This is a genomic window from Actinomadura verrucosospora, assembly GCF_039540335.1.
Lineage (GTDB): Bacteria > Actinomycetota > Actinomycetes > Streptosporangiales > Streptosporangiaceae > Spirillospora > Spirillospora verrucosospora.
Genome location: NZ_BAABEV010000041.1, coordinates 1 through 56,919 on the forward strand (window position 1 = coordinate 1; position 56,919 = coordinate 56,919).

The window sequence follows — 56,919 nt, forward strand, 5'->3', positions numbered from 1 at the left end:
CCTTCCATGGGACGCCCCACGGCGCGGCGGGCACGGCGGGCGCCGGGCTCGCGGCGGGCGCCGCGGGGCCGGTGAGCGCGGGCAGCGCGGGGGGCGCCTCCAGGTGGCCGCCGGCGCCCTCCAGGTGCCCTGGAGCGTTCCGCTGCCACGGGTCCCGGCCGTCGGCGGGAAGGGCGGGAAGATCCTGCGGGGCGCCGGGGTCGCGGAGCGGGACGACCCCCTCGGGGACGGGCGCGGCCATGAACATCGGCTCCCCCTCCGGGGGGCGGTCGACGGCGGTCCCGGTCAGGGCGGCGGGCTCGTCCCGCGGCCCGTCCGCGGGCGGCGCCGTCCCGGCGGCCATCTCCTCGGCCGGCACCACCAGCTCGTGCGGGAACAGGACGATCGCGGTGACGCCGCCGTACGGGGACCGGTGCAGCGTCACGGTGATCTCGTGGCGGGCGGCCAGGCGCGCGACGACGAACAGCCCGAGCTGGTCGGTGTCGACCAGGTCGTACTCGGGCGGCTCGGCGAGCCGCCGGTTGGCCTCGGCGAGCTGCTCCGGCCGCACGCCGAGGCCGCGGTCCTCGACCTCCACCGCGAACCCGGTGCCGACCCGCTCGGCCATCACCCGCACCTCGGTGTTGGGCGGGGAGAACGCCGCCGCGTTCTCGATCAGCTCGGCCAGCAGGTGCACGACGTCGGTGACGGCCGCGCCGACCAGGCCGTCCTCGGAGTCGGTCAGCACCGTCGCGCGGGTGTAGTCCTCGATCTCCGAGACGGCGGCGCGCAGCACGTCGGCGAAGCGCACCGGCCGCCGCCACCCGCGGCCCGGCGTCGCGCCGGACAGGATGATCAGGCTTTCGGCGTGCCGCCGCATGCGGGTGGTGAGGTGGTCGATGCGGAACAGGTCCTCGAGGTCGTCGGCCTCGGCGCGGCTCTCCAGGCCGTCCAGCAGCGTCAGCTGGCGGTGCAGGAGCGACTGGTTGCGGCGGGCGATGTTGAGGAAGATGCGGCTGACGCCCGCGCGCAGCTCGGCCTGGCCGACGGCGGCGTCGACTGCGGTCCGCTGCACCTTGGCGAACGCCTCGGCGAGCCGGGCGACCTCGGCGGTCCGGCCGGCGTCCAGGGGCGGGGCCTCCGCGGCGACGTCGACGCTCTCGTTGCGGCCGAGCCGCTCGACGATGCCGGGCAGCCGCTGCTCGGCCAGCTCCTCGGCCGACCCGCGCAGCCCGACCAGCTCGCGGACGAACCCGCGCGCGAACCGCAGCGACAGCAGCACCGACAGCAGGATCGACAGCAGCCCGAGGCCGCCGACGGCGGCGAGCCGGAGGTAGGCCTCGCGGCCGAGTTCGTCGGCGTGCTCCCCGGCGCGCCTGGAGTTGCCGAGCACCATCGTGTTGACCGACAGCACGAGCGGCTGCGCCGTCTGCTGCCACTCGGCGGGCTGGACGGGGATCGGCCGGCGCGGGTCGGCGTCGGCGATCCGGTCCTCCATCGCCTTGAACGTCTGGTACTGCGGGGACGCGAAGACCTGCGCGGTGCCGGTCCGGTAGACCAGCGGGTCGAGCAGCGAGCGCTGCTTGGTCCACTGCCAGCGCTGCTCGCCGACCATCTCCACGAACATGCGGTGCTCGGCCGCCGTCATCCGGCCCCTGGTGATGAACGCGCCGGCGACCAGCGCGTTCTCGCGCTGCAGCAGCTCCATGGCGCGGCCGGCGTGCCGGGTGGACTGCGTCCAGTCGTAGAGCGCGGCGTCGTCGATGGCGACGAGGCTGTCGTAGAGCCGGTGCATGTTGTCGACCATCGTGCCGTACCCGTTGACCGCGGCCAACCGGTCGACGGACCGGGCGTCCACCGCGGCGCGCAGCCCGCCGAGCCCGCCGAGCGCCCGCAGGACCGCGGCGACGCGGGACTCCATCTCGGCGTTGGTGGCGCTGAGCGCGGCGGCCGAGGTGGCCTTGCGGCGGAAGTTCTCGACGGCCGCGTCGACGTGCGTGCGCTGCGACACCAGGGCGGCCGGGATGCCGCCCGCGGTCTGGCGCGGGGTGCTGAGGAACACGGCCGAGGCCAGCCGCTCCTTGCCCAGCTCGACCAGGACGCCCTGGCCGCTCGGCGCGAACACGCGGTCGAGGGTGTGGTAGCGGCGCTGCGCCAGCGCGTCGCGGCCGGTGCCGATCGCGGCGTATCCCCAGAGCGCCACGAGCGAGAGCAGCGGCACGAGCAGCAGCGCGGTGACCTTCGAGCGGATCGACCGCCTACGGGGGGATTTCATGTGACCTCGAACGTTCCGGCACGGAGGGCCCCTGGATCATAAAGGCCGCCGGCAACGCTCCCGCAACCCCTTTGACGGCATTCGGCCGTATTGCCGTAATTCCTTGCCACCTGCGGCGATGTGCGGAGGCAAGACGATCTTGTCGAACCCGGCGCAAGTGGATAGCGGCAAATCCGGACAATTTGCTTCATTTCCCCCTGTCGCTCAGCGACAATGCGCCATACTCTGCTTCTTCACCACCGCTCGCGCCGCGACCGGTCCGGGAAGGAGATCAGCGATTCCTACAGGCAACGACGACGGCCGGGCCGGGAGGACGGCTCCCGGGCCGGAGGGCGTTACGATGCCCGCCGTGAGTCCCGAAAGCCAGGCATCCGAGGCATTGCCGTCGCGACGGCGCCGCACACCCCGCGGCGGCCGTCACCGCGGCGACGAATCCTTCCTGCTGCCCCCCGGATCCCCCACGCTCGTCCTCGCCGTCCCCGGACCCGCCCGGCGGGCCGGCACCGACCTCGCCGCCGAGCTCGCCCGTCTCGTCGAGCTGGAGCACACCGGACAGCCCGCCCACGTCGGGCACCTGGAGGGCGACGAGGCGAGCCTGCACGCCGTGCTCGCCTCGATCCGGCAGCAGGGCGACGAGCTCGCGGCCGTGGTGGTGCCGCTGTCCACCGGGCCCGACCCGGCGCTGGACGCCGCCGTGCGCGCCGCCGTCGCGGCCGCGCCCGTGCGCACCGTCGCCGCCGAGCCGCTCGGCCCGCACCCGCTCATCGCCGAGGCGCTGCACGACCGGCTCGCCGACGCGGGGCTCGCCCGCGCCGACCGGATCAGGCTGATGACGATGGTGACGGCCGCGTCCGGCGTGATCGTCGCCACTCCGGGCGACGCGGCCGCCGTCCGGCAGGCCGAGGTCACCGGCGTGCTCCTGGCCTCCCGGCTCGCGGCCCCCGTCTTCACCGCCTCGCTGAACGACGAGGCGTCGGTGAAGGCCGCCTACGAGCAGCTCCGCGCGGCCGGCGCGGCGTCCATCGCCGTCGCCCCGCACCTGATCGGGCCCGAGCCGGAGGCCGCGCTGATCGGGGCGGCCGCCGCCGCCGTGGGCTCCGCCCACTCCGCGCCCCTGGGCGCCCACCCGGCCCTGGCCCGCCTGGCCGCCCTCCGCTACGTCGAGGCGCTCTCCACCGCACTCGCCGACTGACCCGTGTCTTCGAAGTCCCGGCCCACTTCGCTCGCCTGACGGCTCGCTACGTGACCCGGCCTTGGCGAACGCGGCATCGCTTCGCGATCTGCCCGGTATCGCTCGCCTTCGGCGTCGCGACACCGGGCAGATCACGCGTTCGCGCACGTGGCCGGGGCCATTCGAGACCGGCCCTGGCCCAAGGGGGGCTCACCCCCTTGGGCCGGTCACGGCGCCGGCGATCCGCCGGGAAGCGGCTCTTCGCCCCTCCGGCGGTTCCAGGGCTAACGGTTCTTGAACTCCGGACGGCGTTTCTCCAGCGCGGCCGCCATTCCCTCGGCGAGGTCCTCGCTGAAGAAGGCCAGCGTCTGCACGGCCGTCTCCGCCATGAGCTGCCGCCGCAGACCGGGAACGTCCAGGGACGCGTTGAGCAGTTCCTTCGTGCGGCTCAGGCCGTAGGGCGACCTGCCGAGCAGCTCGTCGGCGAGGGCCTGGGCGGCGGCCAGGTCCCCGCCCTCGGGGGCGATCTCGGTGACGAGGCCGAGGGCGTCGGCGCGCGCCGCGTCCAGGCGCTGCGCCCGGTAGCAGACCTCCGCGGCCTTCGCCGGCCCGACCAGGCGCGGCAGCAGCCAGGACAGGCCGCAGTCCCCGGCCGAGAGCCCGAGGTCGACGAACGGCACGACGAAACGGGTCGTCGGGTCGGCGACCCGCAGGTCGCAGGCCAGCGCCCAGGACACGCCCATGCCCGCGACGGGGCCGTGCAGCGCCGCGATCACCGGCTGCGGGATCTCCCGCAGCCGCGCGGTGACCTCGCCGCCCCGGGCGATGCCCCGGTAGAGCCGCTGGACGCGGCCCTCCCCGGACGCGCCGCCCGGGTCGCCGCCCTGCAGGTCCATGCCCGAGCAGAAGCCGCGGCCCGCGCCGGTCAGCACGACCACCCGGGCGGACGGGTCGCGCATCAGCCCGTTGAGGACGTCCAGCATCTCCTCGGTCAGCGCGCCGTCGACCGCGTTCAGGCGCTCCGGACGGGACAGGGTGATCGTGAGCACCCCGTCCCGCCGGTCGAGCTCGATCCCGGCCAACGGCTCAGGACGTGAGCTGCTGGATCAGCGGGCCCATCTGCTCGCCCACGTTGCCGAACACGGTCAGCGGCTCCGCCGCGCCGATGGCCGCCCAGTTGTCCCGGACGTCCTCGACCGACAGCGTCTCCTTCTGCCCGTAGCCGGGGCCCTCCGCCACGAAGATCTTCGCGATCCGGCCGCCGCCGACCGTGTAGACCTGGCCGGAGTCCTCGATGGACTCGTGCACGAGGTAGGCCACGAGCGGGGTGACCTGCTCGACGCCGAGCTTGTCGGCGAAGTCGGCGGGCAGCAGGTCCTCGGTCATCCGGGTCCAGGCGACCGGGGCGATCGCGTTGGCCTTGATGTTGTACTTGGCGCCCTCCTGGGCGAGGGTCTTGGTGAACCCGACCAGCCCCATCTTGGCCGTGGAGTAGTTGGCCTGGCCGAAGTTGCCGAACAGGCCCGCGGGCGAGGAGGTGTTCACGATCCGGCCGTAGCCCTGCTCGCGCAGGTGCGGCCAGGCGGCGCTGGAGACCAGGAACGAGCCGCGCAGGTGGACGGCGATGACCGAGTCGAACTCCTCGACCGACATGTTCTTGAAGGACTTGTCGCGCAGGATGCCCGCGTTGTTGACGACGATGTCGACCTTGCCGAACGCGTCCAGCGCGGTCTTCACGATCGCCTGCGCGCCCTCGGGGGTGGCGACGTTGTCGGGGTTCGCGACGGCCTCGCCGCCGTTCTTCCTGATCTCGTCCACGACCTCCTGGGCGGGGCCGGCGGAGGCGCCGGTACCGGTCCGGTCACCGCCGAGGTCGTTGACGACGACCTTGGCGCCGCGCGCGGCGAGCTCCAGCGCGTGCTGCCGGCCGAGGCCGTGACCAGCCCCGGTCACGACCGCCACGCGGCCGTCGTAGCGCAGTTCCGACATCTCGTGTCTCCTCACATCGCACCGACTACGCCCCCAGGTAATCATCAAGGGGTTACCCAGTGGTACCACTAAACCGAATCCCGCTCGGCCGCGGCCCCCGGGTTCCTTCCCGGCTGGACGCCGGACCAGTCCTGCGTACGATGGGACATGCGAGGAAGTTGCGCCATTTGCCGCAATTCCCTCCGTGCCCACCGCGTAGTCTCCTCCCCCGTCGGCATCACGAGGAGCAACGGAGGTCTCGTGCGATGAGCACCGCCACCGCGTCCGCACCCGGCCGCCGCTACCGGGTGGTGCAGTGGGCGACGGGCGCGCTCGGGCGCAGCGCGATCCGGGGCGTCCTCGACCGCGACGACATGGAGCTCGCCGGCGCGTGGGTGCACACCCCCGCCAAGGTGGGCTCCGACGCCGGGACGCTCGCCGGGCGCGACCCGGTCGGCGTCGCCGCGACCGGCGACCTCGGCGAGATCCTCGGCCTGGACGCCGACTGCGTCCTCTACGCCCCGACTCCCAAGTCCGACCGGTTCGCCGAGCTGGACACGATCTGCGCGCTGCTCGCGTCCGGCAAGAACCTGGTCTCCCTCACCGGGCTGGTCTACCCGCGGGCGCACGGCCCGCTCTTCGTCAACGAGCTGGAGCAGGCCTGCAAGCGGGGCGGAGTGTCGGTGCACGGCAGCGGCGTCAGCCACGGCTTCATGGCCGACGTGATGCCGCTGGTGCTGTCGCGGCTGTCGCGCCGGATCACCCACGTCTACGCCCGCGAGTGCTCCGACTTCGCCCGGCACCCGTCCTGGCGTCTGGTCCACGACCTGCTCGGGTTCGGCAAGGACGAGGAGGAGTACCTCCGCGCGCTGCGCCCCCACCGGGCCGCGATGCGGACGCTGTTCTCCGAGAGCCTGCACCTGGTCGCCGCCGGGCTCGGCGTCGAGCTCGACGAGATCGACGTGGACGTCGACCACCGGCTGGCCGGCGCCGACCTCGCCACCGCCGCCGGTCCGATCCCGCGCGGCACGGTCGCCGCCGACCGCTGGACGTTCAACGGCTTCGCCGCCGGCCGGCCGGTGATCACCGTGGAGATCGTGCACAAGGCCGACGCCGCGCGGATGCCCGACGTGTGGGGGCGGCCCGGGTACTCGCTGCGCGTGGACGGCCGGCCGCCGCTCACGCTGACGGCCGGCGAGGAGTGGGTCCGCGACGCGATCTCCGCCGCGTCCGCGCACGCGCTGAACTCCGTCCCGGCCGTGTGCGGGGCCGACCCCGGCATCCGCACCTACCTGGACCTGCCGATGATCAGCGGGCGGATGCACCTCTGAACGCGCCCGCCCGTCAGGACGGCAGCGTCGGCGCCGACTCCGCCTCCTCGCCGTCCCCGGCGACGTCCTCGGAGGCCTGGGCCTCGGCCTCCTCGCGGGCCTCGCGGCGGTGCCTGCGGACGCTCCACACCACCAGCGCGACGACGGCCGCCGCCGCCAGCCCGATGGCCAGGCCCCGGCCCGCGAGCTTGGCCGCGTGCTCGAACGCCGTGCCCGCGAAGAAGCCGCCGAGCGTGAACGTCACCACCCACGTGACGCCGCCGATGACGTTGAAGAGCAGGAACTTCGGATACGGCAGCCGCGAACTGCCCGCGAGCGCCGGCATGAGCGCCCGCAGCAGCGCCGTGAACCGGCCGATGAACACCGCGAACGCGCCGCGGCGGCGGATCATGTCCTGCGCGGCCGCGACCTTCGACCGGTGTCTTCGCATCATCTTGACGTCCAGCAGCCGCGGCCCGTACTTGCGACCGATCTCGTAGCCGACGGAGTCGCCGGCCACCGCGGCGACCACCGCGACGACCAGCAGCAGCGGCAGCGACAGCACGTGCTGGCTGGCCAGGACGCCGCCGACCACGATCGCTGTCTCGCCGGGGAACACGAAGCCGACGAACAGCGCGGCCTCCGCGAACACCAGCGCCGCGATGATCAGATAGATCATCGCCGGTGGAAGGCCGTCCACCAGGGCGTTGAACTGCTCGAGCATGGACCCCCGCCACCTCGTCGATCCGCCGGTCGGCCGTCGCGGCCGTTTCACACTGGATACCGACGGTTATGGTAGCCGCGAGGTTCCCGTATCCGGATCGCCCTCAGGTGCCGGACCGGGGGCCGTCCTCACCTACTTCGGAGGGAGACGGGCATGAGCGTCCAGGAGGTCGAGGGAGGCCGCTTCGTCCGTCAGGCGAACCGGTTCACCGAGCGGATCACGGCGGACGGGTCGAGCGGACTGCCCGCCGAGCCCGGGCGGTACCGGCTCTTCGTCTCCTACGCGTGCCCGTGGGCGCACCGCACCCTGATCGTGCGGCGGCTCCTCGGCCTGGAGGACGCGATCGGCGTCGGCGTCGTCGACCCCATCCGGGACGAGCGGGGCTGGCGGTTCCCCGACCGCGACCCGGTGACCGGCGCCGTCTTCCTCTCCGAGCTGTACCTGTCCACCGACCCGGCGTTCCAGGGCCGCTACACCGTGCCCTGCGTCTGGGACACCGAGACCGAGCGCCTGGTCACCAACGACTTCCCGAACATCACCACGATGTTCGAGACGGAGTTCACCGCCCACCACCGCCCCGGCGCGCCCGACCTGTACCCCGAGGCGCTGCGCCCCGAGATCGACGAGCTGAACGAGCTCGTCTACCAGACCGTCAACAACGGCGTGTACAAGGCGGGCTTCGCCACCTCGCAGGGCGCCTACGAGGAGGCCTTCGACGCCCTCTTCGACACCCTCGGCCGGCTGGAGGAGCGCCTGTCCACGCGCCGCTACCTGTTCGGCGACGAGATCACCGAGGCCGACGTCCGGCTCTACCCGACGCTCGCCCGCTTCGACGCCGTCTACCACGGCCACTTCAAGTGCAACCTGCGGCGCCTCGCCGACTACGAGAACCTGTGGGGCTACGCCCGCGACCTGTACTCGAACCCCGCGTTCGGCGAGACCACGAATTTCGACCACATCAAGCGGCACTACTACGTGACCCAGCGGAACATCAACCCCTCAGGCGTCGTCGCCAAGGGCCCGCTCGTGGACTGGACCGCCCCGCATGACCGGGGACGTTGACCGCTTCTCCCTGGTTATGCTGGCGCATCTCCAGTAATCCCCCACGAGAGGCACGACCCCACCATGCGCAGCCAGTTCTTCGGCAACCTCGAACAGGGACAGCAGCTCCCCGGCCACTTCGCCCTCCAGAACTCCAAGATGCTCCGGGTCCACCTGAACGGCGACGTCCTCGCCCGGCAGGGCTCCATGGTCGCCTTCCAGGGGCAGATGGAGTTCGACTACGAGGGCGCGGGCGGCATCGGCAAGTTCATGAAGAAGGCCCTGACCGGCGAGGGCGTCCCCCTCATGCGCGTCAAGGGCCAGGGCCTGCTGTTCGTCGCCAACGACGCCGACGACATCCACCTGTTCTACCTGGAGAACGAGGGCATCACCGTCAACGGCAAGAACATCCTCGCCTACGACTCGCACCTCCAGTCCGACATCCAGCGCGTCCAGGGCGCGGGCATCGCCGCGGGCGGCCTGTTCAACACCACCCTCCAGGGCACCGGCTGGGTGGCGCTCACCACGCACGGCACCCCCGTGATGCTCGACTGCGGCCGCGCCCCCACGTTCGCCGACGGCCAGTCCGCCGTCGCGTGGAGCACGAGCCTCCAGGTCGGCGTCAACCGCACCTTCAAGGCCAGCGCCCTCATCGGCCGCGGCAGCGGCGAAGCGATGCAGCTCGCCTACCAGGGCCAGGGCTTCGTCCTCATCCAGGCCTCCGAAGGCCCGACCGTCGCCCCGCATACTCACTAGCATTTTTCTCCTCCTTCGGGCCTGGCGGCCCTCCATCGTCGAAAAACGCGGGCGATCGCTGGCATCGCTCCGGCTCGCCTTGCGGCTCGCTGCGCGATCAGGTTCTCGCTCCGCTCGAACCTGCCTTCGGACGCGATCGCGGGTGTCCGGGTCGTTTGCCGGTTGCCGTGACCGCTGAGGTCGTTGCAGTAGTGGGGCCCAGTCGGCGGGCATCGCTTGCCGTGCGGGCGGTTCTCGCTTCGCTCGAACCTGCCTTCGGACGCGATCGCAACCGTCGAGGTCGGCGCGTGGGCTCAGGAGGGGGAGCGCGTTGGTGATTCTTGCCGAAGGCACGGCCCTGCCTTCGGCCGGTTCAGCCAATGGACGGGGCGGTGTGGGCGGGGTTGCGACGCGCTGGCGTGGTGCGGGGGTAAGTGCGAGTAGCCTTGATGCGTCTCAGAACTTACCTGCGAGCTGCGGAAGAGGGCGATCTCCGCCGTGTCGACAGAGTCGTCGCATACTAGTGCCGACCCGATGCTGACCGATTTCGGCGCCAACGAGTGGCTGGTCGACGAGCTGTACCAGAAGTACCTCGACGACCCCAACTCCGTTGACGAAGCCTGGTGGAACTTCTTCGCGGACTACCAGCCGGGCAGCCGGCCCGTGTCCGCCATCCCCCAGGCCGACGGCGCGGCCCCGAAGGCCGCCAACGGCACGGCGGCCGCTCCGCCGACACCGCAGCCACCGGCCGCGCCGCCGAAGGCTCCGGCCAAGCCGGCCGCCAAGGCCCCGAAGACGGACAAGCCGGCGCCCCCGCCGGTGCCGGCGGGGGCCGAGGAGGTCCGGCTGCGCGGCGTCGCCGCCCGGACGGCCACCAACATGGAGGCCAGCCTCGGCGTGCCGACGGCGACCAGCGTGCGCGCCGTCCCGGCCAAGCTGCTGATCGACAACCGCATCGTCATCAACAACCACCTCAAGCGCGGGCGCGGCGGCAAGGTCTCCTTCACGCACCTGATCGGGTACGCGATCGTCAGGGCCCTGACCGCGATGCCCGAGATGAACGCCGCGTTCACCGAGGTGGACGGCAAGCCGGTGCTGATCAGGCCGGAGCACGTGAACTTCGGGCTGGCCATCGACCTGCAGAAGGACGACGGCTCGCGCCAGCTCGTGGTGCCGAGCATCAAGGCCGCCGAGACGCTGGACTTCCGTCAGTTCTGGGCCGGTTACGAGGAGATCGTCCGCAAGGCCCGCGGCGGCAAGCTCACCCTGGAGGACTTCCAGGGCACCACGATCAGCCTGACCAACCCGGGCACGATCGGCACCGTCCACTCGGTGCCGCGGCTGATGCCCGGCCAGGGCACGATCATCGGCGTCGGCGCCATGGAGTACCCGGCCGAGTTCGCGGGCGCGTCGAGCGACACCCTGTCGCGCATGGGGATCAGCAAGGTGATGACGCTGACCTCCACCTACGACCACCGGATCATCCAGGGCGCGCAGTCCGGCGACTTCCTGCGCCGCATCCACCAGCTGCTGCTCGGCGAGGACGGCTTCTACGACGAGATCTTCGAGGCGCTGCGCATCCCGTACGAGCCGGTGCGCTGGGTCAAGGACATCTCCGCCACCCACGAGGACGACGTCGCCAAGGTCGCCCGCGTCCACGAGCTGATCCACGCCTACCGGGTCCGGGGCCACCTGATGGCCGACACCGACCCGCTGGAGTACAAGCAGCGCCGCCACCCCGACCTCGACATCCTCAAGCACGGCCTCACCCTGTGGGACCTGGAGCGCGAGTTCGCGACCGGCGGGTTCGGCGGCAAGCCGACGATGAAGCTGCGCGACATCCTCGGCGTGCTGCGGATGGCGTACTGCCGCACGGTCGGCATCGAGTACATGCACATCCAGGACCCGGAGGAGCGCGCCTGGATCCAGGAGCGCGTCGAGGTCCCGCACGACAAGCCCTCGCGCGAGGAGCAGCTGCACGTGCTGCGGCGGCTGAACAGCGCCGAGGCCTTCGAGACGTTCCTGCAGACGAAGTTCGTCGGGCAGAAGCGGTTCTCCCTGGAGGGCGGCGAGTCGGTCATCCCGCTGCTCGACTCGGTGATCTCGGCGGCGGCCAAGGCCAGCCTGGACGAGGTCGTCATCGGCATGGCGCACCGCGGCCGGCTGAACGTCCTCGCCAACATCGTCGGCAAGTCCTACGGGCAGATCTTCGGCGAGTTCGAGGGCAACCTCGACCCGCGCAGCGCCCAGGGCTCCGGCGACGTGAAGTACCACCTCGGGGCGTCCGGCGACTTCGTCGCCGGCGACGGCTCCAAGATCCACACCGAGCTGGTCGCGAACCCCTCCCACCTGGAGACGGTCGACCCGGTGCTGGAGGGCGTCGTCCGCGCCAAGCAGGACCTGCTGGACGTCGGCGAGGCCGGCTTCACCGTGCTGCCGATCCTGATCCACGGCGACGCCGCGTTCGCCGGGCAGGGCGTGGTGGCCGAGACGCTGAACCTGTCGCAGCTGCGCGGCTACCGCACCGGCGGCAGCGTGCACGTGATCATCAACAACCAGGTCGGCTTCACCACCGCGCCGGAGTACTCGCGCTCCAGCGTCTACGCCACCGACGTGGCGCGGATGATCCAGGCGCCGATCTTCCACGTGAACGGCGACGACCCCGAGGCGTGCGCGCGGGTGGCGCGGCTGGCGTTCGAGTACCGGCAGACGTTCAAGAAGGACGTCGTCATCGACATGATCTGCTACCGGCGGCGCGGCCACAACGAGGGCGAGAACCCCTCGTTCACGCAGCCGCTGATGTACGACCTGATCGATGCCAAGCGGTCCGTGCGCAAGCTCTACACCGAGGCCCTGATCGGCCGCGGCGACATCACGGTGGAGGAGGCCGAGCAGGCGCTCCGCGACTACCAGGAGCAGCTGGAGCGGGCCTTCACCGAGACCCGCGAGGCCGTGAAGAAGCCCCTCGAACCGGGCTCGGTCGTGAAGCCCGACGTCGAGGAGCGCATCCCGATCGACCACGGCAGCGCCGGCTCGGCGATCCCGCTGGAGACGGTGAAGCGCATCATCGACACCCAGGTCAGCCTGCCGGAGGGCTTCACGCCGCACCCGCGGCTCCAGCCGATCCTGCAGCGCCGCGCCCAGATGATCGAGGACGACGCGATCGACTGGGCGACCGGCGAGCTGCTGGCGATGGGCTCGCTGCTGATCGACGGCCACCCGGTGCGGCTCGTCGGTCAGGACACCCGGCGCGGCACGTTCGGCCAGCGGCACGCGGTGCTCGTCGACCGCAGGACGGGCGAGGAGTACACGCCGCTCAAGCAGTTCGGGCAGGGCGTGTCGAAGTTCTACGTGCACGACTCGCTGCTCAGCGAGTACGCCGCGATGGGCTTCGAGTACGGCTACTCGATGACCCGGCCCGACGCGCTCGTGTGCTGGGAGGCCCAGTTCGGCGACTTCGCCAACGGCGCCCAGTCGATCGTGGACGAGTACATCTCCTCCGGCGAGCAGAAGTGGGGCCAGCACTCGGGCGTCGTGCTGCTGCTGCCGCACGGCTACGAGGGCCAGGGGCCCGACCACTCGTCCGCGCGGATCGAGCGGTACCTGCAGCTGTGCGCGCAGGACAACATGACGGTCGCCTACCCGACCACTTCGGCGAACTACTTCCACCTGCTGCGCTGGCAGGTGCTGTCGAACCGGCACAAGCCGCTGGTCGTGTTCACGCCGAAGGTGCTGCTGCGGCTGAAGGCCGCCGCGTCCCCGGTCGAGGAGATCACCGGTGGCGCCTTCCAGCCGGTGATCCCGGAGAGCGACCCGGCGATCGACCCGGCGGGCGTGCGGCGGGTGCTGCTCACCACCGGCAAGATCTACTACGAGGTGGTGAAGGCCCGGGAGGCGACGGGCGCGAACGACACCGCGGTCGTGCGGGTCGAGCGGCTCTACCCGCCGCCGGTCGACGAGATCAAGGCGGAGCTGGCCAAGTACCCGGCCGACGTCGAGGTCGTCTGGGTGCAGGACGAGCCCGCCAACATGGGCGCCTGGCCGTTCATGGCGCTGAAGCTGCCGCGCCACATCGACGGGCTGAAGATGTCGCGGGTGTCTCGCCCGGCGTCCTCGTCCCCGGCGGTGGGGTCGAACAAGCTGCACCAGGCGGAGCAGGAGGCGCTGCTCGCGCGCCTGTTCGGCGAGCAGAAGTAGAGCGGTACTGATCGATCCGAGGGCTCCGGTGCACCGCGCCGGGGCCCTCGGCGTCCATGGGGAGGGGACGCGATGTACTTCACCGACCGCGGGATCGAGGAGCTGGCGGACCGGCGGGGCGCCGAGGAGGTCAGCCTGGAGTGGCTGGCGGGCCGGCTCCGCGAGTTCGTCGACCTGAACCCCGAGTTCGAGACCCCCGTCGAGCGCCTCGCCACCTGGCTCGCCCGCCTGGACGAGGAAGAGGACTGACCGGCGACCGGAGCGGAGCGCCAGCGGAGCGGAGGGCGCCGGTCAGTCTCTTCGGGGGGTCTGGGGGTCCGCCCCCAGAGGGGGCACCACCGGCGACCGGAGCGGAGCGCCAGCGGAGCGCAGGGCGCCGGTCAGTCACTTCGGGGGGCTGGGGGTCCGCCCCCAGAAGGCGCACCACCGGCGACCGGAGCGTAGCGCCAGCGGAGCGGAGGGCGCCGGTCAGTCACTTCGGGGCCCGGACCCACCTCCGGGGTAACGCGATATGTCTTGACTTCTCAAAGACGCGACATATCGTGTTAACTGACGGCAGGCCTCTCGGACGAAGGGCACATCGTGATGTCGCGCTGGACGATCGACGAACCGACCACCCTCGACTTCGACGGCGTGGTCGCACTGAGGGTCACGCTGATCGCGGGCAGCGTGTCGGTGCTCGCCTCCGACGAGCGCCCCTCCATCATGGTGGGCGGCGTCGAGGGGCCGCCGCTGGTGGTCACGCACGAGGCGGGGATGCTGACCGTCACCCACGAGAAGATCTGGGAGGGCGTGCTCGGCTGGCTGCGCAACCAGCGGGTCCGCGCGGAGGTCACCGTGACCGTCCCGCACGACTGCCCGGTCAGCCTCAACCTGGTGTCGGCCGACGCGGTGGTGACCGGCACGACGGCCCGCACGTCGATCAAGAGCGCCTCGGGCGAGGTGACGCTCGACGGGGTGGCGGGCGCGATCGACGCGAACACGGTCTCGGGCGCGGTCGAGGCGCAGGGCCTGGACGGGACGGTGTCGTTCACCTCCGTCTCCGGTGACCTGACGCTTGCCGGGGCGTCCGTCGAGCGGCTCGCGGCGCGGACGGTCAGCGGCCGCATCGCCGCCGACGTCGACCTGTCCGGCAGCGGCGGCGTCGAGGTGAACACGGTCTCGGGCGAGGTGGCGCTGCGCGTCCCGGCGTCCACGGACGCGCGGGTGACGCTGAACTCGGCGGCGGGGCGGATCGAGACGTCCTTCCCGTTCGACCGCCAGGAACGCGCCGTGTCGCGCTCCGTCAGCGGGAAGATGGGGGACGGCTCGGGGCGGGTCGCGGTCAACACGGTCTCCGGCACGATCGCCCTCCTCGGCCGCGACGACGACGCCCCGGAGATCACCACACCCCGAATGGAGAAGTGACGACGTGAGCCCCGTCTTCGGCCACGGTCGCCTGCGGCTGTACCTGCTCAAGCTGCTGGAGGAGAGCCCACGGCACGGCTACGAGGTGATCCGGCTCCTGCAGGACCGGTTCCTCGGGGTGTACTCGCCCTCCCCCGGCACCATCTACCCGCGGCTGGCCCGGCTGGAGGCCGAGGGCCTGGTCACCCATGAGGTGGTCAAGGGCAAGAAGGTGTACTCGCTGACCGACAAGGGACGCGAGGAGCTGGAGCGCCGGATGGACGAGCTGGCCGAACTGGAGGATGAGATCGCCGCCTCCGCGCAGGAGTTCGCGCGCGGCGTGCAGGAGGACGTCCGCCAGACCGTCCGGACGCTGCGCGAGGAGCTGACGCAGGCCGCCCGGACGATGCGCGACCAGGGCAAGGCCACGTCCAAGGACGCGTGGAAGGAGACCACCGAGCGCCAGAAGGACGAGTGGCGCCGGCAGAAGGAGCACTGGCGGGAGCAGACGCAGGCGTGGAAGGAGGAGTGGCGGCAGAACTGGGACGACGCCTGGAAGACGGCGACCGGGACCCGCGAGGACGTCGCCCGCCTCAAGCTGGAGCGCCTGCTGCGCCGGTTCGTCGAGGACGTCCGCGGGTCCGCGAAGAACGCCCGGCTGGGCGACGACGACCTCGCCGCGGCGCAGGCCGTCCTCGACGAGGCGCGCGAGCGGCTGCGGAACGAGATCTTCGACCGGGAGCCGTGACCGGGAGCCCCGGCCACGGCCTCCCCCACGGCGTCAGGGCGTGAAGACGATCTTTCCGAAGAGGTCGCCCTCCGCCATCGCGGCGAAGCCCTCCTCCGCCCTGCTGAGCGGCAGGACGCGGTCGATCTGCGGCCGCACGCCGGTCTTGACCAGGAACCGCGCGAGCCGCTCCAGCTGGTCGCGGGTCCCCATCGTGGAGCCGACGATCTGGAGCTGGAGGAAGAACACGCGGTTCAGCTCGGCGGGCGGCACCTGGCCGCTGGTCGCGCCCGACACCACGACGCGCCCGCCGGGGCGCAGCGACTTCAGCGAGTGCGACCAGGTCGCCTGGCCGACGGTCTCGATCACGGCGTCGACCCGCTCGGGCAGCCGCGCGCCCGTCTCGAAGGCGGCGTCCGCCCCGATCTCCTCGGCGCGCCTGCGCTTGGCCTCGCTGCGGCTGGTGGCGTAGACGCGGTAGCCGGCGGCGGCCGCCAGCGCGATCGCCGCGGTCGCGACGCCGCCGCCCGCGCCCTGCACCAGCACGGACCCGCCGGGCTGGAGCCCGGCCTTGCCGAACAGCATCCGGTACGCGGTGAGCCAGGCGGTGGGGAGGCAGGCCGCCTCCTCGAACGACAGCTCGGCCGGCTTGGGGACGAGGTTGCGGCGCGGCACCGCCACCTTCTCCGCGAGCGTCCCGGGGTGGACCTCCGACAGCAGCGACCGCCTGGGGTCGAGGGTCTCGTCGCCGCCGCCCCGGTCCGGGTCGCCGATCACCGAGTGGACGATGACCTCGTTGCCGTCCTCGTCCACCCCGGCCGCATCGCCGCCGAGGATCATGGGCAGCCGGTCGGCGGGCAGGCCGACGCCCTTCAGCGACCACAGGTCGTGGTGGTTGAGCGCGGCGGCCTTCACCGTGACGGTCGTCCAGCCGTCCGGTACCTCGGGGTCGGGCCGCTCCCCCAGCGTGAGCCCGTTCAGCGGATGGTCTGCGTCGATCTGTGTGGCCGTGACAGCGAACATGAACGCACACTAACCGCCAGCCGGCGAGCGGAACGGCCCGCCCCCGGCGTGTCGGGGACGGGCCGCGCGCCCGGTGTCACAGCACCTTGGACAGGAAGTCCTGCGTCCGGGGGTGCTTGGGGTTGCCGAGGACCTCCCGCGGGGTGCCCTCCTCGACCACGACGCCGCCGTCCATGAAGACCAGGGAGTCGCCGACCTCGCGGGCGAAGCCCATCTCGTGGGTGACCACGACCATGGTCATGCCGTCGAGGGCGAGCTGCTTCATGACCTCCAGGACCTCGCCGACGAGCTCGGGGTCCAGCGCGGAGGTGGGCTCGTCGAACAGCATCAGCGCGGGCTCCATGGCGAGGGCCCGCGCGATCGCGACCCGTTGCTGCTGCCCGCCGGACAGCTGCGCCGGGTAGCTGCTCACCTTGTCGCCGAGGCCGACCCGGGTGAGCAGGGCGACGGCCCGCTCCCTCGCCTCCCCCTTCGGCTGCCGCTTCACCCGCACCGGCGCCTCCATGACGTTCTCCAGCGCCGTCATGTGCGGGAAGAGGTTGAACCGCTGGAAGACCATGCCGATCTCGCGGCGCTGGGCGGCGACCTCCCGGTCGCGCAGCTCGTAGAGCTTGCCGCCCGACTCCCGGTAGCCGACGAGGTGGCCGTTCACCCACAGCCGCCCGGCGTTGATCTTCTCCAGGTGGTTGATGCAGCGCAGGAACGTCGACTTGCCCGAGCCGGACGGTCCGACGACGCACATCACCTCACCCGGCTTGACCTCCAGGTCGATGCCCTTCAGCACCTCGAGGCGCCCGAACGACTTGTGCACCGCCTCGGACTTGACCATCAGCCCGCCGCTCGCGGGCTCCGGGACGCCGGCCGGGGCGTCGCCCACGATCTCCTCGCCTCCGCTCACTGGCCGCCTCCTCCGCCGCGGAAGCGGAGCCGCTGCCTGGCCTCCGCCCCCTTGCTGGTGCCCCGGCTGTAGTACCGCTCCAGGTAGAACTGCCCGATCATCATGACCGAGGAGATGAGCAGGTACCACAGGCAGGCCATCACCAGCATCGGAATGATCTTGTACGTGCTGGCGTAGATGGTCTGCGCGGTGAAGGTCAGCTCCGAGTACGGGACGGCCACGACGAGCGAAGTGTTCTTCAGCATCGAGATCGCCTCGTTGCCCGTCGGCGGGACGATGACCCGCATCGACTGCGGCAGCACGATCCGCCGCATCGTCTGCATCCGGGACATGCCGAGCGCGCTCGCGGCCTCCTGCTGGCCCTCGTCCACCGACAGGATGCCGGCCCGGACGATCTCGGCCATGTAGGCGGCCTCGTTGAGGATGAGCCCGAGCGCCGCCGCGAGCGCGGCGTTGACCAGTTCCTGCGTCTTCCACGTCTCGAACTCGGGACCGAAGGGGATCCCGATCCCGACCGTCGGGAACAGCGTGCCGATCGCGCCCCAGATGAGCAGCTGCGTGTAGAGCGGCGTGCCGCGGAAGAACCACAGGTACACCCAGGCGGCACCGCTCAGCAGAGGGTTGGCCGACAGCCGCATCAGCGCCAGCACGATGCCGAGCACGACACCGCCGACCATGGCCGCCAGGGTGAGCCAGACCGTGTTCCGGACGCCCTTGAGCACCGGATCCGAGAACAGGTACTTCCACTGCTCCGACCAGTCGAGGGCCTTGCTGGTCAGGAGGAAGTGGACGAACATGGCGACCAGCACGAGGACGACCGCCGCCCCGAGCCAGCGCCCCGGATGCCGGACGGGAACGGCCTTGATCGCCTCAGGCCGTCCCTTGCCGGCGTCGTTGTCGACCGTCATGCGATCAGCTCTGCGCCCCGTTGATCTTCGGTTCGGTGATGGCGCCGGTCTCCACACCGGCGTCGGTGAGGATCTTCTTGTAGGTGCCGTCGGCGATCAGAGCCTTGAGCGCGCCCTGGATGGCCTCCTTGAGCTGGCCGGAGTTCTTGCCGACCGCGTAGCCGTAGGGCGCGGTGTCGTAGGTCTGACCGATGATCTCCAGCTTGCCGCCGGTCTTCTTCACCGCGTCGCCGACGATGGGCGAGTCGGCGGCCATGCCGTCGACCTTGCCCGCGACGAGGTCGTTGTTGACCTCGGTCTGCTGCTTGCGGACGACGCTCTTGATGGCCGGCTTGCCCGCGTCGGTGCACTTCTTGCTGCGCGCCGCGAGGTCGTCGACCTGCACGGTGCCCTGCTGGACGCCGATGGACTTGCCGCAGGCGTCGTCGGGGTTGACGCCCTTCGGGTTGCCCTTGAGCACGGCCCAGGACGTCCCGGCCGAGTAGTAGGTGACGAAGTCGACGGCGCCCTCGCGCTCCTTGGTGTCGGTGAAGGAGGAGACGCCGGCCTCGTACTTGCCGGACTGGACGCCGGGGATGATCGTGTCGAAGCCCGCGTTGCTGTACTGGGTCTTCAGACCGAGCTTGGCGGCGACGGCGTTGAAGAGGTCGACGTCCCATCCGACGATCTTTTGGGAGGCCGGGTCGACGGACTCGTTGGGCGGGTACGAGGCGTCCGTGCCGATCGAGATCTTCCCGTCGCTCTTGATGGCGGCCGGGACCATGGCGGCGAGCTTGCTGTCCACGCTCGTGTTCGAGGCCGCGGAGCCCGAGTCGCCAGAGTCGTTGCTGTCGCCGCATGCGGACAGCGCGAGCGCGCCCGTCAGTACGAGCGCGCTCGCCGCGACGGCGCGGCGGCGCAGAGAACCGGTGTTCACTGGTCCCCCTCCTGGTGGTTTCGTCGGATCCGCGTAGATCCGAAGGTCAGGTGCATAGTTTGGCGTACAACGTCCCTGATCTGGATAAAGGGTGCGAAACAATCACGCAACGAGGCGAACCCGGATCCGCCAGTGCTCAAGGGGTATGCCCTACGCAACGCGACCGACCCACCACCGTGTGGGCACGGTCACGTGACGGTCACCACCCACCCCGGCCTCCGGGCGGGTCCGGCCCCCTGTGGCACAATCAGACAACGGGTGACCCCCGTGCGTCGCGAGATCCACCGGGTGACCGGCCACACCACACCACCACGCGGCGGCATCTCAAGAAAGCCAACTTTCACAGACAGGGGTCGCTGTGGCTGCTCAGCCCATTCCCACTGAACCGCCCTCACTGGACGACGATCCGGCCTTTCCGCTGCACCGCGGCGGCAAGCTGGAGATGCGCTCGACCATCCCCGTCCGCAACAAGGACGACCTCTCGCTGGCCTACACGCCGGGCGTCGCCCGCGTGTGCACCGCGATCGCCGACAACCCCGAGCTGGCCTACGACTACACCTGGACCTCCAAGGTCGTCGCCGTCGTGACCGACGGCACCGCGGTGCTCGGGCTCGGCGACATCGGCCCGGCGGCGTCCATGCCGGTCATGGAGGGCAAGTCGCTGCTGTTCAAGGAGTTCGCGAACGTCGACTCCGTGCCGATCGCGCTGAACTGCACGGGCGTCGACGAGATCGTCGACACCGTGATCCGGATGGCGCCGAGCTTCGGCGGCATCAACCTGGAGGACATCAGCGCCCCCCGCTGCTTCGAGATCGAGGACCGGCTGCGCGCCGCCCTCGACATCCCCGTCTTCCACGACGACCAGCACGGCACCGCGATCGTGGCGCTCGCCGCCCTCACCAACGCGGCGCGCTTCGTCGGCAAGCCGCTGTCGGAGCTGCGCGCGGTCGTGGCGGGCGCGGGCGCGTCCGGCATCGCGGTCTCGCAGATCCTGATCGAGGCGGGCATCGGCGACATCGCCCTGTCCGACAGCAAGGGCATCATCCACGAGGGGCGCGACGGCCTGAACCCCGTCAAGGAGCGCATCGCCGCGATCACCAACCGCTCGCACCTGAAGGGCTCCACGGAGGAGGCGCTGCGCGGCGCCGACGTGTTCATCGGCCTGTCCGGCAGCACCGTCCACGAGTCGTGCGTCGCCACGATGTCGGACAGCGCGATCGTCTTCGCGCTCTCCAACCCGACCCCCGAGGTGCACCCCGAGGTCGCCCGCAGGCACGCCAAGGTCGTCGCGACCGGCCGCAGCGACTTCCCGAACCAGATCAACAACGTGCTGGCGTTCCCCGGCATCTTCCGCGGCGCGCTGGACGTCCGGGCCCACACCATCACCGAGGGGATGAAGCTGGCGGCGGCGAACGCCCTCGCCGGCATCGTCGGCGACGACCTGACCGCCGACTACGTCATCCCCGGCCCGTTCGACGACCGCGTCGCCCCGGCCGTCACGGCCGCGGTGGCCGCCAAGGCCCGCGAGGAGGGCGTCGCCCGCATCTGATCTTCCCGACGGCCCGTGTTCCGCACCGGAACACGGGCCGCTTGGCGGTCGGAGGGGCGGCCGGGCCGCGTCAGGACGGTTCCACGTGGTTGTTCTCCCACGCCCAGGTGACGATCCCGACGCGGTTCCGCACCCCCAGCTTGGCCTGGATGCCCGCCAGGTGGCTCTTGACCGTGCTCAACGAGATGAACAGCTCCGCGGCGATCTCCTGGTTGGTGAGGCCGCGCGCCAGGGCCCGGACGACGTCGAGTTCGCGCTCCGACAGGGGCGGGGGCCGCTCGGCGCGCGGAGGCGCCGAGGCGGCCGCCAGGTGCCGCAGCAGCCTGACGGTGACGGAGGGCGAGACCAGCGCCTCGCCGTTGCGGGCGGCGCGGACCGCCTCGACGAGCAGCGCGGGCCCCGCGTCCTTGAGGACGAAGCCGCACGCACCGCCGCGCAGCGCCCCGTACACGTACTCGTCCAGGTCGAAGGTGGTGACCACGACGACCCGCATCGGGTCGGGCACCTGCGGGCCGGCCAGCGCGCGGGTCACCGCGATGCCGTCGAGCCGGGGCATCCGGATGTCCACCAGGCACACGTCCGGTCGGAGCCGCCGCGCCAGGTCGACCGCCTCGACCCCGTCGACCGCCTCCCCGACGACGGTGATGTCGGGCTGGTCCTCGAGGATGAGCCGCAGCCCGCGGCGGACCATCGCCTGGTCGTCGGCGAGGAGGACCGAGATGGTCACCGGGACCGCCCCGCGGGGACGGGCAGCGCCGCCCGGACGGACCAGCCGCCGCCGGGCCGCGGTCCGGCGGCCAGCGAACCGCCCAGCGACTCGACGCGCTCGCGCATGCCGACCAGCCCGTAGCCGCCGCGATGGGGGTGCCGGGCCGGGGCCGCCGGGGCGTCGTCGGCGACCTCCACGGTGACGCCCTCCGGGCCCTGCTCGACGGTGACCGTGACGGAGCGGGCCCCGGGCGCGTGCCGCAGCACGTTCGTCAGCGCCTCCCGGGCGACGCGGTACACGGTGGTGGTCACCTCCGGCGGCCACGCGGCGTCCGCGTTCCCGTCCGGCATGCTCAGCCGCACCTCCGGGCCCTGCCGGCGGAACCGCTCCACCAGCGCGCCCAGGCGCTCCGGCCCGGGGGACGCCGGCGCCGCGTCGTCGGCGTCGCGCAGCAGCCCGACGACCCGCCGCATCGCGGCCAGGGCCTCGGTGCCCGCGGCCTCCATCTCGCCGAGGTACCCGCTCACCTGCTCCGGGTCCCGGCGGGCGACCACCTGGGCGCCCTGCGCCTGGACCACCATGCCCGTGATGTGGTGGGCCACGACGTCGTGCAGCTCCCGGGCCAGCTCCAGCCGCTCGGCCCGGCGGACCTGCGCGGCCGCCCCGGGCGCCCGCGCGTCCAGGAGCCGCAGCGCCAGCCCGGCGCCGGCGCCGGCCAGCCAGACCAGGCCGTCCAGCGCCGTCACCGCCGCGACGCCCGCGGGCGGCGGGCCGGCGGCGAGCTGACCGGCGATGATCACCGCCGGTCCGGCGGCCGTGACGGCGGCGGCCGGCGCCGGCGGGAGGTGCCGGAGCGCGGAGCAGGTCAGCACCCCGAGGCCCAGGGCCATCGCCGGGCTCGGCTCGGCGGGGAGGTCGGGACCGGCCGCGCGGACGCCGGCGATGGCCGCCACCGCGAGGCCGAACGCCGCGACCGCCGGCCGGAGCGGCCGGCGCAGCCCCAGCAGCGCCGGGACGCACACCGCCGCCGCGGCGACGCAGCCCGGGACCCAGTACCAGGAACCCCAGCTCCCCGCGATGGCGACGGCCTGCGCGGTGATCGCCGCGAGGAGCACGACGCCCAGCCCGGCCACGGAGGCGCCCCGGCCCCACGCGCCCGGATCGGTCATGCGGGCCAGATTATCGACGCCCCGCCCGGCGGCGCACCCGGACGGATCCGCGCCCGCCCCGCCCTCGTCGCGTCCCATCGCTACCGGACCGGGGCGAACGCGCGGAGCAGCGGCCCGGCCACGAGAGCGCCGGCCACCATCACCGTGGCCAGGGCCAGCGAGGCCGTGGAGGACGTGGGACCCGACACCCATGCGAGCGCGATCACCGCGGCGCCGCCCGCGGCGATGGCGGCGGCCGGCCGCACCGGCAGCGCTCTGAGGGAGGAGCCGATGAGCACGGCGAGGGCCAGGCCCGCCACCGGCGACGGCTCCTGCGGCAGGCCGGCGGCCATGGAGACCCCCACCGCACCGGCCGCCACGGCGACGCCCGCGGCCGCGGGCCAGGCGCGCCTCCGCCGGATCAGCGCCAGCCCGCCCATCACCACCGCGACGGCGGTGGTGTAAAGCCAGTAGGCGCCGCCCCAGCTGCGGATGAGCATGAACGCCGTGAAGGCGATGCCCAGGGCGAAGACCACGCCGAGCCCCGCGTTGACCAGCGCGTCCGGTTTCACCGGAGACCCGCCGGCACCATTTCGATGACTGTTTCCAAGCGACATGAGAGACCTGGTTTCGCTTTCGGGAATGGTCGCTTCACGCGCGCCGGACGCGCCGCAGGGAAACGGCGGTGAGGAGCGCGGAGGCCAGGAGGTAAAGCCCGGTCTCGGCCAGCTGGAAGCCCCAGTAACGGCCGCTGGGCTGGTATTCGACGTCGACGTGCAGATCGAGCGCCGCCAGGCACACCGCGGTGTCGCCGAACGTGCCGCCGGCGCCGGTCTTCGCCGGGGTGTCGAGACAGGCGTTGAACCGCTTCCCCTCGATCGTCCGCCCGTCCGCGGTGCGCAGCGGGCTGGTCCCGCTGATCCACGCGTCCGGCGCGCCGGGCACCTGAAGGCCGCCGATGACGGGGGCGCCGGTGATGCTGCCCAGGCTTCTGGCCTGGTTGATGGTCTGCGCGGTCATCGGCAGGGACGTCTTCTCGGGCGGCATGAGGTGCGGACGCACCAGGTTCGGCACCGCGAACTGGACGACGAGGAAGACGACGCCCGTGACGGCCATGGCCGGAAGCGTCCGGCGGACGAACAGGCCGACGGTGGTGCCGAGGGCGAAGGAGAGGAGGGCGTAGCCGATCGGGGCGATGTGGCGGGCGCCGAACTCGATCGTCCCGAACCGGTCGGCGGCGACCTCGTCGTACGGGGAGGCCGCCCAGGTGAGCAGCAGCGCGGCCAGGCCCGCGAGGATCATCGCGGCCAAGCCGACGAACGCCATCCTGCCGATCAGCCAGCGGCGCCGCGTCACGCTCTGGTTCCACACCAGCCGGTGGGTGCCGAGTTCCAGTTCCCGGGCGATCAGCGGCGCGCCCCAGAACACGCCGATGACGAGGGCGAGCAGCTGGAGTCCGGCGGCGAGGAACAGCAGCGGGTTCATGTAGGCGCCCTGGAACTGGGCGACGGCCTGGGCGCAGGCGGCGGGGTCGGTGCACCGGGACCGGTAGGCGTCGTGCGCGTCCCGGATGTCCATGCCCAGGTACAGCAGATAGGCGGCGATCAGGACGAGCCCGGCCGCACCGGCGATCGCCTGGAGGCGGAACTGCCGCCAGTTCAACCAGATCATCGCGATCCCTCCCGGACCTGGGCGGCGGGCGCGCTCGCCCGCGACATGTACGCGAGCACCAGCTCTTCGAGCGTGACGGGCCCGGCCCGGAACGGAAGCTCCGACGCCGGGAGGCCGGTCCGCACCACCGCGCCGCCGGGCTCCGCCCGGAGGACCTCGACGCCCGCGGGCAGGTGGCCGAGGTCGCCGCCGGGCGCGGCCAGCCGGTGGTGGCCGGCGAGCAGGTCCCGGACGTCGCCGGCCACCTGGACCCGCGAGTCGCACAGCACGATGAGGTAGTCGCAGACCTGCTCGATGTCGCCGAGCAGGTGCGAGGACAGCACGGCACTGGCGCCGAGCTCCGCGACGAACTCCATCAGGTTCGCCAGGAACCCCTGGCGCGCCAGCGGGTCCAGCGCGGCGGCCGGCTCGTCGAAGATCAGCAGCTCGGGCCGCTTGGCGGCGGCGACGGTCAGCGCCAGCTGCGCGCGTTGACCGCCCGACAGCCGTCCCGCCTTCTGCTTCGGGTTCAGCCCGACCTGCCCGATGCGCCGCTCGGCCAGCCCCTGGTCCCAGGACGGGTTCAGGCGCGCCCCCATGCGCAGGTGGTCGGCCACGCTGAACGACGGGTACACCGGAGTGTTCTGCGCGACGAACCCGACTCTGGCCAGGTGCGCGGCGCTCGCCGCCGGCCTGGAGCCCAGGACGCGCAGCGAGCCCGACGTCGGCTCCAGCAGCCCGCAGGCCAGGTTCAGCAGCGTCGACTTGCCGGCCCCGTTCGGCCCCACAAGGCCCACGACGCGTCCGGCCGGAACGTGCAGATCGACGTCGCTCAACGCCTCCCTGCGCCCATATCTCTTCGTCAGTCCCTCGGCGTGCAGCATCGGGACCGGGTCTTCAAGTGGCATGAAGGGATCGTCGGCGACGGCGCCGCCTCGGGGCACCGGCGCAAAGGACGGTTCCCACCGGCGGCCGTCGTACTTTCGGCCGGTTCGCCGCCGGCGCTCCGCCGGACGCGGCTCAGGTCACCGCGTCCGCCGCAGGGCCAGGCGCGGGCGAGGCCAGTAGCGGCCCACGACCCGTCCCACGACCAGGTCGTCGGCGACGGGACCGAAATCCCAGCTGTCCCTGCCGCCGGGGGCGCGCTGGTTGTCGCTCTCCAGCCACCACCCGTCCGCCGACCGGTGCGCGACGCGCTTCACGATGAGCAGTCCCTCCCGCTCCGGGTGCTCGGCGACGACCACGGCGCCGGGCGCGGGACGGGCGCCGTCGCGGACGACGAGCCAGTCCCCCGGCCGCAGCCCGGGCAGCATCGAGTCTCCGGTGACCTCGACGGTCCGCAGCCTCCGCGCGGCGAGCGAGACCGCCGCCGCCCCCGCCAGGCCGCACAGCAGCGGGGTCCGGATCCGCATGGTCCTCCTCGTCGGCCCGCATACTTCGGCGGGCGGCGGTCACAAACAGTGCTGGAGAGGTTCCGGGCCGGCCGGCCCGGGTCTTAGGCCGAATTACCGAGTGCCCTGCCCGGACGGGCCCCGGTGCACAAGGGTAATGTCGGTGACCTGAGCATGATCCACAACGAGGGAAGGGAATCGCAGGTGTTGCTCAAGCTTCTGCGCCCGAAGACCACGGTGTCTGCGCACTGCGATCTGCCGTGCGGCGTCTACGACCCGGCGCAGGCCCGGATCGAGGCCGAGTCCGTGAAGGCGATCTGTGAGAAGTACGCCGCCAACGAGGACCCGGAGTTCCGCGCCCGGGCGATCCTGATCAAGGAGCAGCGCTCGCAGCTGGTCAAGGAGCACCTGTGGGTGCTGTGGACCGACTACTTCAAGCCGCCGCACTTCGAGAAGTACCCGCAGCTGCACCAGCTGTTCAACGAGGCCACCAAGCTCGCGGGCGCCGCCGGCACCAAGGGCAGCATGGACACCAAGGCCGCCGAGGACCTGCTCGCGAAGATCGCTGAGATCGACAAGATCTTCTGGGAGACCAAGCAGGGCTGAGCGCGTCCAGCTCATCGCGAGGGCCGTCCGCTCCCGGACGGCCCTCGCGGCATGTCAGGGGGCGGTCATCCGGGCGAGGGACGGGCGGCCCGGGTGAGGGCGTCGCCGGTGAGGCGGTAGACCGTCCACTCGTCCTGCGGGCGGGCGCCGAGGGCCTTGTAGAACCCGATCGCCGGCTCGTTCCAGTCCAGGACCGACCATTCGACGCGCCCGTAGCCGCGGTCGTCGGCGACGCGGGCCAGCTCGGTGAGCAGCGCCTTGCCGTAGCCGTGGCCGCGGTACTCCGGCTCGACGTACAGGTCCTCCAGGTAGATGCCGTGCGTGCCGTTCCACGTGGAGAACGACAGGAACCACACGGCGAACCCGACGACCCGTCCGTCGTGCTCGGCGACGTGGGCGAAGACCTTGGGGTCGTCGCCGAACAGCCGGTCCCGCAGCTGGTCCTCGGTCGCCTTCACCTCGTGGCGGGCGCGCTCGTACTCGGCCAGTTCGCGGACCAGCCGCAGGATCTCCGGGACGTCGCCGGCCGTCGCGTAACGAATCACACGTGGCAGGTTAATCGAGCGGCGGCAGTGCGGCGTCGGGGTCGGCCCACCGGTCGTTGGGGACGAGCGGGTACCAGCCCGGACGGCCGGGGTCGCGGTCGTAGGGGTAGCCGCCGAGCTCCCTGTACAGCTCCGCGTACTCGGCCAGCTTGTCGCGGTCCAGGCGGACGCCCAGGCCGGGCCCCGACGGAACCGGGATCCTGCCGCCGGAGTACCGCATCGGCCCGCCCTCGATGACGTCGTCGGCGAGGTGGTGGTAGTGCGCGTCGGCGGCGTAGGTGAGGTTGGGCAGGACGGCGCCGAGGTGCAGCATGGTGGCGAGCTGGATGCCGAGCTCCCCGGAGGAGTGGACGGCGACGCCGATCTGGAACGTCTCGCACACCCCGGCGGCCTTCACGCACGCCCGGATGCCGCCCCAGAACGTGGTGTCGAGCAGGACGACGTCCGCGCTGCGGCGCAGCACGTTCGCGGCGAGCTGCTCGAAGTTCACGACGACCGTGTTGGTGGCGAGGGGGACGTTGACGCGCTCGCGGACGAGGCGCAGCCCCTCCAGCCCGAGGACGGGGTCCTCCAGGTAGTCGTTGGGCAGGTCCTCGATGGCCTTCCCGAACCGCAGGCCCTCCTCCAGGCTCAGCACGGAGTTCGGGTCGTAGCGGAAGCGGTCGCCGGGGAACGCCTCGGCGAGCGCCTTGTAGCACTCCAGCTCGTGGGCCGGCGGGAACACCCCGCCCTTCAGCTTGTGGACGGTGAACCCGTGCGCGTCCTTGAGCGCGCGGGCGTGCTCGACGAGCTGCTCGGGGGTGCGGACCTCCGGCGAGCCCCCGGCGCCCGGATAGCGGTAGAACAGGTAGGACGCGAACGGGACGGAGTCGCGGATGCGTCCGCCGAGCAGGTCGTGCACCGGGACGCCGAGGTGCTGGCCGACGAGGTCGAGGCAGGCGAACTCGATGGCGGCGAGCATCTGGGTGCGGTTGTTGTACAGGCTCGCCGTCGGGTTCGCGATCTTGAAGCGGAGCGCCTCCAGCTCGAACGGGTCGTGGCCCTCCAGGTGCGGGGCGAGGGCCTGGAAGGCGGCCTCGGCGCTCTGCCCGCCGCCGCCCATCTCGCCGAGCCCGACCAGGCCGTTGTCGGCCTCGACCTCGACGATCGTCCGGACGAAGCGGCCCCAGTGCGCGCCGTTGCTGTGCAGGAGGGGGGCCTCCAGCGGCACGGTGACCGTGGTGGCGCGGATACCTGTGATCTTCATGTGTCCCCGATCCGTACTCAACGCCGAACCGTGACGGTGGCGACGCCGCAGGCGGGCAGCCGCACCGTCATGGTGCCGTCCCGGACGGGCAGCTCCGCCGGGTCACGCTCCAGACCGCCGCTCAGCGAGGCGCCGGTGGCGCCCGGAACGTGCAGGCCCGTCTCCACGGGGCCCGCGGCGAGCGACTGGAGCCGGACGGCCAGCCCGTCGCCGTCGCGGGCGCGGCCCACGGAGGTGACGAGCACGTCCGGGTCGTCCACGCGCAGGAAGGTCCCCGATTCCGCGGCGGGCATGTCGCCGGTGGCGAGGGTGGCGACGAACGGGTCGGTGATCCCGGCGGCCGTGCGGGCGCCGAGCCGCCGGCCCGAGCCCGCCGCGCCGGACGCGAACGCGTACCGGAACGTGGTCTCGCCCTGCTGCTGGGACGGGAAGTTGGTGTCCCAGATGTTGTTCAGCGCCCACGAGTAGACGGTGCCGTCCTCGTTGTCGAGCGTGGGCGGGAACGGCGCGTAGGGCATGTGGATGGAGCCGAACTGGACGAGCGGGGCCTCCAGCGTCGCCCACGCCACGGTCAGGTCGGGGTCCTCGAAGGCGACCCAGTGGCGGATCGGGCGCATGTGCTCGGCCGATCCCGGGACGCTCGGGACGCCGGTGCCGCCGACGCCGCCGGTGAGCTCCCACGCGGCGGGCGGGCCGTCCACCGCGAACGGGAACGCGAAGAAGACCGCCTCCTTGGCCGCGGTGGGCTGCTTGCCGAGCTGGTAGCGGACGTCCACGCGCGGCACGCCCGCGTACAGGTCGATGGTCGTGCGGAGCCAGTCGACGCCCTTGCCGTGCAGTTCGACGACGAGCCGCTCCCCCGCGGGCGTCCGGCTGCACTCGGTGACGGTGGCGTGGGTGGCGACGGCCCGGTCGCCGAGCATCGTCTTGTCGTGCACGAGCATGTGCCCGGACATGTGGTTGAAGTGCGGCGCGGTCGCGTACCGGTCGTAGACGTACTGCCCGAAACCGGCGACGGCGTCGGCGTTCACGAGCTCGCGGCCGGCGGTCTTGTCGAAGACCGAGGCGATGTGCCCTTCCCTCAGGTCGTAGACGACCCGGTAGAACTCGTTCTCGATCGTGCCGCCGGAGCCGAGGTCGACCGGATCCGGCGCGCCCGCCTCGGCCCGGACGACGTCCACGCGGACGTGACCGTGGCCGGGGACGTCCGGCACGACCGCCTCCAGGTGGCGGCCGATGGGGCGGGTGGGCCACTCGTCCGGGTCGACCTCCTCCTCGCGGTGCGGGACGGGTTCGCCGGTGCGGGCGTCGACCAGCGCGACGGGGACGTCCACGGCGACGACGTCGCGGGGCAGGAACGCGCGGGCCACGTCCGTGCGGGCGGCCGTGCCGGGGTTGACGACGAGGAACGAGGCGAGCGCGTCCGGCGCGGCCCCGAACGTCGCGCCGATCCGTCGCGCGCCGGCCTGGAGCAGGTCGAGGGCGTCGTCGTGGGCCTGGTAGCCGACCTGGGACTTGCGGGTCCACTGCAGGCCGCCGGAGTCGCCGCCCTCCTCCGCGTCCTCCCACGGGTTGGCGGCGCCCCAGGTGTGCTCGTCGAACAGCGCGGCCCGGTCGTAGGCCTCGTCGATCGCCCGGGTGGCCGCGAGGGACGCGCCGGCGCGTTCGCCGCCGCGCTCGTCGGCGAGGGCGTGCAGCGTCTCGGCGGCCCGCAGGACGTTCTGCGCCCGCCGGACGTAGCCGAGCGGACGGGCGCCGGAGCCGAGGCCGTCGGCCCACCAGTCCGTCCAGTCGCCCTCGTGGGTCTGGAGCCGGTCGCCGTGGTGCTCCTCGACGTACTCGAAGAAGTCGGCGTTGGTCGCCATCCGCAGCCGCGGGTAGGCCCAGGTCTCGTTCCACCGGTGCGCGATGTCGGCGGGGACGATCGACGGCCCGGCGTTGTCGGCGTGCGCGCCCTGCACGCGCAGGTGGACGGCGTCCAGGAAGTCGGGGTCCTTGGCGGCGCCGACCTGGCCGGGCGCGGCGTACCAGCCGAACGTGCCGGGCCCGTAGGGGTAGGGCCGGTCGGCGAGGGACCCGAGGTAGCGGGGCAGCAGGTCCTCGGCGAGGTCGTAGCCGTCGACGAGCCCGACGGTGTTGCCCTCCATGTAGGCCATGCCGTGCGGGGTGTCGGTGAACCAGACGATCAGCTCACCGCCGCCCGGCGACCGCCACCGGAACGGGCGGGCGAGCCTGTCGCCGCCCGTGATGTACGGGACGGAGCGCCCGGCCCAGTTGTGCGCGGCGGCGAGGTAGCGGACGCCGGCCGCGTTGAGGGCGTCCACGGTCCCGACGACCGCGCCCGGGATGTCGGTGTGCATCGCCGAGCGGACCTCGATGCCGTGCTCGCGGCGCAGCTGCTCGACGAAGCGGAGCTGCCGGTACAGCTCCTCGGTCGAGCACGCCTCGGTGTGCAGCTGCATCGGGAACGCGGTGACCTCGATGTCGCCCGCGCGGGCCCGCTCGGCGAACTCGGCGACCTGGTCCTCGGGGCGGGTCGCGAGCCACCGCAGCGCGGGCATGGACGACTCGACCGACCAGCGGAACCGGGCGTCGTCCGGCCGCCCGTCGGTCTCCCGCGCCAGCCGCAGCGCCGCGTCGAGGTAGTCGAGGTGGTGCCGCAGGACGGTGCCCTGCGTGTCGGTGTAGCCGATGTCGAGGTGCGAGTGGTGGACGACGAAGACGTTCCACTTGCGCTGCGGGGTGACGTCGAGCGGCGCGGCCCCGACGAGGCCGCCGGAGTCGCGCACCTCCAGGGTGAGGCGGCGGGGGGCGTCCACCTCGGGGACGAGCAGCGTGACGCTCCCGCCCTCCGCCGCCGCGGACGCGACCCGGGCGTCGCCATCCTTGAGGGCGACCTCCACCGGCGCCCCGCCGGACAGCGTCAGCCGGACGGCCTGGCGGAGCGCGCCGTTCTCGTCCCGCCTGAACAGCGGCGGCACGGCGGCGCGCACCGACAGGCCGCGCACGGCGAGCACCTCGGTGGAGGTGTCCTGGCGCAGCGCGTCGCGGATCCCGTCATAGTCGGGCGAGCCGAGGCTCGCCTGAAGCAGGCGACTCGTCATCGTTATGCGTCAATCTCTCTTTCCGGGGATCTTTCAGAACTGGGCGAGGGTGAGGCCGCGGGTGAAGAGGCGCTGGGTCGCGAGGAAGATCGCGACGGTCGGCAGCGAGACCACCAGGCCGGCGGCCAGCGCGATCGGCACCGGCGTCCCGGCGTAGACGTCGGTGGTCAGCGCGGACAGCTCGGCCCACACCGGCCGGACGGTCGGCGACTGCGAGAGCGTCAGGCCGAACAGCAGGTCGTTCCAGACGAAGGTGAACTCCAGGATGAACACCGCGGCGAGGGCCGCGGCCGACAGCGGCAGGTAGATCCGCCAGAAGATCCGGAAGGTGGAGGCGCCGTCCAGCCGGGCCGCCTCGAAGATCGACACGGCGACGTTGCCGAAGAAGTTGCGCATCACCAGCGCGGCCAGCGGCACGTTGACCGCCGAGTAGATGATGATCAGCCCGAGGCGGTCGTCGTACAGCGTCACCTTGCTGTAGCCGACGAACAGCGGCACCAGCAGCATCTGGAACGGCACGACCGTCCCGGCGAAGATGACCACGAACCAGGCGAAGCCGTGCCGCAGGCGCAGCACCACGATCGCGTACCCGGCGAGCGCGCCCATCAGGACGGCCAGCGCGGGCGAGACGACGCTGTACAGCAGGGTGCTGAGCAGCGTGTCGCCGACGGCGGTGCGGTCCCAGGCCTGCGCGATGTTGTCGAACAGGCCGATGGAGGACGGCGGGCTCACCGCGTCCGAGGGGTCGTAGTCGCCGGCGGGCCGCAGCGCGTTCGCGACGATCAGGTAGGTGGGGAAGAGCCACACCAGGCCCAGCGCCGCCAGCACGGCGCGGCGCGCGTGGAGGAGTCCCTTTCCGGTCATCGCGTCTCCTCCCTGCTCACCTGGCGGCGCAGGTACACGTACGAGGCCAGGCCCGTGACGGTGGTGAGCAGCACCGCGACCGCCGACCCGTAGCCGTACTCGTTGGCGACGAACACGTCCCGGTACATGGTCACGGCGAGGGTCTCGGACGAGCGCCCGGGACCGCCCTGCGTCATCACCCACACGATGTCGAAGTTCTTCAGGCCGGCGACGAGCGCGAGGCCGAACACCACGGTGGTGATCGGGCGCATCAGCGGCCAGATGACGTGCCGGAACATCGCCCATCCGGACGCGCCGTCGATGCGGGCGGCCTCGATCGGCCCCTTCGGGATCGACTGGAGGCCGACCACGAACAGCAGCATGTTGACGCCGAGCTGCTGCCACGTCCACACCACGATCATGGCGACGGTGTTGCGGGGGCCGTCCTGCAGGAACGCGGTGTCGCCGCCGGGCATCCCGAACAGGGTCAGGATCTGGTTCGCCATCCCGTCCGGCTGGAGGATGAAGCCCCAGATCACGCCGAGTCCGGCGCCCGACATGGCGTACGGGAGCAGGAACGGCAGCCGGAACCACGCGCCCCGCTTGAGGTCGTAGGACAGGACGGCGACGAGCAGCCCGAGCCCCACCGGCAGGACGACGGTGCCGGCGACCCACAGCAGCGTGTTGCGGATCGAGGTGACGAGCGCGTCGTCCTCAAGGAGCCGCCGGTAGTTGTCGAGGCCCGTGAACTCGGGTGAGGCGAGCCCGTCGTAGCTGGTGAAGCTCAGGTACGCCGTCCACAGGAACGGCAGGTAGAGCAGGACGGCGACGAACAGCACGGCCGGCGATATGTAGACGTGCCGGAACCGGCCGTGCAGCGCGAACCCCTTGCCGGGGCGGGCGCCGGACGCCTTGCGGCGCCCGCCGCCGGCGGGGGGCACCACCGTCAGCTGGGGACGGTCGGCGGTGGCCTTGTGCGTGCTCATGGGTCAGTGCGACTTCCAGTAGTCCTCGTTGACCTTCTGGATGCCCTTGAGCACGTCCATGTAGGTCTCCGGCTTGTTGAGGAACTTGTCGAAGCCGCTGAGCGCCTCGGTGAGCACCGGCGCCGGGGCCGCCTCGAAGTAGCGCAGGACCAGGCGGTTGCCGCCCGACGCGGCCTCCTTGGTGACCTTGTCCAGCTCGGGGTCGGCGACCTTCACCTTCGGGTTGCCGGAGACGTCGCCGCGCGCGTTCGCCCACTTCTCCTGCGCGGCGGGCGTGACCCACCACTTGAGGTACTTGGTGCTGGCGGCCGCGTCGGGGGCCTTGCGCAGCGAGCAGAGCGGGCCGCTCTCGAACACCAGCGACCGCTTGGGCAGCGCCGGGTCCACGTTCGGGATGAAGAAGAACCCGTAGTCCTCGCCCTGCTTGAGGCCGCGCTGGGTCATGCTCGTGTTGAACCAGGTGCCGTTGACGACCATGGCCGCGTCGCCGGACTTGAAGTGGTCGGCGGGGTCGGCCTTGTCGCCCGGCTTGCTGAACCACCCGGCGTCGATCATCGACTTCCAGCGCTCCATCGCCTTCACGACGCCGGGGTCGGTGTAGGACGCCTGGCCCTTCGACAGCCGCTCGTACAGGTCGGGGTCGGTGCCGGCGAGGATCTGCTCGAACCAGGCGAAGGAGAACAGCGACGTCGGGGTGGTCTGGTTGAAGGGGACCTGGCCCTTCGACTTCAGCGTCTGCGCCGTCTTCTCCAGCTCCGCCCACGTCGTGGGCGGCTTCAGGTCGTACTTGTCGAAGATCTTCTTGTTGTAGAACATCCCCCAGTAGGCGGTGTTCAGGGGGACGCAGTACTGCTTGCCGTCCACGGTGTAGTACTTCTTCAGGTCCTCGGTGAGGTCGCCGCTGCCGATGGCGTCCTGCCAGATCTTCGTGGTCTCGGCGACCTGGTTCTGCTTGACGATCTCTTCCAGGCGCCCGCCGGTCGTCCAGGTGAACAGGTCGGGCTTGACGTTCGTGCGGAACGAGGTCTTGATGAACGCGGTGTAGGTCGGCTCGTCGGTGTAGCCGACCGGCGTCATGCCGAGGCCGGTCTGCTGCTTGCCGAGGGCGCCCATCTGCTCGAAGAAGGGCTTCCACGCGCCCTTGTCGTTGTAGAGCTTGAGCTCGGACCTGCTCCCGCCCGAGTCGCCGGACCCGCAGCCGGCGGCGAGCAGCAGCGCGCCCACGGTGAGCGCGGTCACCTGGAGTCGCTTGGACGGCACCATGGTGAGCCTCCTTCATCGGGCGGCGATGCCCGATCGGGGTGGTCGAAGGATGGAATCGGAGAAGGGTGAACCGGCCGCGCGGCTACTCTCGCCGGCGGCGGGGACGCGGCCCGCTCAGGCGAGCCGCTGCTCGATCACGTGTTTGACGTCGGCGAGGTGGGACCGCATGAGGGACTCGGCGTCCCGCTCCGCGCCCGCCTCGATGGCGGCGAGGATCGCGGCGTGCTCGTCGAAGTCGCGGACGCGGTCGTCGAAGATCCGCTGTATCGCGCGCTGCTCGGAGGCGTGCACCGACAGCAGGGAGTCGATGACCTCGCAGAGCACGGAGTTGCCCGCGACGCCGGCGACCTCCCGGTGGAAGGCCATGTTCGCCTTGTGCAGGCGGGCCTCCGCCTCCGGCTCGTCCGTGCCGAGGTCCGCGCCCGCCTGGTCGAGGAGGGCCCGGAGCAGCTCGATGTCGGCGGGCCGCGACCGCCGCGCCGCCCGTCCGGCCAGCGGCGGCTCGATGAGCAGCCGCGCGTCCAGCAGCTGGAGCAGCCGGTCGGCCTCCAGCTCGCGGACGTTGGGGTTGGGGATCACCACGCGTTCGAGGTCGGCGCCCACGTAGATGCCCGAGCCGTGCCGGAGCTGGATCGCCCCCGTCGCCTCCAGGCGGCGCAGGGCCTCCCGCAGCGTCGGGGTCGTCACCGCGAAGCGCTGGGACAGCTCCCGCGCGGACGGCAGCCGGTCGCCGGCGCGCAGGCCGCCGTCCCTGATCAGGTCCAGCATGCGCTCCGTGAGGGCGTCCGCCAGGCTCGGCCGGGCCACATCCTGTGACATCGCCACCTCGTTCCCAAGACGTAAAGTCATCTAATCACTTAGCGATTGGCGTGTCCACCCTCCCGGAGAGACATCGCCGCAGGACGGCGCGCTCCTCCTCGAACGCGAGCCGCCCGAGCCGCGCCGACATGATGCCGTCGAAACCGTGGCAGGCGCCCGGCACATGGTGCAGCTCCGTGGAAACCCCGGAGACGATCAGCCGGTGCGCGTAGGCGAGTCCCTCGTCCCGCAGCGGGTCGTGCTCGGGGACGAGCACGTACGCGCGCGGCAGGCCGCTCAGGTCCTCGGCCCGCGCCGGGGCGGCGTAGGCGGGGACGTCCGCCCGCCCGCCGAGGTAGTGGCGCCACATGTGCCGCACGTCGCCGCTGTTGAACAGCGGCGGCTCGGTGAACGTCCGCATCGACGGCGTGGCCATCCGGTCGTCCAGGACGGGGTAGAGCAGCATCTGGAACACCAGCGGCGGCCCGCCCTCGTCCCGCGCCCGCAGCGCCACGGCGGCGGCCAGCGCCCCGCCCGCGCTCCCGCCGCCGACCGCGACCCGCTCCGGGTCGCCGCCGAACTCCCCCGCGTGCTCGTGGGCCCACGCGGTCGCGGCGTAGCAGTCCTCGAACCCGGCCGGGAAGGGATGCTCGGGCGCGAGCCGGTAGTCGACGGAGACGACCGCGATCCCGTCCTCCCCGGCGAACTCCAGGCACCGCTCGTGCTCGTTCTCCAGCCCGCCGGTCACGAACCCGCCGCCGTGGAAGTACACGAGCACGGGCGCCGGCGTCTCGCGCGGCCGGTAGATCCGCACCGGGACCCCGCCGGCGACGAGCCGGTCCTCGACGGCCGCCCTCCCGTCGCCCACGGGCCGGGCGAGGGCGCGGACCAGATCGTTCATCGCGGCGCGGGCCCGCGCGGGATCCGCGAGCCCGACGTAGGGCATGCCGTCCAGCGCGGCGGCGAGTTCGGCGTCAAGGGGCATGGTCGGAACCTCCGAGCGGGGGAACGGGACGCGCCCCCGGGCGGGAGGTAACCCGGGGGCGCGGGAAGCGGCACCGCCGTGGACGGGACGACGGCACCGCGGCTTGGGGCTAGCCGGAGACCGGCAGGTTGATGTAGCGCGCCCGGTAGATGCTGACGTCCCGGTAGTTGTCGTTGGCCGGGCCGGCGGTGGCGTCCAGGCTGTTGACGTTGTAGGAGATGACCAGCGTGCCGCTGGACGAGAGCGCCGCGTGCTGGTGGGCGTTGTAGGTGAAGATGTCAGGGTCGCCGTAGGAGCCGAGGGGCCCGGTCTCGGGCGTCCGGTACACGGTCTGCTCGCCGCTGAACGGCCCGGCCGCCGAGCACGACAGCCAGACGTCGATCTCACCGCCGAAGGCGATGTTCGCGTCCTGGTTGACCATGACGTAGTGCGATCCGCGCTTGGTGACGCTGAACTCGTTCGACACCCCGCTCATCAGCCGCACCGAGTCCGTCTCCGTGGACGACCAGCCGCTCGCGGTGCGGTACTGCCAGGCGCCGCGCAGGTCCGTGCCGCTGACCCGCGCGACGCGCAGGTACTTGGTGTTCACCTGCGTCTGGGGGTCGGTGTAGTCCTCGGTGCCGTACACGTAGGTGTAGCCGCCGTCCCTGAGCAGCGCCGACCCCCACTGCACGCCCGACGCCGAGGGCATCGCCTGCACGGTCGGCGCGGCGAGGTTCCCGGTGGAGAACCGGGCGAGGACGTTGTCCTTGAACTTCATGTCCCACCCGGTGCCGTTGCTCGGGTCCGGGTCGTAGTACTCGCGGTAGAGCTGCTGGACCTCCGACCCGCTCTGGGTGAGGTCGCCCGCCCAGTACCAGTGGGCCGGCTGCGCGGGCGGCATGACCGCCTTCGGGGCGGCGGCGGTCCCGCCGTGCACGGTGGTCAGCCCGCCTCCCGTGCCCTGGACGACGAACGAGTTGTTGATGAACGGCGTCGTCCCGCCCTCCTCGACGACGACCGGCCGCGACCCGTCCGCGTTGACCTTGCCGAGGAAGGTGTCGGAGTAGGCGTAGACGATGCGCCCGTCCGCGAGCTTCAGCGAGTACGTCGTGTCCGCGCCGGTCCAGTCGTCCAGGAGCGTGTTGCTGTTGCCGTAGGACGTGAACTTGCCGTTGAGGGCGGTGTTCTGCGAGGCGGTCCCGAAGGTCGGCGCGGCGCTCCCGGAGCACGTGGGGCCGGCGGCCGCGCGACCGAGGGCCTTCCCGCGCCCCTTTCCGGGGCCGTGGCCGTGCGTGTCGGCGCCCGCGGGCACGGCGGGCGCGGCGACGAGCAGCAGGGCGGCCGCGAGGACTCCGGCGCGCCGCCGCCACCCCCCGCGAACGGAGGAGGGGCGATCGGGAGAGAAGGGAGAGGGAGGGACGGACGCCTGCATGGAAACCTCCGCGAGGTCACGATCACACGGTCCTCGTGCGCCCCATATTTTGAGTCATCAAATGACTTGGTGTCTAGGTCTTTTAGGAGATTTCCGGCAGTGCCGCCGGATTGCGGGCCAGCAGCCCGCCGTCCACCCGGTGCTCCGCCCCGGTCACGAACGACGAGCGCGGCCCGGCGAGGAACGCCACCACCTCGGCGACCTCCGCGGGCGCCGCGACCCGCCCGAGCGGATGCGCGCGCCCCCACTCGGCGACCTGCGCGTCCTGCCCCCTGTCACCGCGGAACAGGTCGGCGGCCCAGCGCAGCATGGGAGTGTCGACCGACCCCGGGCACACGACGTTCGCACGGATGCCGTCGGCCGCATGGTCCAGCGCCACCGCCCGCGTCAGCGCGTTGATCGCGGCCTTGCTCGCGCTGTAGGCGGCGACCCGGTCCTGCGAGACGAACGCCTGCACCGACGACACCGTGACGACGGTGCCCCCGCCCCGGCGCCGCAGCTCGGGCACGGCGGCGCGGCAGGCGAGGAAGACGCCCTTGACGTTGACGCCGAGCACCTCGTCCCACAGCTCCTCGGACGTCTCCTCGACCGTCCCGTACCGCTGCACGCCCGCGCACGTCACCAGCACGTCCAGGCCGCCGTACCGGGACACGGCCTCCCCGACCAGCCCGTCCATCCGCGCGGCGTCGGTCACGTCGGCGACGGCGCCGGCGACCTCCAGCCCCTCGCCCCGCAGGTCCTCCTCCGCCCGGCGGACCTCGTCCTCGCCGATCCCGCAGAACACCACGGCGGCGCCGTCGCGGGCGAGCCGCTCCACCACGGCCCGCCCGATCCCCAGCGACCCGCCGGTCACCACGGCGACCTTGCCCTCGAACTCCCTCACGTGCCCTCCTCGATGACCGCGGCACGCAGCCACAGGCTCCGCCGCGCATGCGGTTCCAGCGTCAACGCGGTGCCGTTCGCGACGGCGGCGGCCAGCCCGTCCGTCGGGTATCCGGCGAACGGCTCCAGGCCCATCACGTACGCGCGGCCCCACCACGGATGCCCCGTGGTCGCCCCGAACTCCTGCCACAGCCACAGATGCGGCAGGACGTCCACGTCCCAGCGCACCCGCATCCCGAAACCGTCCGGGTCGACGACCTCGTAGCGGCCCTCCTCCAACCCGGTGAGATAGACGATCTCACTCGGCACCCCGGCATCGGGCACCACACCAAGGTCGACGATCCCGCCGCCCTCACCCGGCACACACGGCCACGCATGCGGACCACCGCCCCGCACCCGCCGCCCGCCGGGACCGATCGCCGTCTCGTGCGGAACCACGAGAGCACCCTCGGCCACCCTGACCCGGTGCCCGGGCCGCAGAAACGGCGCCCCGAACACGATGTGGTGCCCCCACATCGCCTCCAGCGCCACCCCCGACTCGTTGACCAGCTCCTCCTCCACGAGGAGCTCGGCCTCGCCCGCCTTCAACCGCAGCGTCTTGACGACCCGCAGCGGCATCCGCCGCCCCCGGACGGTGAGCCGGACCGCGACCTCCCGAGCCTCGTCGGCCACGATCTCGGAATCCCACGGCAGCCCGGCCACCTCCCCGTGCTGCGCGAACGCCGCCCCCCGGTACGTGCTGGGCGCGCCCCCGTTGGGCAGGACCTCCTGCCACCCGCCCTCGTAACCGTCGAGGAACAGAGCGACATCGTCGCCCGCTCCCCCCGCCACGTCCCCCGGATCGCGCAGCCCGCCAGGCGAGAGCCACACGAAATCCATGTCGCGCGGCTTGAAGCAGAACTCGGCGACATCACCGCCCTTGCCCACGAGGACAGTCACCCGGAGCAGCTCGTTCTCCAGGACCACGGCCTCGATCCCGGCCCAGATGATCTCGTGAACGCGGGCGCCCCAGTTGCGGGACGGCCGGTGCCGGCGCATCAGCTCCAGTTCTCCGCGCCGCTGAAGGCGAAGTGCTCCCCCGCCCGGTACCGGGGCCGCGGCTGGTACTCGTTCACGCCCGGGTCGCCACGCAGCAGCAGCGCGGACGGGAACGGCAGCGGCTCCGCGGTGATGCGCGTCGAGGTCGGGATGTACCGGATGGTCAGCCCGCACCGCCGGTGCGGCGACTCGTTCGCGTTGCTGCCGTGCATGATGTTCGGGTGGTGGACCTCGACGTCGCCGGGTTCGAGGACGAGGTCCACGGCGCGCGACTCGTCCACGCCCACGGCGCTCTCCACCCCGAAGACGGCTTCCGCGTCCTCCCGCTCCCGCACCTCGTGCAGGACTTCCCTGTGGCTCCCGGGAATGACGCGCAGGCACCCGTTCTCCGGCGTCGACCGGTCGACGGCGAGCCACAGCGTCACCACGCGCATCGGTTCGAGCGGCCAGAACGCCCCGTCCTGGTGCCACAGCACGGCCTTGCCGGTGAAGGGCGGCTTGGAGATGTAGGCGGACGCGAACAGGGCGATGTCGGGCCCGACGAACCGCTCGGCGACGTCGAGGAGCCGCTCGTCGGACACCAGCCGCACCCAGAACGGGTCCCTGGCGACGAGCTCGGTGGAGAGCTCCTCGCCGGTCCGGTCGGGATACCGAGCCTCCAACCAGCGGACATGCTCGTCCGCCTCCGCCACCAGTTCCGGATCCAGCACGTTCCGGAAGATCTCGTACCCGTCCTCGTCGTAACCTCGCAGCGGGTCGTGCATGGGGCGTCCCCTCTCGATGAAGCGCGACACCCCGAAGTCTTAGTCATCAGATCACTTGTTGTCTAGATGTATCGTGGCCCGCCATGCGGAACCGGATCGCCCTGATCGGCGAATGCATGATCGAACTGAGCCATCTCGCCCCCGACCGCCTGGCCGTCGCCTACGCGGGCGACGCCTTCAACGTCGCCGCCTACCTGGCCCGCACCGCCGCCCCCGGCACGGCCGACGTCCAGTTCGTCACCCTCGTCGGCGACGACCCCTACAGCACCCGGATGCGCGAATCCTGGGCCGCCCACGGCGTGAACGCCGACCACACCCGCGCCATCCCCGGCGGACAGGCTGGCCTCTACCTCATCCGCACCGACGAGAACGGCGAGCGGACCTTCCATTACTACAGATCGCAGTCGGCGGCCCGCGGCCTCTTCGGCCCCGCCCACCCCCCGGAGATCGACGACGCGATCGCCGACCACGACCTCGTCTACCTCTCCGGCATCACGCTGTCGATCCTCGGCGCCGACGCCCGCGGAAGGCTCCTCGCCGTCCTGGACGAGACCCGCCGCCGCGGCGGCCGAGTGGCCTTCGACACCAACTACCGCCCCGCCGGCTGGCCCTCCCCCGCGGCCGCCGCCGAAGCCATGTCCGCCGTCCTGACCAGGACGGACATAGCCCTCCCCACCTTCACCGACGACCAGGCCGTTTTCGGCGACCGGACCCCGGCCGACACGATCAGCCGCCTGAGACGAGCCGGGGTGACCGAGATGGCGGTCAAGCGAGGCCCCCAGGGCTGCGTGATCGCCGACACCGTGACGAACCTCAAGATCCCCGCCGTCCCCCACGTCCAGGTGATCGACACCACGGCCGCGGGCGACGCCTTCAACGGCGCCTACCTGGCCACCCGCCTGACCGGCGCCCCCCAGCGACAAGCAGCCGAAGCCGCCACCACCCTGGCCGCCCAGGTGATAACCCACCGAGGCGCCCTACTCCCCCCAGCGCAACCCGCGCAAGCCAAGAGCGAGGCAAGCCACTAGGGAAGCCGAAGCCCCCACCCACGCACGGCACGAGCGAAGCAAGGGCCCCCCGCGAAGCGAGCCGCCAGGCGAGCCGAAGCGCCAGAGCAACCCCCCACAACCCGCACCAAAAGCCACGCACGGCACGAGCGAAGCGAGAGCCCCCCGCGAAGCGAGCCGCCAGGCGAGCCGAAGCGCCAGAGCAACCCCCCACAACCCGCGGTAGACCCCAGCAAACGAGCCGAACCGAAACCCCCCGCTCCGCACACATCACCAGCCACCACAGCACCCCGGACCAAGGGTGACTGTCGCGATCGCGTCCGAAGGCAGTTTCGAGCGAAGCAAGAAACTGATCGCGAAGCGAGCCGCCAGGCGAGACGGAGCGGTGCCAGCGATCGCACGCGTTGGGTTGGGTTGGGGCGCTCCAGGCGCCCCAACCCAACCCAACGCAAATAAACACAGCGCGCCGGAGTCTCGATGCACGGCTCGTAGGCGGTAGTTTCGATGGCAGCGGGACCATCCTGCGAGGGAGTGACGTGACCGAGGAAACCGCTGCAATGCCGGCCAGTACGAAGTTGTCCGTCCGTGACGTGGTCACGGTGAAGCTGCCTGCCGCGAGTGCCTACCTGTCCGTGCTGCGGACCGCGACCGCGGGCCTGGCGGCCAGGTTGGACTTCACGCTGGACGAGATAGAAGACCTGCGCATCGCCGTTGACGAGGCGTGCGCGATGCTGCTCGCTCAGGCGGTGCCGGGCACCGACCTGACGTGCGAGTTCGAGCTGACCGGGGAGGCGATGCGCATCTCCGTGTCGGTCCTGACGGTGGACGGTGAGGAGCCGAGCCGCGACACGTTCGCCTGGACGGTGCTGTCGTCCCTGGCGGGCGAGGTGGACGCCAGGGCGGGCTCCGACGACCGGGTCACCGTGACGCTGCAGAAGCGGCGCGGTGCGGCGGGGGCCCCGTGACGGAGAAGACGACGACGGAGCAGACGACGGTCGCGGGGGCGAGCACCGAGCGTTCGGACAGCAGCGCGGTCCCTGACCGGGCGCGGGCGCGGGCGCTTTTCGAGCGTCTCGCGCAGCTGCCGGAGGGCGACCCGGAGCGTCAGCGCATCCGCGACCAGCTCGTGGAGCTGCATCTGCCGCTGGTGGAGTATCTCGCCCGGCGCTTCCGCAACCGCGGGGAGTGGCTGGACGATCTGATCCAGGTCGCCACGATCGGTCTGATCAAGTCGATCGACCGGTTCGATCTGGAGCGCGGGGTGGAGTTCTCCACCTATGCCACGCCGACGATCGTCGGTGAGATCAAGCGGCACTTCCGCGACAAGGGCTGGGCGGTGCGCGTGCCGCGCCGGCTGCAGGAGCTGAAGCTGTCGCTGACGAAGGCGATCAGTGATCTCGCGCAGCGGGAGGGCCGCGCCCCGACGGTGAGCGAGCTGGCGGCGCACCTGCAGATGAGCGAGGAGGAGGTGCTGGAGGGGCTGGAGTCGGCGAACGCCTATTCCACGGTGTCCCTCGACGCGCCCGACTCCGGTGACGAGGACGCGCCCGCGGTGGCGGACTCGCTCGGCATGGTGGACGAGTCGCTGGAGGGCGTGGAGTACCGCGAGTCCCTCAAGCCGCTGCTGGAGAAGCTCCCGGCGCGCGAGAAGAAGATCCTTCTGCTGCGCTTCTTCGGGAACATGACGCAGTCGCAGATCGCGGCGGAGCTCGGCATCTCCCAGATGCACGTGTCCCGGCTGCTGGCGCGGACGCTCGCGCAGCTCCGGGACGGGCTGACCGCCGACGAGTAGCTGGTGAAGAGCCGAAAGGGCCCCGAGGACGCGTCCTCAGGGCCCTTTCGGCGTCCGTTCAGTTCTCGCCCTTCTTGACGGGCTGCTCGTTGAGGCGGTCTTTGAGGCGGCGTCCGAGGGAGCGCGGCTCCCCGGTCGGCGGGGCGCCGGCGGCCTTGGCGGGTGCGGGTTCCTTCGGCGCGTCCTCGTCGTCCTCGTCGTGGTCCTGGATGAGCCAGGCGGTGCTCGGCGGGCTGAGGACGGCGATCAGCGCGAGGACGGCGACGAGGCCCAGCGGGACGGCGATCGCGGGCCGGTCGCTCTGCCACAACGAGTAGGCGATCGGCAGGGCGAACAGCTGGGTCAGGACCGTGGGGGCGCGGCTCCACTGGGCGGCGCGCAGCAGCCCGCGGGCGCAGCCCAGCATGCCGAGGCCGCCGGCGAGGGCGAGGACGGTGACCCCGATCGCGCTGGCCGGGTCGACGGCGGCGCCGGCGGCCGTCTCGACGCCGGTGAAGACGCCGAATCCGACGGCGGCGGCACCCTCGGCGGCCTGGAGCGCGGCGGCGGCCTGCACGGTGATGGGACGCTTGGTCACACCCAGAAACCCTACTCGCCCCCTGCGGCGGGCCGCTCCCAGGGGAAACTGCGGGCGAACGCATCCGGAACGATCGATACCCTGACGCCGTGCGCGCCATGCTCATCGCCAACCCCAAGGCGACCTCCACCTCCCGGCGGGCCCGTGACATCCTCGTGCGGGCCTTCACCGGCGACCTCGACCTCGTCCTCGCGGAGACCGGCCACCGCGGCCACGCGACCGAGCTGGCCCGGCAGGCCGCCGTCGAGGGCTACGACGTCGTGGTCGCCCTCGGCGGGGACGGGACGGTGAACGAGACCGTCAACGGGCTGCTGGCGGACGGCCCGTCCCCCGATCTGCCGGCTCTGGCGGTGCTGCCGTGCGGGAGCGCGAACGTGTTCGCCCGCGCGCTCGGTCTGCCGGACGACCCGATCGGCGCGACGCGGTCCGTGCTGGAGGCGCTGCGGGCGGGCCGGCATCGGACGGTCGGGCTCGGCACGGCGTCCCATCCCGGCGCCCCGGAGCGGTATTTCACGTTCTGCGCGGGCGTGGGGCTGGACGCGGAGGTCGTGCGGGAGGTGGAGCGGCGCCGCGAGGCGGGCCTGCGCGCGGACCCTTCGCTGTATGTGCGGACGGCGATACGGCATTTCTTCTCCGGCACCGATCGACGCCACCCGTCGCTCACTTTGGAACAGCCGGGACGGCCGCCGAAATCCGGACTGTTCCTGGCGTTCATCTCCAATACGTCTCCGTGGACTTTCATGGGCCGGGTGCCGGTGAATCCGAGTCCGAAGGCGACCTTCGCGCGCGGGCTGGACGTGTTCGGGATGCGCTCCCTGGAAGTCGGCCCGACGGTGGGGGCGCTGGCCCAGATGCTGACGCCGCGAGCGCGCCCCATTCAGGGGCGGCACGTCCTCAACCTGCACGATGAGGCCGAGGTCACCGTGCGCGCGGACCGTCCCGTGGCGTTCCAGCTGGACGGCGACTACCTGGGCGAGCAGCGGACGGTCACGTTCCGTTCCGTGCCGAAGGCGATCCGCATCGTCATTTGAGACGTGCGAGCACGCATGTGAGAGCCAAGTAACACACCCGACCGATGGGTGTGACACATGCGACACCCATACTTTGAGAATCCTTTCTCAAAGGTCTTGCGTCTGCCCGCACCCTCCTGAAACGCTCAAAGTGCGCCAGCCGACAGGGGCCCCAACGCCGCCGGTCACCTGCTCGCGGCGCCGCCGAACACGCATCCCTGGACCTGGCCACAGCCACCCCGGGCGTTCGCGACATGTGAACCCGTTCACAAAGAGTGGAGCATCTCCACCACCTGACGAAGGAGTGGACCGCATGGACTGGCGCCACCGCGCAGCCTGCCGTGACGTGGACCCCGAACTCTTCTTTCCGATCGGCAACACCGGCCCCGCGATCCTGCAGATCGAGGAGGCCAAGCAGGTCTGCCGCCGCTGCGACGTGAGCGCGGCCTGCCTGCGCTGGGCGCTGGAGTCCGGCCAGGAATCCGGCGTCTGGGGCGGCATGGGCGAAGACGAACGCCGCGCTCTCCGTCGTTCTCGCCGTGCCCTTAGCGTCAGGCGCTGAGCGCCTTCCTTGCGGGCACGGCCGCGATCGCTGGCATCGCTCCGGCTCGCCTTGCGGCTCGCTGCGCGATCAGATTCTTGCTTCGCTCGAATCTGGCTTCGCACGCGATCGCACACCCTCAGGTTTCTGACGGCTGAGGTGCCGGTTGCTCCCTGTGCGCGGACCAGAGTGAATGGCCGTGATCAGGGGCGGCTGGGGCGGTGGTGGTGGTCCAGGGGGATGTCCACCACCACCTCGGTGCCGCCGCCCTTGCGGGGGCGGAAGTCCAGGTGGCCGCCCAGTTCGCCCACGATGAGGGTGCGGACGATCTGAAGGCCCAGGCTCTCGGTGCTCTCCATGTCGAAGTCGGCGGGCAGGCCGACGCCGTCGTCCGCGACGATCGTGACGAGGCGGCGGCCGGACGGGCGCTCGGGTTCGGCGCCCGGGGCGCGGGGCTCGTCCGCGCCGGGCGCCGTCCACTCGCCCCAGACCGGGACGCCGGCCGGCTCGCGGGAGACCTCCCCCTCGCCGTAGCGGTGCGCCACGACCTCCAGGGTCCCGAACCGGCTGGCCAGGCCGTGCTCCAGTGCGTTCTGCAGCAGCTCGGTGAGCGCCATCGCGAGCGGCGTCGCGACCTCGGCGGGCAGGACGCCGAAGCTGCCGGTCCGCTTGGGCGTCACCTTGGTCTCGGGGGTGGACACCTCCCCCGCCATCGTGATCACCCGGTCGGCGATGTCGTCGAAGTCGATCAGCTCGTCGGGGGTGTGCGACAGGGTCTCGTGCACGATCGCGATGGACCCGACGCGCCGGACGGCCTCGTCCAGCGCGGCCCGTCCCTCCGGGATCCGCAGCCGCCGCGCCTGGAGCCGCAGCAGCGCCGCGACCGTCTGCAGGTTGTTCTTCACCCGGTGGTGGATCTCCCGGATGGTGGCGTCCTTGGTCATCAGCTCCCGGTCGCGCCAGCGCAGCTCCGTCACGTCCCGGCACAGGACGATCGCGCCGATCCGCGTCCCGCCGACGACGAGCGGGATCGTGCGCAGCTGCATGATCGACCCGCGCGACTCGACCTCGACCTCGCGCGGCGCGCGGCCCGACAGCACGACGCTCAGCGCCTCCTCCATCGGCTCGCCGGTGTCGCACAGGTCCGCGGTGATCTTCCCGAGCGCCTCGCCGACCAGGTCCGTCGGGTAGCCGAGCCGCCGGTAGGCGGACTGGGCGTTGGGGCTGGCGTAGGTGACCTTGCCGGAGCGGTCCAGCCGCATCAGGCCGTCGCCGACGCGCGGCGAGCGGACCATGTTCGGCTCCTCGCCCGGCACCGGGAACCGGCCCTCGGAGATCATCGTGGCGAGGTCGCTGGCGCTCTGCAGGTAGGTCAGCTCCAGCCGGGACGGGGTGCGCGCCGAGCTGAGGTTGGTGCTGCGCTGGATCACCCCGAGGATCTTGGCGCCGCGGCGCACCGGGATGGACTCCTCGCGGACGGGGATGCCGCTGCCCCACTCCGGGTCGCCCTCGCGGACGATCCGGCGCTCCCGCCACGCCACGTCGATCAGCCCGCGGCGGCCCGTCCGGACGACCTTGCCGACGAGGTCCTCCGGGTAGGCGGTCGGCCCGGTCGTCGGCCGCATCTGCGCGATCGCGACCCAGCCGGGGACGGCCGCGCCGGTGTCGAGCACGCCCGGCCTGCCCCGGCCCGCGCGGGACGCCCCGTCGGCGGGCAGCGCCTCCGCCGACCGGAGCGGCACCCACAGCAGCAGGTCCGCGAACGACAGGTCGGCCAGCAGCTGCCAGTCCGAGACCAGCGCGTGGAGCCACTCCAGGTCGGTGTCGGTGAGGTCGGTGTGATCGCGGACCAAATCGGTCAAGGTAGGCACGCCACCATCATCGCCGATGGTTTTCGTTCCCGGGGCAGGTGGCCCCGCCGCCGGGGCCACCTGGCAGGATGCCCGGCATGACCGCAGGACGAGACCCCCTGGCCAGGCTCCGGGACGCGGCGGAGCGGCGCGCCGCCGCCGGGCTGCGCCGGTCGCTGCGCCCCCGCTCCCGCCTCGACGGGCTCACCGATCTGGCGTCCAACGACTACCTCGGCCTGGCCGGCGACCCGCGGCTCGTCGAGGGCGCCGTCGCCGCCGCGCGCGAGTGGGGCACCGGCTCCACCGGTTCGCGCCTCGTCACCGGGACGACGGAGCTGCACGCCGAGCTGGACCGGCGGCTCGCCGCGTTCACCGGCAGCGCCGCCGGCCTGGTGTTCTCCTCCGGCTTCCTGGCCAACCTCGGCGCCGTCACCGCGCTCGCCGGGCCCGACACGCTCGTGGTGTCCGACCAGGTCAACCACGCCTCGATCGTGGACGCGTGCCGGCTGTCGCGGTCCCGCGTCGTGATCGTCCCGCACCGGGACGCCGCCGCGGCGGAGCGGGCCCTCGCCGAGCGCGAGGAGGACCACGCCCTCGTCGTCACCGACGCGGTGTTCTCCGTGGACGGCGACCTCGCGCCGCTCGGCGCGCTGCACGCGGCCGCCCGGGCGCACGGAGCGCTGCTCGTCGTCGACGAGGCGCACGCGCTCGGCGTCGTCGGCGACGAGGGCCGGGGCGCCGTGCACGCCGCCGGCCTCGCGGGCGAACCCGACGTGGTCCTCACCCTGACGCTGTCGAAGTCCCTGGCGTCGCAGGGCGGGGCGGTGCTCGGCGCTCCCGAGGTGATCGACGCCCTGGTCGACACGGGGCGGTCGTTCATCTTCGACACCGGGCTGAACCCGCCCGCCGCGGGCGCCGCCCTCGCCGCGCTCGACGTCCTCGGATCCGACCCGGGCCTGCCCGGCCGGGCCCGCGAGCGGGCGCAGGCGATCTCAAACCTGGCGGCCGGTTCCGGCCTGGAAACGGCCAGGCCCGCGGCGGCCGTGGTCCCGGTGTTCCTGGGCGAGCCGCAGGCCGCGCTGCGGGCCGCGGGGATCTGCGCTGAGCACGGTCTCCGCGTCGGCTGCTTCCGTCCGCCGTCGGTCCCGAAGGGCCGCGCGTGCCTGCGCCTCACCGCACGTGCCACGCTGGACGAGTCGGACCTCACACGATTGCGGGCGGCCCTGGCGGAAATCGCGTCTTCTACCGGCCGTAGTCTTCACCCATAACATCGGGGAAACCGGTGATGAACGTGAGGAGACGCCGTGACGGAGGTCAGGGGCGGGCCCCGGCACGGGGGCGGATTCGAGCACGGCTTCGACCGGATCTCGCTCGGCGACCTCGGTAAGCGCCACCCGAACCAGGCGCCGCGGATCCCCAAGTACTACAAGCTCAAGGAGCTGCTGGTCGAGCTGATCCAGTCGCTCCCGGCGGGCAGCCCGCTGCCGCCCGAGCGGACGCTCGCCGAGAAGTACGAGACGTCCCGCACCACCGTCCGGCAGGCCCTCGCCGAGCTGGTCGTCGAGGGGCGCCTCCAGCGCATCCAGGGCAAGGGGACCTTCGTCGCCAAGCCGAAGGTCGCCCAGGAGCTCCAGCTCGTCAGCTACACCGAGGACATGCGGCACCACGGGCTGCGTCCCGAGACCCGCATACTGGAGGCCGGCTACGTCAGCGCCGACGAGCGCCTCGCGACCCTGCTGTGCATCCGCCCCGGCGGCCGGGTGCTGCGGATCCACCGCCTCCGGCTGGCCGACGGCGAGCCGATGTCGATCGACACGTCCCACCTCCCGGCCCGCCGCTTCCCCGGCCTGCGCCGCGAGCTGCCGCGCCACCACTCCCTGTACGAGACGCTCGCGACCGCCTACGACGTCCACCTCACCGAGGCCGAGGAGACGATCGAGACCGTCCTCGCCACCCCGCACGACGCGCAGCTGCTGGGCGTGGACGTGGGCCTGCCGATGCTGCTGCTGTCCCGCCACGCCTTCGACACGACGGGGCAGCCGGTCGAGTGGGCCCAGTCCCTGTACCGGGGCGACCGCTACAAGTTCATCACCCGGCTCAGCCGCTGACCCGCCGCGCGGGCGCGTCTCAGAGCGTCCGGCCGAGGGCCTTGATCGGCATCTGGAGCTCGGTGAGCAGCTCCAGGTCCTGCCGCGCCGGGCGGCCGAGGGTGGTGAGGTAGTTGCCGACGATGACGGCGTTGATGCCGCCGAGCATGCCCTCGCGGGTGCCGAGGTCGCCGAGGGTGAGCTCGCGGCCGCCGGCGTACCGCAGGATGGTGCGGGGCAGGGCGAGCCGGAACGCGGCGATCGTCTTCAGCGCCTCGGTGCCCTCCACCAGCGGGTAGTCGGCGAACGGCGTGCCGGGGCGCGGCGCGAGGAAGTTCAGCGGGACCTCGTCGGGCTCCAGCTCCGCGAGCTGCGCGGCGAACTCGGCGCGCTGCTCGACGCTCTCGCCCATGCCGACGATGCCGCCGCAGCACACCTCCATCCCGGCGTCCTTGACCATGCGGAGGGTGTCCCAGCGCTCCTCCCACGAATGCGTGGTGACGACGTTCGGGAAGTGGGAGCGGGCCGTCTCCAGGTTGTGGTTGTAGCGGTGGACGCCCATCGCGGCCAGCTCGTCGACCTGCTCCTGGGTGAGCATGCCGAGCGAGCACGCGATGTTGATCTCGACGGCGTCGTTGATGGCCTTGACGCCGTCGCGGACCTGCGCCATCAGCCGCTCGTCCGGTCCGCGCACGGCGGCGACGATGCAGAACTCGGTGGCGCCGGTCGCGGCGGTCTCCTTCGCCGCCTCGACCAGCTCGGGGATGTTCAGCCACACCGACCGGACGGGCGACTCGAACTTGCCGGACTGCGAGCAGAAGTGGCAGTCCTCCGGGCAGCCGCCGGTCTTCAGCGACACGATCCCCTCGACCTCGACCTCCGGCCCGCACCACCGCATCCGGACGTCGTGGGCGAGCGCGAGCAGGTCCTGGAGCCGGTCGTCCGGCAGGTTCAGCACCTCCAGCACCTGTCCCCGCGACAGGCCCTCGCCCTCGTCCAGGACCTGGCGGCGCGCGATGTCGAGGATGTCCGTCACGTGTTCTCCTTGTCGGGGCCGAAGGCGGCGCGGAAGACGGCGGGGTCGAAGCCGCCGCCGAACGAGGGGGCCAGGCCGCGGTGCGCGGCCACGAGGAACTCCGCCGGGTCCATGGCCCCGGCGCCGGCGGGCAGCGCGCCCGACAGCGGGCGTGCCGCGATGGTCTCCAGGTCGCGGATGTTGCTGCGCATGGCGAGGTCCGGCTCGTCCGGCCAGGCGCCGATCACCACCCCGGCGAGCTGCACGCCGCGGTGCGCCATCGCCTCCAGGGTGAGCGCTGTGTGGTTGAGCGTGCCGAGGTCGGGCCGGGCCACCACCACGACCGCGGCGCCGAGCCAGCGCGCGAGGTCGGCGATCGTGGTCCCCTCCTCGTCGTAGCGGACGAGGAGCCCGCCCGCCCCCTCGACCAGCACCAGCCGCCGCCCGGACGCCAGGTCCCGGACGCGTTCGGCGACGTCCGGCATCCGGACGGGCGGCATCCCGGCGCGGCGGGCCGCGGCGGCCGGGGAGAGGGGGTCGGGGAAGCGCGCGTACTCGTGCACGTCGTCGATCCCGGCGAGCCTGCGGACCTCGTCGAGGTCGCCCGGCTCCCCGCCGCCGACGCCCGTCTGGCCGGGTTTGACGACGGCGACCGACGCGCCGCGCGCGGCGGCGACCGCGGCCAGCGCCGCGGTGACGACGGTCTTCCCCACACCCGTGCAGGTCCCGGTCACAACGAGCACACTCACAGACCGGCACACTAGCGCGGGCCCGGAACCGGCCCGTCGCCGGGTGTTCCGGGAACCGGCGGAACCCGGGCGGGCCGCCGAGCGTCCAACCGTCATGGCCGGTCCGTACACACGCTCCCGCCGGGCGCCGGCACTCGCCTGCGTCGCCCTGACCGCCGGCGCCGCGCTGGCCGCCTGCGGCGACGGCTCCGGCACCGCCGAGCCCTCCTCCCCCGCGCCCTCTCCGTCCTCGTCCTCGTCCTCGCCGGGCGGCGCCCCCGCGGGCGAGACGCTCGTCCTGCGGTGGCGCAAGACCGGCGGCATCGCCGGTCTCGGCGGCCCGGGGAGCCTCCCCGACTTCTCGCTCTACTCCACGGGCCGCGCGGTCGCCTCGGCCCAGGGCGGGCCGACGGAGTACCGCCTGAAGCCCGACGCCCTGCGGCGCCTCCTCGACGGGGCCCGCGCGGCCGGCCTCGCCCGCTCCCACTTGGTCGGGCCCGGCGGCGTCGCCGACGCGATCACGATCGTGGTCGCCATGGACGGCGCGACGACCCGGATCGTCCAGCCCGAGGCCCAGTCGGGCCCGGAGGCCCGCTTCCTCCAGCGCCTCGACCCGGCCGCCTGGCCCCCGTCCGACCTGACCAGGAAGCCCGCCCCGTACAGGCCGGAGAAGACCGCCGTCCTCGCCGGGCCGACCACGGGAAGCGCCACCGTCAGGGCGTGGCCGCTGGAGCCGCTCGGCAAGGGCGTCCCGGTCGCCGGTGCGATCTGCACGGTGGCCCCGGCCGCGAAGGTTCCCGCCACGAACCCCGGCACCGCGTGGCGCAGCGGCGGCCAGGCCTACTCCGTCCGCCTGCGCCCCCTCCTCCCCGCCGAGTCGTCCTGCCAGGACGTCAAGTGATCGTTCGGACGGCGCGCCCGGACGAGTACGACCTCGTCGGCGAGCTGACGGTGGAGGTCTACGTGCGCGGCGGCCTGGTCAGCCCGGAGTCCCCGTACGTGCGCAAGCTGCGCGACGCCGCCGACCGGGCGGCGAAAGCCGAACTGCTCGTCGCCGAAGACGCCGGGCGGATCGCCGGTGCCGTCGCGTACTGCCCGCCGGGCACCCCCTACGCGGATCTGGCCGGACCGGACGAGGCCGAGTTCCGCATGCTCGCCGTTCTGGAGGACGCCCGCGGGAGGGGCGCGGGCCGGGCCATGGTGCGCGCCTGCATCGAACGGGCCCGCGCGGCCGGCCTGTCCGGCCTGCGCCTGTCGACGCAGCGCAACATGGAGTCCGCGCAGCGCATGTACGAGAAGATGGGGTTCGTCCGCACCCCCGACCACGACTGGGCCCCGGCCCCCGGCGTGGGCCTCATCACCTACGCCATGTCGTTCCGCGACGCGGATTCGCCTCCCCGTACCTCTGAAGGTGGCGATGAGCATCCCCCGCGCCGGTGATGCTGACGGAGACCGCCTACCTGTTCAAGAGCCCTGAGAACGCCCGGCGGCTCATGGCCGCCATCGGCCGGCCGGAACGCGGAGGCGGAATCGAGCGGTCTCTCGCCGAAGAGAAGCGCTAGGGGGCCTGGTCCGCGGGTTCGAGGGGGCCGTGCTGGGAGCATTCGGCCGTCCAGGCGGTCGGGGTGACCTGCACGATCAGGCGGCGGCGGCAGTCGGGGCAGTAACGGGGCGGTTCCATCCGGCGGGCGGTCCGGCAGGAAGCGTGGTCGCCCTCGGCGGGCTCGCCGCAGCGGTCGCAGTACACGGCGTCACTCTACGACGGGCGCGGAGGCGGTGCTCAGGGGGCCTGGTGGCCGCGCATGCGCGCGACCAGCCCGGTGTCGTAGGTTCCGTCGGCGAACTCGGGCCGGTCGAGCAGTTCGCGCAGGAAGGGCAGGTTCGTCGGCGGGCCCTCGATGTGGAACGCCTCCAGGGCGGCGCGGGCGCGGGCCAGGGCGTGGGCGCGGTCGTCGCCGTGGACGCAGAGCTTGGCAAGCAGCGAGTCGTAGTGGCGGGTGACGGTGGTGCCCTCGGCGTAGCCGGCGTCGATGCGGATGCCGTCGCCGACGGGCTCCTCCCACACCGTGATCTCGCCCGTCCCGGGCAGGAAGCTCCGCGGGTCCTCGGCCTGGACGCGGAACTCGACGGCGTGCCCGTGGGGGACGGTGGAGGTGAACGAGACGGGTTCGCCCGCGGCGATGCGGAACTGCTGCTCGACGAGGTCGATGCCGGTGACCATCTCGGTCACCGGGTGCTCGATCTGGAGGCGGGTGTCCATCTCCAGGAAGGTGAACTCCTGCGCGGCGGGGTCGACCAGGCATTCGACGGTGCCGGCGCCGCGGTAGCCGACGGCCTCGCCCGCGCGGACGGCGGCCGCCAGCATCCGCTCGCGCAGCGCCGGGCTGACGCCGGGAGACGGGGACTCCTCCACGACCTTCTGGTAGCGGCGCTGGACGGAGCAGTCGCGGTCGCCCAGCGCGACCACCGTGCCATCGGCGAGCCCGAGGATCTGGACCTCGACGTGCCGGGCGCCCTCGACGTACCGCTCCAGCAGGATGTCGCCCTGGCCGAAGAGCTGCTCGGCGGCGGCGCGGGTCTCCTCGAACGCCTTGCGCAGCGACGCCTCGTCGTGGACGGCGGCCAGGCCCATGCCGCCGCCGCCCGCGGCGGGCTTCACCATGACGGGGTAGCCGATGCGCTCGGCCTCCTCGGCCGCCGTCGCCGCGTCGGGCACCGGCTCCCAGACGCCGGGCGCGACGGGGACGCCCGCCTCCTTCATCAGGTTCCGGGCGTTGATCTTGTCGCCCATCCGGGCGATGGCGAGCGGCGGCGCGCCGACCCAGACCAGGCCGCGCTCGGCCACCCGCCGGGCGAACGCGGCGCTCTCGGCGAGGAACCCGTGGCCGGGGTGGACGGCCTGCGCGTTGGTCCGGTGCGCGGCCTCCAGGATCGCGGCGGCGTTGAGGTAGCTGCCGGACGGCTCGGCGGGCCCGATCAGGACGGCCTCGTCCGCCTCGGCGACGAAGGGGAGGCCCTCGTCGGCCGCGGAGTACACCGCGATCGCCTTGAGCCCCATCGCGCGGGCGGTGTGCACGATCCGCCCGGCGATCTCGCCGCGGTTGGCCACGAGCACCGACTCGAACACCTGGGGCTCCTCCTCGCGGACCGGCGGGACCCCGTGTCCCGCCCCGGCAGAGACTAGTGGGGCCGCCGGGTCCGCGACCGACGATTCCCGGGTCCGCGCCCCGTACACGCCGTGTGGCGAACGTCTCGGCGAGGGTGTCGGCGAAATCGCCGGTCTCCATTCCGGCGGGTCGGGCGGGGGCCCTGCTCATCCCCCTGATCGGCACGGTTGTGTGCACCTACCAGCCGGTGCTCGGCTCGCACATCAGGCCGGTGGTCCCGCTGTGGCTGGACGCCGGCGGCTGCGCCGACTCGACCTGGGACGTCCCCGCGGGGCCGCAGAGCGAGAAGTCCAGGACGTGGCGCTCCACGGTCTCGGGCGACGTCGTGCACGTCCGCGGGCACCTGCACCACGGCGGCGTCGCCGTGCGGACGGAGGACGCCACCACCGGGCGGCTGTTCTGCCGCAGCGAGGCCGAGGAGGGCGGCACGCCGGAGTTCGTCGACCACCACGGCATGACCGAGGTCTCGAACATGCCGTCGTGCGGCGGCTCGCCGATCGGCCGGATCGGTCTCGGCGACACCCTGCGGATCACCGCGTCCTACCGGGCGTCCGAGGAGGGCTTCACGGACGTCATGGGCATCATGCACGCCTGGGTGACCGAGGGATGATCCCGATGGACCGACTGGGCGAACCGGTGCTCGGGCTGTTCCGCGCCGTCGTGGGCCTGCTGTTCCTGTGCCACTGCGTACGCGTACTTCACCGTCCACCAGCCGCACGCGCTGCTGCCGCTGCGCAACGGCGGCGAGAGCGCGGCGATGTTCTGCTGGGCGTTCCTGCTGATCGCGGTGCTCGGACCGGGCGCCTGGGCGCTGGACGCCCTGCTGGCGGGCCGCCGCCGGGAACCGGCGGCGGCGCCGTCCGGATCCTGAGCCGGGCGCGGGAAAGGGGGTCCGGCGAGAGCCGGGCCCCCTTCACGTCAGCCCGAGACGAGCGTTCGGGCGACCGCGTCCGGGACCTCCGCGTAGGACGCGAACCGCATGGTGAACACCCCGCGGCCCGACGTCATGCCGCGCAGGTGCCCGACGTAGCCGAACATCTCCGACAGCGGGACGAGGGCGTGCACGATCCGGGCGCCGGCGCGCTCGCCGGTCCCCTCGATCCGCCCGCGGCGGGCGTTCAGGTCGCCGATCACCGGGCCCAGGTGCTCCTCGGGGGCGGTGACCTCGACGGTCATCACCGGTTCGAGCAGCACGGGCGACGCGCGCCGGACCGCCTCCCCGAACGCCAGCGAACCGGCGATCTTGAAGGCGAGCTCGGACGAGTCGACGGGATGGAAGTCGCCGTCCAGCAGCGTGACCCGCACGCCCGTCATCTCGTACCCGGCGAGGACGCCGAAGCGCATCGCCTCCTGGCAGCCCGCGTCCACCGAGGGGACGAACTCCTTCGGGATCCGCCCGCCGGTGACCCGGTTGACGAACTCGTACCCGTCCTCGATCGGCTCGACGGCGATCTGCACCTTCGCGTACTGTCCCTTGCCTCCCGTCTGCTTGCGGTGGGTCAGGTCGACCCGGTCCACGGCCCTGCGGATCGTCTCGCGGTAGGCCACGCGCGGCCGGCCGACGTTGGCCTCGACGTGGAAATCCTCCCGCATGCGGTCGATGAGGATCTCCAGGTGGAGCTCGCCCATGCCGCCGATGACGGTCTGCCCCTCCTCGTCGTGGACCTGGAACGACGGGTCCTCCTCCGAGAGCCGCTGGATCGCGGCGCCCAGCTTCTCCCGGTCGGCCTTGGACCGCGGCTCGATCGCGACCTCGATGACCGGCGCCGGGAAGTCCATGGACTCCAGGACCACCGGGCGCGCCTCGTCGCAGAGCGTCTCGCCGGTGGTGGTCTGCTTGAGCCCCATCACCGCGACGATGTCGCCCGCGCCCGCCGAGGCGATCTCCTCGCGCACGTCGGCGTGCATGCGGTAGAGCTTGCCGATCCGCTCCTTGCGCGCCTTGACGCTGTTGAGGACGCTCGCGCCCGCCGTCAGCCGCCCGGTGTAGATCCGAACGAAGGTCAGCCGCCCCAGGTACCGGTCACTCACGATCTTGAACGCGAGCGCGGAGAGCGGGGTCCGCTCCAGGGCGTCCCCGACCTCCGGCGGCGCGACGTCGAGCGGCGACGGCAGGTACCGCACCACCGCGTCCAGCAGGGGCTCGACGCCCTTGTTGCGGAACGCGCTGCCGCACAGCACCGGGGTCGCCTCGGAGGCGACCGTGAGCCGGCGGATCGCCGCGTGCAGCTGCTCCGGCGACGGCTCCGCACCGCCCACGTACAGCTCCATGAGCCGCTCGTCGCGCTCGGCGACCGTCTCGACGAGCCTGCCGCGCCATCGGCGGACGTCCTCGGCCATGCCGGACGGGACGTCCACGACGGCGTGCCGGCCCTCCGGCCAGACGTGCGCCCGCCCGGAGACGAGGTCGACGACGCCCGCGAATTCGGACTCCGCGCCGATCGGCAGCTGCACGACCAGCGGGACGGCGCCCAGCCGCTCGCCGATCATGTCGGCGCAGCGGAGGAAGTCGGCCCCGGCGCGGTCGAGCTTGTTGACGAAGCAGATCCGCGGCACGCCGTAGCGGTCGGCCTGGCGCCACACCGTCTCCGACTGCGGCTCGACGCCCGCCACGCCGTCGAACACGGCCACGGCGCCGTCGAGGACGCGCAGGCACCGTTCGACCTCGATCGTGAAGTCGACGTGGCCCGGCGTGTCGATCAGGTTGATCGTATGCTCGGCGCCGCCGGCGGCGTCCTCGACGGTCCAGCGGCAGGTCGTCGCCGCCGAGGTGATGGTAATGCCCCGGACGCGCTCCTGCTTGGTGTAGTCCAGCGCCGTGTTGCCGTCGTGGACCTCGCCGATCCGGTTCGACACACCGGTGGTGAACAGGATCCGCTCGGCGGTCGTCGTCTTGCCGGCGTCGATGTGCGCCATGATCCCGATGTTGCGAACCTTGGTCAGAGCGAAGGCTGTGGTTGTTGTCA

General features: G+C 72.3%; 54 protein-coding genes (1 of these 54 only partly in view). 21 read left to right on the top strand and 33 right to left on the bottom strand.

Annotation, left to right across the window (positions count from 1 at the left end; translation table 11 throughout):
• Positions 1-2,254 (bottom strand): sensor histidine kinase (locus ABD944_RS32545; protein WP_345183222.1); only part of this gene is annotated, 2,254 nt, incomplete at its 3' end.
• 349 nt (positions 2,255-2,603) lie between these two features.
• Here ABD944_RS32545 and ABD944_RS32550 point away from each other — a divergent pair.
• Positions 2,604-3,446, top strand: coding sequence for a sirohydrochlorin chelatase (locus ABD944_RS32550; RefSeq protein ID WP_345183224.1), 843 nt, complete (start codon positions 2,604-2,606; stop codon positions 3,444-3,446).
• A gap of 263 nt (positions 3,447-3,709) precedes the next feature.
• Here ABD944_RS32550 and ABD944_RS32555 read toward each other — a convergent pair whose 3' ends face one another.
• Both ABD944_RS32555 and ABD944_RS32560 read right to left on the bottom strand, forming a co-directional pair.
• Positions 3,710-4,507, bottom strand: coding sequence for an enoyl-CoA hydratase/isomerase family protein (locus ABD944_RS32555; protein ID WP_345183226.1), 798 nt, complete (start codon positions 4,505-4,507; stop codon positions 3,710-3,712).
• A 4-nt stretch (positions 4,508-4,511) separates the two neighbouring features.
• Entirely contained in the window at positions 4,512-5,414 is a 903-nt protein-coding gene (locus tag ABD944_RS32560) for an SDR family oxidoreductase (protein WP_345183228.1), read from the bottom strand.
• A 245-nt stretch (positions 5,415-5,659) separates the two neighbouring features.
• Between ABD944_RS32560 and ABD944_RS32565 the strand changes: the two genes are divergently transcribed.
• Positions 5,660-6,724 carry an NAD(P)H-dependent amine dehydrogenase family protein gene (locus tag ABD944_RS32565; RefSeq protein WP_345183230.1) on the top strand — a complete coding sequence of 355 codons (1,065 nt, stop codon included), beginning with the start codon at positions 5,660-5,662 and terminating at the stop codon, positions 6,722-6,724.
• Positions 6,725-6,737: 13 nt separating this feature from the next.
• On the opposite strand, the gene ABD944_RS32570 is transcribed toward ABD944_RS32565, so the two are convergent.
• On the bottom strand, positions 6,738-7,427 hold the full coding sequence (locus ABD944_RS32570) for a DedA family protein (protein WP_345183232.1): 690 nt from the start codon (positions 7,425-7,427) through the stop codon (positions 6,738-6,740).
• 153 nt (positions 7,428-7,580) lie between these two features.
• Between ABD944_RS32570 and ABD944_RS32575 the strand changes: the two genes are divergently transcribed.
• From ABD944_RS32575 to ABD944_RS32600, 6 genes are all read left to right on the top strand, one after another.
• Positions 7,581-8,489, top strand: a complete 909-nt coding sequence (locus ABD944_RS32575) for a glutathione S-transferase family protein (RefSeq protein ID WP_345183235.1) — start codon at positions 7,581-7,583, stop codon at positions 8,487-8,489.
• A 63-nt stretch (positions 8,490-8,552) separates the two neighbouring features.
• A complete protein-coding gene (locus ABD944_RS32580; protein WP_179833163.1) occupies positions 8,553-9,224 on the top strand; it encodes an AIM24 family protein in 672 nt (223 codons plus the stop codon).
• 513 nt (positions 9,225-9,737) lie between these two features.
• Positions 9,738-13,400, top strand: coding sequence for a multifunctional oxoglutarate decarboxylase/oxoglutarate dehydrogenase thiamine pyrophosphate-binding subunit/dihydrolipoyllysine-residue succinyltransferase subunit (locus tag ABD944_RS32585; protein ID WP_378188539.1), 3,663 nt, complete (start codon positions 9,738-9,740; stop codon positions 13,398-13,400).
• 72 nt (positions 13,401-13,472) lie between these two features.
• On the top strand, positions 13,473-13,649 hold the full coding sequence (locus ABD944_RS32590) for a DUF6104 family protein (protein ID WP_345183242.1): 177 nt from the start codon (positions 13,473-13,475) through the stop codon (positions 13,647-13,649).
• Positions 13,650-13,985: 336 nt separating this feature from the next.
• On the top strand, positions 13,986-14,807 hold the full coding sequence (locus ABD944_RS32595; RefSeq protein WP_345183244.1) for a DUF4097 family beta strand repeat-containing protein: 822 nt from the start codon (positions 13,986-13,988) through the stop codon (positions 14,805-14,807).
• 4 nt (positions 14,808-14,811) lie between these two features.
• Entirely contained in the window at positions 14,812-15,534 is a 723-nt protein-coding gene (locus ABD944_RS32600) for a PadR family transcriptional regulator (protein WP_345183246.1), read from the top strand.
• A 33-nt stretch (positions 15,535-15,567) separates the two neighbouring features.
• On the opposite strand, the gene ABD944_RS32605 is transcribed toward ABD944_RS32600, so the two are convergent.
• From ABD944_RS32605 to ABD944_RS32620, 4 genes are all read right to left on the bottom strand, one after another.
• Positions 15,568-16,536 carry a zinc-binding dehydrogenase gene (locus tag ABD944_RS32605; protein WP_345183248.1) on the bottom strand — a complete coding sequence of 323 codons (969 nt, stop codon included), beginning with the start codon at positions 16,534-16,536 and terminating at the stop codon, positions 15,568-15,570.
• Between the two features lie 76 nt (positions 16,537-16,612).
• Positions 16,613-17,365, bottom strand: a complete 753-nt coding sequence (locus tag ABD944_RS32610) for an amino acid ABC transporter ATP-binding protein (RefSeq protein ID WP_345183371.1) — start codon at positions 17,363-17,365, stop codon at positions 16,613-16,615.
• Between the two features lie 65 nt (positions 17,366-17,430).
• Positions 17,431-18,342 (bottom strand): amino acid ABC transporter permease, encoded by a 912-nt coding sequence (locus ABD944_RS32615; protein ID WP_345183250.1) that lies wholly within the window; start codon positions 18,340-18,342, stop codon positions 17,431-17,433.
• 4 nt (positions 18,343-18,346) lie between these two features.
• Complete coding sequence (locus tag ABD944_RS32620) at positions 18,347-19,258, bottom strand: ABC transporter substrate-binding protein (protein ID WP_345183252.1); 912 nt, start codon at positions 19,256-19,258, stop codon at positions 18,347-18,349.
• Positions 19,259-19,616: 358 nt separating this feature from the next.
• Between ABD944_RS32620 and ABD944_RS32625 the strand changes: the two genes are divergently transcribed.
• Positions 19,617-20,807 (top strand): NAD(P)-dependent malic enzyme, encoded by a 1,191-nt coding sequence (locus ABD944_RS32625; protein ID WP_345183254.1) that lies wholly within the window; start codon positions 19,617-19,619, stop codon positions 20,805-20,807.
• 70 nt (positions 20,808-20,877) lie between these two features.
• On the opposite strand, the gene ABD944_RS32630 is transcribed toward ABD944_RS32625, so the two are convergent.
• The 6 genes from ABD944_RS32630 to sodX all read right to left on the bottom strand — a co-directional run bounded on the left by ABD944_RS32630 (position 20,878) and on the right by sodX (position 25,726).
• A complete protein-coding gene (locus ABD944_RS32630) occupies positions 20,878-21,534 on the bottom strand; it encodes a response regulator (RefSeq protein WP_345183256.1) in 657 nt (218 codons plus the stop codon).
• Positions 21,531-22,685, bottom strand: a complete 1,155-nt coding sequence (locus ABD944_RS32635; RefSeq protein ID WP_345183258.1) for a sensor histidine kinase — start codon at positions 22,683-22,685, stop codon at positions 21,531-21,533. Before ABD944_RS32635 ends, ABD944_RS32630 begins: the two co-directional genes overlap by 4 nt.
• An 80-nt stretch (positions 22,686-22,765) precedes the next feature.
• A complete protein-coding gene (locus ABD944_RS32640) occupies positions 22,766-23,236 on the bottom strand; it encodes a hypothetical protein (protein WP_345183260.1) in 471 nt (156 codons plus the stop codon).
• Between the two features lie 79 nt (positions 23,237-23,315).
• On the bottom strand, positions 23,316-24,335 hold the full coding sequence (locus tag ABD944_RS32645) for an ABC transporter permease subunit (protein ID WP_345183262.1): 1,020 nt from the start codon (positions 24,333-24,335) through the stop codon (positions 23,316-23,318).
• Entirely contained in the window at positions 24,332-25,222 is an 891-nt protein-coding gene (locus ABD944_RS32650; protein ID WP_345183264.1) for an ABC transporter ATP-binding protein, read from the bottom strand. Before ABD944_RS32650 ends, ABD944_RS32645 begins: the two co-directional genes overlap by 4 nt.
• Before the next feature lie 117 nt (positions 25,223-25,339).
• Positions 25,340-25,726, bottom strand: a complete 387-nt coding sequence (gene sodX / locus ABD944_RS32655; protein WP_345183266.1) for a nickel-type superoxide dismutase maturation protease — start codon at positions 25,724-25,726, stop codon at positions 25,340-25,342.
• Positions 25,727-25,909: 183 nt separating this feature from the next.
• Here sodX and sodN point away from each other — a divergent pair, with 183 nt between their 5' ends.
• The gene (gene sodN, locus ABD944_RS32660; RefSeq protein WP_345183267.1) at positions 25,910-26,311 is read left to right on the top strand and encodes a superoxide dismutase, Ni; all 402 of its coding nucleotides are present in this window, start codon (positions 25,910-25,912) and stop codon (positions 26,309-26,311) included.
• A 65-nt stretch (positions 26,312-26,376) separates the two neighbouring features.
• Here the strand turns inward: sodN and ABD944_RS32665 are convergent, their stop codons facing one another.
• The 12 genes from ABD944_RS32665 to ABD944_RS32720 form a co-directional block, all read right to left on the bottom strand.
• The gene (locus tag ABD944_RS32665) at positions 26,377-26,856 is read right to left on the bottom strand and encodes a GNAT family N-acetyltransferase (protein WP_345183269.1); all 480 of its coding nucleotides are present in this window, start codon (positions 26,854-26,856) and stop codon (positions 26,377-26,379) included.
• 10 nt (positions 26,857-26,866) lie between these two features.
• Positions 26,867-28,102 carry an enolase C-terminal domain-like protein gene (locus ABD944_RS32670; RefSeq protein WP_345183271.1) on the bottom strand — a complete coding sequence of 412 codons (1,236 nt, stop codon included), beginning with the start codon at positions 28,100-28,102 and terminating at the stop codon, positions 26,867-26,869.
• 17 nt (positions 28,103-28,119) lie between these two features.
• A complete protein-coding gene (locus tag ABD944_RS32675) occupies positions 28,120-31,206 on the bottom strand; it encodes a glycoside hydrolase family 38 N-terminal domain-containing protein (protein WP_345183273.1) in 3,087 nt (1,028 codons plus the stop codon).
• A gap of 33 nt (positions 31,207-31,239) precedes the next feature.
• A complete protein-coding gene (locus ABD944_RS32680; RefSeq protein WP_345183275.1) occupies positions 31,240-32,070 on the bottom strand; it encodes a carbohydrate ABC transporter permease in 831 nt (276 codons plus the stop codon).
• Complete coding sequence (locus tag ABD944_RS32685) at positions 32,067-33,035, bottom strand: carbohydrate ABC transporter permease (protein ID WP_345183277.1); 969 nt, start codon at positions 33,033-33,035, stop codon at positions 32,067-32,069. Before ABD944_RS32685 ends, ABD944_RS32680 begins: the two co-directional genes overlap by 4 nt.
• Before the next feature lie 3 nt (positions 33,036-33,038).
• Positions 33,039-34,298: an ABC transporter substrate-binding protein gene (locus tag ABD944_RS32690; RefSeq protein ID WP_345183279.1), complete on the bottom strand. Its 1,260-nt coding sequence runs from the start codon at positions 34,296-34,298 to the stop codon at positions 33,039-33,041.
• Between the two features lie 114 nt (positions 34,299-34,412).
• Positions 34,413-35,117, bottom strand: a complete 705-nt coding sequence (locus ABD944_RS32695; protein ID WP_345183281.1) for a FadR/GntR family transcriptional regulator — start codon at positions 35,115-35,117, stop codon at positions 34,413-34,415.
• Positions 35,118-35,151: 34 nt separating this feature from the next.
• Entirely contained in the window at positions 35,152-36,081 is a 930-nt protein-coding gene (locus ABD944_RS32700; protein ID WP_345183284.1) for an alpha/beta hydrolase, read from the bottom strand.
• 109 nt (positions 36,082-36,190) lie between these two features.
• Positions 36,191-37,495: a glycoside hydrolase family 183 protein gene (locus ABD944_RS32705; protein ID WP_345183286.1), complete on the bottom strand. Its 1,305-nt coding sequence runs from the start codon at positions 37,493-37,495 to the stop codon at positions 36,191-36,193.
• 82 nt (positions 37,496-37,577) lie between these two features.
• Complete coding sequence (locus tag ABD944_RS32710; protein WP_345183288.1) at positions 37,578-38,378, bottom strand: SDR family NAD(P)-dependent oxidoreductase; 801 nt, start codon at positions 38,376-38,378, stop codon at positions 37,578-37,580.
• The gene (locus ABD944_RS32715) at positions 38,375-39,415 is read right to left on the bottom strand and encodes a DUF4432 family protein (RefSeq protein ID WP_345183290.1); all 1,041 of its coding nucleotides are present in this window, start codon (positions 39,413-39,415) and stop codon (positions 38,375-38,377) included. Before ABD944_RS32715 ends, ABD944_RS32710 begins: the two co-directional genes overlap by 4 nt.
• Entirely contained in the window at positions 39,415-40,179 is a 765-nt protein-coding gene (locus ABD944_RS32720) for a phytanoyl-CoA dioxygenase family protein (protein ID WP_345183293.1), read from the bottom strand. Before ABD944_RS32720 ends, ABD944_RS32715 begins: the two co-directional genes overlap by 1 nt.
• An 83-nt stretch (positions 40,180-40,262) precedes the next feature.
• On the opposite strand from ABD944_RS32720, the gene ABD944_RS32725 reads away from it, so the two are divergent.
• The 3 genes from ABD944_RS32725 to ABD944_RS32735 all read left to right on the top strand — a co-directional run bounded on the left by ABD944_RS32725 (position 40,263) and on the right by ABD944_RS32735 (position 42,978).
• Positions 40,263-41,207, top strand: a complete 945-nt coding sequence (locus ABD944_RS32725; RefSeq protein ID WP_345183295.1) for a sugar kinase — start codon at positions 40,263-40,265, stop codon at positions 41,205-41,207.
• Between the two features lie 515 nt (positions 41,208-41,722).
• Complete coding sequence (locus ABD944_RS32730) at positions 41,723-42,151, top strand: ATP-binding protein (protein WP_345183298.1); 429 nt, start codon at positions 41,723-41,725, stop codon at positions 42,149-42,151.
• A gap of 116 nt (positions 42,152-42,267) precedes the next feature.
• Positions 42,268-42,978 carry an RNA polymerase sigma factor SigF gene (locus ABD944_RS32735; RefSeq protein ID WP_345183373.1) on the top strand — a complete coding sequence of 237 codons (711 nt, stop codon included), beginning with the start codon at positions 42,268-42,270 and terminating at the stop codon, positions 42,976-42,978.
• 58 nt (positions 42,979-43,036) lie between these two features.
• Here ABD944_RS32735 and ABD944_RS32740 read toward each other — a convergent pair whose 3' ends face one another.
• Complete coding sequence (locus tag ABD944_RS32740; RefSeq protein WP_345183300.1) at positions 43,037-43,555, bottom strand: hypothetical protein; 519 nt, start codon at positions 43,553-43,555, stop codon at positions 43,037-43,039.
• Positions 43,556-43,644: 89 nt separating this feature from the next.
• Between ABD944_RS32740 and ABD944_RS32745 the strand changes: the two genes are divergently transcribed.
• On the top strand, positions 43,645-44,586 hold the full coding sequence (locus tag ABD944_RS32745; protein WP_345183302.1) for a diacylglycerol/lipid kinase family protein: 942 nt from the start codon (positions 43,645-43,647) through the stop codon (positions 44,584-44,586).
• A 292-nt stretch (positions 44,587-44,878) separates the two neighbouring features.
• On the top strand, positions 44,879-45,127 hold the full coding sequence (locus ABD944_RS32750; RefSeq protein WP_345183304.1) for a WhiB family transcriptional regulator: 249 nt from the start codon (positions 44,879-44,881) through the stop codon (positions 45,125-45,127).
• A 182-nt stretch (positions 45,128-45,309) separates the two neighbouring features.
• Here ABD944_RS32750 and ABD944_RS32755 read toward each other — a convergent pair whose 3' ends face one another.
• A complete protein-coding gene (locus ABD944_RS32755) occupies positions 45,310-46,977 on the bottom strand; it encodes a sensor histidine kinase (RefSeq protein WP_345183305.1) in 1,668 nt (555 codons plus the stop codon).
• Between the two features lie 68 nt (positions 46,978-47,045).
• Here ABD944_RS32755 and ABD944_RS32760 point away from each other — a divergent pair, with 68 nt between their 5' ends.
• On the top strand, positions 47,046-48,224 hold the full coding sequence (locus ABD944_RS32760; protein ID WP_378188526.1) for an 8-amino-7-oxononanoate synthase: 1,179 nt from the start codon (positions 47,046-47,048) through the stop codon (positions 48,222-48,224).
• 96 nt (positions 48,225-48,320) lie between these two features.
• Positions 48,321-49,064 carry a GntR family transcriptional regulator gene (locus ABD944_RS32765; RefSeq protein WP_345183375.1) on the top strand — a complete coding sequence of 248 codons (744 nt, stop codon included), beginning with the start codon at positions 48,321-48,323 and terminating at the stop codon, positions 49,062-49,064.
• A 19-nt stretch (positions 49,065-49,083) separates the two neighbouring features.
• Here the strand turns inward: ABD944_RS32765 and bioB are convergent, their stop codons facing one another.
• Positions 49,084-50,079, bottom strand: coding sequence for a biotin synthase BioB (gene bioB / locus ABD944_RS32770; RefSeq protein ID WP_345183309.1), 996 nt, complete (start codon positions 50,077-50,079; stop codon positions 49,084-49,086).
• Entirely contained in the window at positions 50,076-50,807 is a 732-nt protein-coding gene (gene bioD, locus ABD944_RS32775) for a dethiobiotin synthase (protein WP_345183311.1), read from the bottom strand. The genes bioB and bioD overlap by 4 nt, the downstream gene beginning before the upstream one ends.
• 94 nt (positions 50,808-50,901) lie before the next feature.
• On the opposite strand from bioD, the gene ABD944_RS32780 reads away from it, so the two are divergent.
• The 3 genes from ABD944_RS32780 to ABD944_RS32790 are packed head-to-tail and all read left to right on the top strand — an operon-like array spanning position 50,902 to position 52,348.
• Positions 50,902-51,687 carry a hypothetical protein gene (locus tag ABD944_RS32780; protein ID WP_345183313.1) on the top strand — a complete coding sequence of 262 codons (786 nt, stop codon included), beginning with the start codon at positions 50,902-50,904 and terminating at the stop codon, positions 51,685-51,687.
• Positions 51,684-52,226 carry a GNAT family N-acetyltransferase gene (locus ABD944_RS32785; RefSeq protein WP_345183316.1) on the top strand — a complete coding sequence of 181 codons (543 nt, stop codon included), beginning with the start codon at positions 51,684-51,686 and terminating at the stop codon, positions 52,224-52,226. Before ABD944_RS32780 ends, ABD944_RS32785 begins: the two co-directional genes overlap by 4 nt.
• The gene (locus ABD944_RS32790; RefSeq protein ID WP_345183318.1) at positions 52,226-52,348 is read left to right on the top strand and encodes a type II toxin-antitoxin system Phd/YefM family antitoxin; all 123 of its coding nucleotides are present in this window, start codon (positions 52,226-52,228) and stop codon (positions 52,346-52,348) included. The genes ABD944_RS32785 and ABD944_RS32790 overlap by 1 nt, the downstream gene beginning before the upstream one ends.
• Here the strand turns inward: ABD944_RS32790 and bsaP are convergent.
• Complete coding sequence (bsaP, locus tag ABD944_RS32795; protein WP_345183320.1) at positions 52,345-52,533, bottom strand: biotin synthase auxiliary protein BsaP; 189 nt, start codon at positions 52,531-52,533, stop codon at positions 52,345-52,347. The genes ABD944_RS32790 and bsaP overlap by 4 nt on opposite strands.
• A 33-nt stretch (positions 52,534-52,566) precedes the next feature.
• Positions 52,567-53,913, bottom strand: coding sequence for an acetyl-CoA carboxylase biotin carboxylase subunit (locus ABD944_RS32800; protein ID WP_345183322.1), 1,347 nt, complete (start codon positions 53,911-53,913; stop codon positions 52,567-52,569).
• Between the two features lie 134 nt (positions 53,914-54,047).
• On the opposite strand from ABD944_RS32800, the gene ABD944_RS32805 reads away from it, so the two are divergent.
• Positions 54,048-54,563, top strand: coding sequence for a hypothetical protein (locus ABD944_RS32805; RefSeq protein ID WP_345183324.1), 516 nt, complete (start codon positions 54,048-54,050; stop codon positions 54,561-54,563).
• 308 nt (positions 54,564-54,871) lie between these two features.
• On the opposite strand, the gene fusA is transcribed toward ABD944_RS32805, so the two are convergent.
• A protein-coding gene (fusA, locus tag ABD944_RS32810) for an elongation factor G (RefSeq protein ID WP_345183326.1) crosses the window boundary here: on the bottom strand, positions 54,872-56,919 show its 3' portion. 1 nt of this gene lie beyond the right edge of the window; only the last 2,048 of its 2,049 coding nucleotides appear in the window; the start codon is cut by the window's right edge — 2 of its three bases fall inside, at positions 56,918-56,919; it ends in the stop codon at positions 54,872-54,874.

Bases quoted from the DNA above. Each gene is read 5' to 3' on its own strand.
- ABD944_RS32725 (WP_345183295.1), top strand. From the start codon at position 40,263: ATGCGGAACCGGATCGCCCTGATCGGCGAATGCATGATCGAACTGAGC.
- ABD944_RS32645 (WP_345183262.1), bottom strand. From the start codon at position 24,335: ATGATCTGGTTGAACTGGCGGCAGTTCCGCCTCCAGGCGATCGCCGGT.
- ABD944_RS32650 (WP_345183264.1), bottom strand. From the start codon at position 25,222: ATGCCACTTGAAGACCCGGTCCCGATGCTGCACGCCGAGGGACTGACG.
- ABD944_RS32610 (WP_345183371.1), bottom strand. From the start codon at position 17,365: ATGGTCAAGTCCGAGGCGGTGCACAAGTCGTTCGGGCGCCTCGAGGTG.
- ABD944_RS32700 (WP_345183284.1), bottom strand. From the start codon at position 36,081: ATGCCCCTTGACGCCGAACTCGCCGCCGCGCTGGACGGCATGCCCTAC.
- ABD944_RS32680 (WP_345183275.1), bottom strand. From the start codon at position 32,070: ATGACCGGAAAGGGACTCCTCCACGCGCGCCGCGCCGTGCTGGCGGCG.
- ABD944_RS32715 (WP_345183290.1), bottom strand. From the start codon at position 39,415: ATGCGCCGGCACCGGCCGTCCCGCAACTGGGGCGCCCGCGTTCACGAG.
- ABD944_RS32675 (WP_345183273.1), bottom strand. From the start codon at position 31,206: ATGACGAGTCGCCTGCTTCAGGCGAGCCTCGGCTCGCCCGACTATGAC.
- ABD944_RS32670 (WP_345183271.1), bottom strand. From the start codon at position 28,102: ATGAAGATCACAGGTATCCGCGCCACCACGGTCACCGTGCCGCTGGAG.
- ABD944_RS32605 (WP_345183248.1), bottom strand. From the start codon at position 16,536: ATGTTCGCTGTCACGGCCACACAGATCGACGCAGACCATCCGCTGAAC.
- ABD944_RS32720 (WP_345183293.1), bottom strand. From the start codon at position 40,179: ATGCACGACCCGCTGCGAGGTTACGACGAGGACGGGTACGAGATCTTC.
- ABD944_RS32615 (WP_345183250.1), bottom strand. From the start codon at position 18,342: ATGACGGTCGACAACGACGCCGGCAAGGGACGGCCTGAGGCGATCAAG.
- ABD944_RS32570 (WP_345183232.1), bottom strand. From the start codon at position 7,427: ATGCTCGAGCAGTTCAACGCCCTGGTGGACGGCCTTCCACCGGCGATG.
- ABD944_RS32705 (WP_345183286.1), bottom strand. From the start codon at position 37,495: ATGCAGGCGTCCGTCCCTCCCTCTCCCTTCTCTCCCGATCGCCCCTCC.
- ABD944_RS32575 (WP_345183235.1), top strand. From the start codon at position 7,581: ATGAGCGTCCAGGAGGTCGAGGGAGGCCGCTTCGTCCGTCAGGCGAAC.
- ABD944_RS32590 (WP_345183242.1), top strand. From the start codon at position 13,473: ATGTACTTCACCGACCGCGGGATCGAGGAGCTGGCGGACCGGCGGGGC.
- ABD944_RS32595 (WP_345183244.1), top strand. From the start codon at position 13,986: ATGTCGCGCTGGACGATCGACGAACCGACCACCCTCGACTTCGACGGC.
- ABD944_RS32760 (WP_378188526.1), top strand. From the start codon at position 47,046: ATGCCCGGCATGACCGCAGGACGAGACCCCCTGGCCAGGCTCCGGGAC.
- ABD944_RS32690 (WP_345183279.1), bottom strand. From the start codon at position 34,298: ATGGTGCCGTCCAAGCGACTCCAGGTGACCGCGCTCACCGTGGGCGCG.
- sodX (WP_345183266.1), bottom strand. From the start codon at position 25,726: ATGCGGATCCGGACCCCGCTGCTGTGCGGCCTGGCGGGGGCGGCGGCG.
- ABD944_RS32585 (WP_378188539.1), top strand. From the start codon at position 9,738: ATGCTGACCGATTTCGGCGCCAACGAGTGGCTGGTCGACGAGCTGTAC.
- ABD944_RS32790 (WP_345183318.1), top strand. From the start codon at position 52,226: ATGCTGACGGAGACCGCCTACCTGTTCAAGAGCCCTGAGAACGCCCGG.
- ABD944_RS32750 (WP_345183304.1), top strand. From the start codon at position 44,879: ATGGACTGGCGCCACCGCGCAGCCTGCCGTGACGTGGACCCCGAACTC.
- ABD944_RS32560 (WP_345183228.1), bottom strand. From the start codon at position 5,414: ATGTCGGAACTGCGCTACGACGGCCGCGTGGCGGTCGTGACCGGGGCT.
- ABD944_RS32580 (WP_179833163.1), top strand. From the start codon at position 8,553: ATGCGCAGCCAGTTCTTCGGCAACCTCGAACAGGGACAGCAGCTCCCC.
- ABD944_RS32565 (WP_345183230.1), top strand. From the start codon at position 5,660: ATGAGCACCGCCACCGCGTCCGCACCCGGCCGCCGCTACCGGGTGGTG.
- ABD944_RS32695 (WP_345183281.1), bottom strand. From the start codon at position 35,117: ATGTCACAGGATGTGGCCCGGCCGAGCCTGGCGGACGCCCTCACGGAG.
- ABD944_RS32635 (WP_345183258.1), bottom strand. From the start codon at position 22,685: ATGACCGATCCGGGCGCGTGGGGCCGGGGCGCCTCCGTGGCCGGGCTG.
- ABD944_RS32780 (WP_345183313.1), top strand. From the start codon at position 50,902: ATGGCCGGTCCGTACACACGCTCCCGCCGGGCGCCGGCACTCGCCTGC.
- ABD944_RS32685 (WP_345183277.1), bottom strand. From the start codon at position 33,035: ATGAGCACGCACAAGGCCACCGCCGACCGTCCCCAGCTGACGGTGGTG.